A 57671-nucleotide genomic window follows, 5' to 3' on the forward strand; every position below is an offset into this window, starting at 1 on the left:
CAAATCTTTAAATTCTCTACACCTAGCTTTTAGAAAAAAGAAACAACCTCTCCTATACTTGACGTTGTATGGGCTTAGCTTGATAGCGATGGGATAATCCCAACAAATAAGAGAGGTGGATATAAATGCCTTGGGTAGAGGAAACATTAAGACACGATAATTTTTTAGATGATATGTTTGATAAAGTATTTAGAAGATTTAAAGATAAATCAGGTAATTACTGGTGGCAGAATTTTAACAATCAAGTTCCAAAAGTAGATCTATATAAAATTACTTTTGAAAAAGGGTTATTTATAAAAGGAGAAAAGGGATATCTACCCCCTTTTGAATCTCGAGAAGGTATGTTATGCATCACTCGGCATATGATTATGCGTAGGTGGGATAATGAGTATTTAGCATTCGCACAGTCAACAGGGGCTGTAAAAATTAACACTAAAGATATTCCTAGAGAAAAAGAAGGTTTCTTAGAATGGATTTCTAATTTTTATAGAAAATCTGTAGACTATACAACTGTTTATTCATATACACTAGACACATATGCTGGATATACGCATTATGTATCACCTAGTGGTGAACTTGCTCCAGTTACTATCATGAGTGAAAATCATGGTTTGGATATATTTAGGGCTAGCATGGATATAGAGTACTACGGTGAAGATGAATACTATGAAAGTATGAAACAATCACCAATTATTACCATGAAATTAAAAGGAGATACAGGTGATCTAGTTGCCTCCATAGGGAAGTTGAATTATCGAACTAATACGAATTGGTGGGGGGACTCTTTAATTCAGTTAAAAGGTGTATTTGATGAGACAAGTGCATTTTTTACATTAAAAGTAGATTCAGCTCCTAGCTGGGAAAATAATATGGTGACTTTAATTCCCTTTTTCTTTGGAAATCTAGTATCTAAAAATACATCTTCGAAAAATGAAACACCAATCGCTATGCTTGGAGGTAGGCAAGTAGGAGAATTTTTTGATTTCGATAGTATAGAGACTAAAACTGAAATTTTACAACCTATCACAAGAAATTATGTAAACCATCCATCAAACGGAATAGATTCCGTTATGATCAAAAAAACAAAATATGGAGCACGTTATCAAGAACATTTTTTACGTTGGAACGTTCCACCTAATCTAATGCCACCTACTCGTGAAGAATTAAGACTGGTCAAAAATGCACAAGGAACCGAGAAAGAGGAAGAATATGCTCGTAAGTACCCAAGGGCATGGAATTATTTAAGATATGGTTACTATCAATACGATTTTCATGCATCTAGGTATAGTAATAAGATTCATACATCTCGCGCAACAGTCATGCATCCTGAAGATGGTGTATTAGGGTATATTCCTAATATCGTACTTTTGCCCGTTATTAATGTTTCTGAAGGTGAGAAATTAGTGTTCCCTTATTGGTGTGAAGAATGTAATGAATCTCAATATCAACCTGAGGTACCTAAAGAATCTACTAAAGTAGAGTGGGGAATTGCTAAGAGTACAAGCAAACTGAATAATCTTCATGTGAATTTAGGAGATTCAACCAATAATTCTAATTCCAATTCTGATAAAGGTAATAAATTTTCTTATTATTGCGATGGATCAGTAAAGGCACAAGCAGTAGATGATACTTATTGGAATCCCTCTGTTATTACGCAAGATTATTTGGCTAACAGCACAGATGGTATTGGAAAGGAATTAAGCAAATCGTTCTGGGAGGGGCGAAATGATTGGTTAGATTATTTACAGGAGCCTCAAAGTCAATATCATTTGGATAACTCTAAAATAAAAATTGAAGATTTTCATAAATTTTTATGGAAAACTTTAAAAGATATTAAAGATGAAGGTTATAGTTTACAAGATAAATGGCTAGATTTTAACGAGTGGGGAAAGGCAAATTTACCTTGTTTAAATGAATTGCAAAAAGCCTCAGTATTTATGTCGGCTAAACTCAATAAACCTGTCTTATTTTTCCCAGGTTCAGAGGGGTTTTTAAAGGGCGATATTTTAGATAAAATGCTTCCTTTAATTAAGAAAGTACCAAGTGTTATATATGATTGGATTGACTTTAATAATGTATTTATTGAAAACGAAGATGATACAGGTCTTGTTGGAGCTTGGGTAATGGATAGTTTTGCTACAGCCATGCATAGTAATGGGAAAAAGGAAAATATTTTATCTTCTTTTCGTTCTCTAGTTAACTTTGAACCTCAGGTGCTGCTTTATAATATTTCAGCTGCCAAGGCACATCGCCCATATGACTATATAAAACCTAACATAGGTTTTGGCAGTCATGTTGTTGATGGAGAATATAAAGCATATTATTTACAGGATGATATGACTGATGATAATTATATACCTTATGTTGCCGCAGAAGTAGCTGTACATGAGATGGGTCATGCATTATCTAATTATGGATATGACATATTAGGTGAAAAACTACATGAAATGCAAGAATGGTTAAATATTAGTGGGTGGATTGAGAATATTGATGGTTCATTTAATGAACTAACGAAAAGCTCGCCGGGTACAGCGTTAGATAATGGAAAACTTGCTCCGGTATCAGATTATGGATGTTTTAGCCCGGCCGAAGATTTTGCTGAGGCCTTTATGATGTATATCATTAATAGACAATTTTTAGCTAGAAATTTTAAAGATAAACACGATTTTATAGTTAATAAATTAAAAGAAATGGGTATTGATCCAAAACTGTAGGAGGTAAAATATAATGATTCTTAAGATAAAAAGAGGAGAAGATTTTGCCTTTATTGATAATGAAGGTGATATTCAACATCAAGTCAGAGTAAGCGGTAATAATGAATCTCTTGTAAAATCTTTGGATAATATTTTGAATGTTCAAACTGGAATAAGGTTTAGAGGAGAAATTAAGGGGATTCCACATAAATTAATTACAAAGAGCGGAAAAAATCCTCCAACAATCAATAAATCTAATAAATTATATCTTATGGAATATTTTAAAAGAGACTTAGAATTACAAGGCTTTACCGTGGAAATTATAAAAGCGTAGAGGTGATTTTGATATGGCATTAACTCCCGTTCCTAATTTATCAGTACCGCAAAATAAAGGGTTTAAAGGAACTGATTCACTACCAATTATACATTCAATTAGATGGAGGCATTTACCATCGAGGTACATTTTTAAAGACGTAGATGACGTAATTACATATCATTCTCATGGGCCACTTACCATAGATATTAACAAGCATGGTGTATCTTACCTTGATGTTTATTTCCTAAAAGATACTGATATCGTTGAAGTAACAGCATATATCAGATTTTTAAGAGAAAAAGATCAGCTTTTAATAGAGGAACCCTATAAAATTGGAGAGGCTGGGGCAGTAATTGCTTTAGAGGATGATGAAGTAAACCATGAATTAAGGAGAGTTAAAGGAATTGCTTTTACGCAAAAAGACCTAGGTGATGGTACACCTATGTACGACTTTATGAATATGTCTAAAGAAGGCATTTATGAAGTCTGGATAAAAGTAATTACAGGGTTAGGAAAAGAAATGCATTTAAGGGTTCCTTTTCAATGGGACAACTTGGTGCCTAGCATTCCTCCAGAAAAAGATGGTCATGATTCTGATGATGCGGGCAAGGATAACAAAAAATCAGAATATAATGATGAATATTACGTGACGATTGTAGAGGGGGACTCAGCTTTTACTAAAAGGCCTTCTACCCATTTTAGAATGGCAGGTATAGGTATGTTAAAAGATGCGGGTTATTTTAAAAGAATAGAGACCCCTGTATTAGAACCAATTTCAAGGCCTTCAAAAATACAGATTATTAATGATATCCCAATTAGTAGCTGTGGTTTAAATTTAATTACATCACGATTTAATAAGGTAGTAGGAGAGGTTGTTACATTCTCGCTTGTACACACAAATAAATCTGGTATTCTACGCATTGATACGAACTATGATAAGAATGGTTTAAAGAGTCTTGGGAATGGAACATTTAAAGTTATTAATAAGGGCGTATATAAAATTACATTTATTGTAACGTATAACGATGGACAAGAATGTATAACTGAGGGGACTATTATTGGCGAATTTATTTGTGAATTAAACATTACTGGTCCTTCTTTAAAATCACATGTAGGAGATTCAATTGTTCTTCATTTAGATCATGGACAAAATAGTTCAGCTTCTAATATAGGTGTACTTGTTCAAACTCCTCCTAAAGTCATGCAGACAGGAAATTACACTTTTACTAGTAGTTCACCAGGAGTATATTCAATTAAATTTATCGTTGATTATGGTTTTGGAGTTTGCGAAAAAATAGTGAATATTGAATTTATCTCAAAAAATATTCCCCCTGAAAAACCAGAAGGCGGAGGTGGAAAACCAGAAGGCGAAGGTGGAAAACCAGAAGGTGAAGGTGGAAAACCAGAAGGCGAAGGCGGAAAACCAGAAGGTGAAGGTGGAAAGCCAGAAGGCGAAGGTGAGAAACCAGGTAAAAATGTACTAAAATGCGGACAAACGGCACAGGGTGGCATGGGATATGGGGAATATATTCATGCTGTAAGTGAAGAGGGCATCTGCTATGTTGAATATGATTTCTTCTCTGCACCAGATAGGATGCGAGTATTTGTTAATAATGAATTAATTTATGATACTTCACGTAAAATGGAAAAAGAAGGTAGTCCGTTTGGTTTTTATTATAAACCTGATGATGGGGAATTAAGAGTAGTAATGAATGATGGTCAAGATAAAGGAAGCAGGTGGAGTTATACCCTTTATTGTGGAAGTAGTGTACCTTCGGATGTAAAACTAAAAGCTGAAATTATTAATTAGACATGAGTGTTGTTAACAGAATAAAAAGACTACTTATAATGAATTTAAGTAATTAGTTGCAACTTATTACCTACTCATAACGATAACTAAGTTGCAGATAAGGGCGGGTAAAATCTCGTCCTTAATTAATAGAAAGAGAGGTGTAGAAATGCCGTATATTGATAGCACACCTGCACTTTCCCCTTATAAGGTTCGTGAAGGTAACTTACAACACGGTTTTATGGATTTACTGATTAAACACGGCTGGACCAAAGTAGTAGAGTTTAAAAAAGCTGTAACAGGGTCTTATTATGTTACAGATCATCCTTTAGAAGGAAGGCATGATGAAAAATTTACAGTTGCCAATCATATTATTCTACGTAATGCACGAGGTGATTTGTTTGGTTTTGCTGTAGTTGCAGATTGGAAGGAGTTTACTGCTCATGATAAAGGGATTCCATATTACAATGCTTTTAAATCAACAGCTACTGAAAAAGAGGCCCTTATTAACTATATGGCCAAAGAATTTGAAAAAAGAAAAGTAAATACATCTCTTTATTTTTATATGTTGGAAAAATTACCAGATGTAAAAGAGGGAGATAAATTATTTACCCCATGGGGAACGGGCTCTAGTGCAGATGAAAAACGACTTCAAATGGCTTTAGATATTGAAGTTACACAAATTGATTTTAAATCTACAAGTGCTGGTTCAGAATTTGTAAAACAAGCGAATCCTGTTGTGATGCAGTCGCCTATTGTAGAGTCATCTCTACGTTCACCATTACTTGAAAATATTGATTACCCTTATATGCATACAAATTGGTGGGTTGATTCGGAAATTAATATTAAAGGACATATTGACAGTAATAGTCTTTTCTTAATTATCCAACCGGATAATACACCAATGTGGGAAAATAATGTCGTACCTATTGTACCGATTTACTTTGGCGATATTGAAGCAATAGATGAAGGTGATCCTGCTATCGCATTATTCGCAGGAACTGTTCCAAAAGGTACTGATACAAATGGCGTTGCTGCTTATAACTTTGATGATATTAAGATTAAAGGTGGGCGTCAAATTATGCCTGTCCTGAAAAAATATCCTTCTAATCCATCTAATGGTGTTGACTCTGTAATGGTGAGTCGTACTAAATTAGGTTCTCGTTATCAAAGTTATTACTTGTCTTGGAATGCACCTGCACAAGATATGCCTCCTAAGCGTGTATCTGAAGTAGGTAATAAACAATACCCACGAGCATGGGAACGAATTAATAATTATCAATTCAATCCTTCACGTTATTCGGATAAAGTACAAACTTCATTTATTTATCTGATTCATCCAGAAGAAGGAGTAAGAGGATATTTAAAGAACTCTGTAGGATTTAATTCAATTAATATGGGATCTAGTGAATTAAGAATTCGTCAAGAGAGTTGTCCAGAAAAGGTTTTTGATGTATATCAGTGTGTCCCAGTTAGTGCAATTTCACCACTAACGAAGCGACCATCCACACAATTTCGACCAATGGGATTAGGGTTGTACAAAGAAGCACTAAATACTTCTAAGAAACCAGCAGCGAATAAGACTCTAGTTAATGTTTCTAACCTAAAAGCTACAAATCCACAAGAAGGAACTGTATTACTTACTTGGACAAATCCGAATGATATGGAGCTCTCAACGGTTAACATCTTCGTAAATGGTATGAAGTATGCAACAGGTGTCACTGAAGTAGAATCATATACTATTAAAAATGTGACAAAAGGAAATGGTGTAAAATTTAAACTAGTTTCTGTAGACATGAAAGGTAATGAATCTGCAGGTATTGAAGTATCTGTGAACGTAATGTAGTAATGCAACTTACATGTTATGAAAGAAAGGTACCTACCTATAATATACATGACATAGAAGAATTGCTATTTATAAAACTAATTAACCTATTATTAAAATAAAATGATGAAGTGGGTGATGAGATGCCATATATTGATTCAACTCCTCAGGATTATCCCTCTAAGTTTGAAGAAGATAACTTGCAGGACGTATTTGCACAAATGTTAATTGATAACGGTTGGACGTTAGTGAGGAACTTTTATAAAGCTGCGGTAGATACTAGGGCGTACAATCGCCGAACGGATCAAGTCAATTATGCAATTGCAAGACATACCATTTTTAGAAATGCAGATGGAAAATTGCTAGGTTTTGCGACAATTAGCCAATTCCCTCTTAAGTACAAGTATGAAAAAAAACAGCCTATTCGTAGACCTCACGATGATACCGATCCTAATGATCCTAACTTTAAAATGAAGCCTACTTGGGATGAATGGATTAAACAAAAGTATGTAGATAATACAACAAGAACAAACTTGTATTTCTATATGTTAGAGAAGTTACCAAACTCTAATCTTGTTAAAGAAGATGGTATTGTTTCTATCGTTACTATGCCAGGTATGGGTGGTACATCCTTTGAGCAAGACAGAGATAGGGATAGAGATGACTGGTCTAAGTGGTGGTATGAGTATTTTGAAGGAAACTACCATGTAGAAGATAGAGACTACGATCCAGAAGACTTAATTTATGAAGAAAAATTATTATCAGCTTCTCCTTTCCATGTAATACGTTCAGCACTAGATATTGAAGTGTTAGAAACACGTTGGGATACTGATATGCAAGAAGCGGTAATTGAAAAAGCTGATCCTCGTGTAATGCAGTCACCAATTGTTAAGACTACATTGCGCGCTGAATTTTTAGAGCATATAAACGATCCTTTATGGCATACGAACTGGTGGACAGATTCAGAAGTTCGTGTCAAAGGTCATATTGATAGCACAACATTTTTCCTAGTTCTTCAAGCTGATACAGCCCCTGTTTGGGAGAAGAATTTGGTTCCGACTATACCGCTATATTTCGGTAAAGTAAATTCTTTAGATGGAGATAAAGATGAAGGCTATGCATTATTTTCAGGAACTATTCCACCTGTAAAGCGTGTGGATTCAACTAGAAAAGAAACTACATTTTCTTGGCGGAAAATTATGCCTGGAGATACAATCCTTTATGTCAATGATGCAACGAAATTACCTGAGGCACCAGCGTTGTTAACGATTAATGGTACAGAGGTAGTTAAACTAATTGAGAAAAAAGGTAACTATTTAACTGTTGAACGTGCGCAACTAGGAACATTCATGCGTGCACCTTATTGGGACACAGGTGCGACAATTGCTCGTCTATCGACTAACAACGCTAGCAAACGAGTGAAGAATGAAGATGTAGTATCTTTATTTGATTTTGATGATTCTGGCGCAACTGTTGGCGAAACAATTTATCCTTTACTTAAATTGTATCCACATCATTCTTCAAATGGTGTAGATTCTGTAATGGTTTCCCGTTCAAGATTTGGTGCACGTTATCAGGCTCACTATCTCTCATGGAACGCACCTTCGAACCAGCTACCACCAAATAGAGTAGATGAAATTGGTAAGAAATATCCGAGAGCATATAATCCTGTTGAAAAAACTAACAATTATAAATATCAATTTAATACTTCCCGATACTCAGATAAAGTACACTCCTCTCGAATTTATGTAGTTCATCCTGAAGAGGGTGTGAGGGGGTATTTAGATAAAGCAATTGGTTTTAACTCACAAGGAATGAGTGCAACGAACTTACGTGTTGCAAAACAAAACTGTCCGGAAAAAGTTTATGAAATGTATAAACCACATAGTATAGGTGCGGTATCTCCTCTAACGAAGCTACCTGTTACACCTTTCCGTCCTGTAGGTTTGGGGATTTATTCTGAGGACTTTAATCCAAATGAAGTTCCTCACGACATTAAGAATGATAAAACTCCTCCAGGAGAAGTGAAGATTACTAAAGTATTAAGTCCAATATCACAGACTATTGATGTAGAATTTGAACTTCCTACAGATAAGGATTTAAAGCATGTCAATATCTACTTAGATGGTAAGATCTATGCTACTGGAATTACTGGAACAACTTATTACAGATTAATGGGATTAAACACAGGATTTAAACCTGAGATCAAAATTACTACGGTGGATTCAGCCGGTAACGAATCTGTAGGTATTACTGCAACACCTATAGAGGTTTCTTAATAAATATAGAAGGGGTGACCAATATGTCATTAATTAATACAGATGGATTTTTCGATGTAGATTTGTCCGTGCAACTTCTACCTTTAGATTTAGAGAAGTTGTTTAATGCGGGAGGATGGAGTACTTTAGGGAAATACCGTGCGGTATCGCCTTTAACAGATGCAAATGGAAAGAAGGATTCATACCGAAAAACTTTTGCTGAAACTTTTCTATTTGAATCGAAAGGTAGCGATAAACAACATCGCTACTTTGGATTCACCACAGGTTATGGTGGAAATGTGAGAAAGCTTGGAGAGGAACCTGTAATTTCAAAAGATACATTTTTAGGTGAAATGAAGGATGTAACTCCCAGTGGGGCCAAAAAAACAAAGACAGTATTTGAATTTATGGTTAAACCAGTTATTCCTTCTAGTGTAATTTTATATCGTGAAGATGGTTCAATGATTGACCAAGCTACAACAAAGTATTTAATAGATGGAGAGAAAGGGACTGTAACATTCAATGATAGTCAAGTAGGTAAGGTTCTTTCTACATACTCGCTTACAGATAATGCTCCAGATCTAGTAAAACGCTTATGGTTCTTTACGTTTGAAGGATTTATCCCTACTCGATTTATTTTACGTTCTGAACGCCCTGACTTGGCTGAGCTAGAAGACAAAAAAGGTGGAGTATTTAGCTTTAAAATGAAGAAAGGGAACCAACGTATCCGCGAGAATTCATATAAGTTCTATGATAAATTAACTGGAATAGTACCCCTTGATTCCGCTGATTATACTGTGGACCATGAGGCCGGTACAGTAACGGTTTCAGGAGGAACTGAGCCGTTAGCATTATTCGCTGACTATGAATTAGAATATGTAAAAGATGCAAACGGTAGTTATGGAGATATTGAAGTAAATAAGTTTAATCCGCAAGTTCCAACAGAACTTATGGGGGCCGCTTATGATGCAGTTCGCTTTGTTTATCCTTCATTACCAACAGCCGTATCGTTTATTCCGCAAAATGATATCGGTTTAGGATGGGGACGAGATTCTCAAGTTTATTATTGGGGAAATATTACAAAGGACCGTATCGTTTCTTACTTCCGTTTAGATCCTGCGCCGGATCCTGAAAGTACGTTCTTTGCACCATTATATATTGGACGTCTATCGACAATTGGTAAGACTCCTCGAATGAATAATGTAATTATTGGTGGAGCTCGTTCTGATGATGAGATTCAATATAAAGCGGGCATGAAATTAGGACGTAGTGTAGTTGACTATGGTGTAAATACATCTAATGGTAATAGTTCTGTACTTGTACAGCGAACTGTTGGCGGGGCAATGTATCAAAAACATTACTTAGCATTTATTACTCATGATGCTGACGTAGATCCAAGCCATGAGTCTCGTTTTAATCCGTCTGTATATTCTAATAAATATCACATTTCGCCAATGTATATTGTTCATCCTTCTGATGGTTATGTGGGTAGACTAGATGAAGTTTATGCAATTCATCCAAAAAATATCTCACAATTAGATGAACTAGAAGTAAAAGAACGATCTGAAAACGAGCAAGTAGGTACAGGAGATGGAGCAATCAAAGAGTTTCATTTATTCCATAGACCTACAATCGATGATGAATTTGAAGTTCGCTTAGTAAGTTCAACTGGATGTAATACGTTAACTAAAGCGAATTATGTTGAATATAAAGCAGATACACCTCCAGCTGCTGGGAAATTTACAGTAGATGGTTCTACCAAACGATTAATTTTGGGTGATGCTCCAAAAGATCGCGTAGAAGTGATTGTTTCTTATAATTACGCCCAAACATATCGTTACACTTTAGCAGATACACCTAGAACACCTTTCCGTTTAGCGAACATGACTCCATATGCTCCTATTGGACTTGGTTTCTTAAAAGAAAATTTATAATAACCGCAACTAAGTCATGACTTGTACCGAATACTACGGTGCAAGTCTTACTTTGTCGAAAGGTGGGTGGTGGAAAATGAGTAACAGTAAGCATTATTTACTCAGTTTCACTACCCTTTTTTATAATAAAAAGGGATATGTATTCAGGTTCAATCGTCATCAAAATGTACCTAATCTAGATGTTGTCCCATTGGCTTTTGATCCTTGGAATAGGTATAGTGCGTTAGCTTTAGATGATATGAAAATGGGTACAAAAGTGAAACGAGCGGCTGGTGCGATGCACTCTGTATTAGCTGATTACAAAACTATATTTGAAGGCTCCAATTTAAATTTAGAAAAAGGTAGTCTTATTTATATAGCGGAGGTAGGAGAAGCATTAACTAGAGGGGATAAAAGTGCACGACAAGGGGATTTAATAGAAATAACAGAGAATAAGGATTTTTACGCTTATTTTGGAGAAGTTATTAGTCAAATTAATACAAATCTAGTTAAGAAACTAAACAAATATGACTTGAAATCTAGTAAAAAGTCGATGATTCATACAGAAACTCCATTTGAATATAAAAGTAGTAATAAGAGGGTTTATAGTGAAAGGAATTCTTATGATTTCGGCTTTTTGAAAGAGTTAATTGGAGAAAATATTAGTTTAGAACTACTCGAGTTATTACCGAGTTTTGGTCATAATCAAGTAAAAGAATTAGCAGATGTATTATTTAAAAGTGGGCAAATTAATACGGAAGAAAGATTGCTAACCTTACAATATGGCGAGAAAGTTGTAGAAATAGCAAAAGCCAATTTTTTAAAAGTGGTTTTGGATGCTCTCTATAGCCAATTGGATAAGGGGAACAAATTAAGTGAATTTGGGAAAGAGCCCAATAAAATTGAGAACTTTAAAGTTATTTTTACAAGTTATCCTGATGAAGGAATATTAAAAGGAAAAGATACACCAATTCAAGGCGTTCTGAATTTAGGAGATATAGGTGAATCCTATAAAGGAATTTTAGGTTTTCTACAAAAGCATGAAATGAGTAATGGAAATAAGCTGTTATCAAGTAAGGTTGCAAATACTGAAACAGGATCTTTAATTGCATTAGAAGGAAACGTTTCTCAGGATAGTAGAGGGAATTATCATTTATATGGATTAGTCCCGTTTGATGTATATGAGGCGTATATTGAACCTAAAATTTACGAGGGTGTGTCTCATATAGCTACATTAAGTGAAGCGAGTGAAGTCTATAGATTAATGAATCAGAAAGCTTCATTAGATGAAACACGAAACGTACATGATGTAATTATTCAGGGTTTAGGTGCAGGTAAGAATATTTCAGACGGAAGAGTAGATTCAATGACAGTACCAAGGGCAAATGTGAATTATACTTTGAATGATTTTAGTCAGTACATTGGTAGTACCTCTTTCAAGTCTGTAAAACAGCTAATTCATAGAATGGAAGATAGTAAATCTTATCAGTATACGAAGAATAGTGAGAAATTTATCATTGCAGATAAGTATAAAAATGTTCAAAATAATTTATCAGGATTCGAATTAGGTCAGGTTTACCATTCTGGTTCTGAGTCACTGGATATGGAAAAAACACAAAGCAAATCATTTAAGTATGGATTTGAAGATTCAGTATTAAATAGTAATTTTAGTAGTCATTATCAAGCGAATGTTACTACTTTATTGGATAGCACAGAATTTATTCGTGAAGCAGAAAAGTTAAATCTACTTAGTGGAGATAGAAATTACCAAGTTGGTGAAAAGATTGTTATAAATTCCGGTGAAACATTCCAGATTCAAAATGGCCATTTGAATAATTTAGAGAATGGTGCTAATCGTTTTGCTTTTAAAGGGGAATTAATAGCTACAGAACAGGCCTTTAGCAATGAGGATATGATAGATGTTGAACTTAACGAGTTAAATACAATGCAAACTCACTCTTTATTAAAGGACGCTAAAATAGATGGTTTTTCTTCAAGTGTGTTGGAACAATGTGAAGATGTAGTGGTTACACATGTAGTAAAAAAGAGTGAAAAGAAAAAAACAAATGAAACAAAAATTGAACAAAATATTTCTGTTAAAAATAGTGTAGCTGATTATGAGATAACTATAGAAAATGAAATTAAGTATCATCTAGATAAAGAATTTGACACATTTATTTCAACAACTACCTTAAGTAATCAAAGAGAAATCGTAGTTGATATTTCGAATGACTATGGAGATTTTGGGGAGATAGAGAAGAATTTAGAACTTTATGTAGAAGAACAAAGTGTAGTAAATAAACCCGAAAAGAACATGGAAATTCAGCAAGACACACTAATCAATTCAAAACTTGAAAAGATATTTGAATCTTATATTCAAGATAGTAATGTAGTAAATCAATTGAAACAAGAAGAAGAAATAAATTTAGTGAATTTTTTAGATGCTAAAAGTGAAAAGGTATTGAATACTGATGTATCAACCAACATGATAGCAGATGATATACAGAGAGAAGAAAAAGCTCATGTTGATAATCTAATTGGATTGGAATTAGAAAATATAGTTGAAACCTATATTCAAAATAACGATTCAGCAGCGCTTGCAGAACGAGAAGAAGAGCTCAATGAAATATATCTAATTGATGCTGTTCTAGATAATACAAGAGACTTGTATTTATTAGATAGTAGTAGAGCGAATCAAACTGATCATAAAGAACAGGTATATATTGAGAAGTTAGTTAGTTCGAAGCATGAAAAGATATTAGAAACGTATGTGCAAAGCGGTAATATGGCAGAACAAAATGAAATTAGAAAAGAAACGCTAGAGACGTATGCACAAAATATTAATAAAGCAAAACGAATGAACGAAGAAGAACTACATGTCGAGAAGCTACTAAGCACTAATTTTGAAAAAACGTTAGAAACGTATGCGCAAAGTGATGAGATAGCAGAACAAATTGAATACGAAGAAGAAACAGCTGTAGAAAAACTGTTAGGCATGAATCTGGAAGAAACGCTAGAAATGCATGTGCAAAGTATGGATAGATTGGATCAATTACAATGTGAAGAAGAACTACATGTCGATAAACCACTAAGTATGAATTTGGAGAAAACACTAGAAACGTATGTGCAAAGTGGTGAGATAGCAGAACAAATCGAAAGCGAAGAAGAAACAACAGTAGAGAAATTGTTAGGCATGAATCTGGAAGAAACGTTAGAAATGCATGTGCAAAGTATGGATAGATTAGACCAATTACAACGTGAAGAAGAACTGCATGTCGATAAACCGCTAAGCATGAATCTTGAAAAAACACTAGAAACGTATGTGCAAAATGGTGAAATAGCAGACCAAATTGAACGCAAAGAAGAATTACACGTCGATAAATTACTAGATATGAATGTGGAAGATACGCTAGAAGTGTATATGCAAAGTGACGATAGAGCATTTCAAAATCTTCGTGAAGAGGAAAATTACCTCATTAATCTAAGTACAGCAAAATCTGATGGGATAATTGATAGTGTTGTCTATAAGGAAAATACAATGTCAAATATGGCTGAAAAAGACAATGGTATTCTATTGGATTATGTATCAGAAGGTATAGTAGGAGAGACTTATGAAACGTTAATAGAAGAGGTAGAACCATTAATTATTCATAAAGAATATGAAACAATGATACAAGATGTAGAAAGCGCATTAAGTGGAAGTGAAATCCACGTTGCAGTAGAAAAAAACATTTAGCTCATCTGTTTAACATATTTGATATTGAAATGAACAATCAAGTTCTAACCAATGTAGGGAAAGAAAAGGATGCTACCATTGAAGATACAGTTTCAGGTAATCAAACAAATGAAATTGGAGTTGTAGTTACTGATGGGGCTCTTATGAGTTTGGGGGATACTTATGAGTCAATTATTGATCCTACTATTAAAGGTGAAATGGGTGCAACTATAGACACTGTAGTTATAGATGCGAATTTAGCAGATCACCATGCATCAAATGAAGTGGATATTGCAACAATTGAATTCGTAAATAGTGGTAATGATAGAGAAACAACATTAGAAGAAATAGAGTTTGCAGGTTCAGAAAGTAATTTCGAAACTACTATAAATCACTATGATTTGCGAGTAATAGTCAAGAAACAGATTCAATTATAAACAATAATCAAATGGCAATTTCGGGAATTCATGTAGATACAGAGGTGGAAGAAAGTACCTTAGCAGAATGTAATGTATTCTTAGATGTTATCCAAGAACAATTTGATAAAACAATATTACGTAAAAATAGAAAAATGACAATAGAAGATGAAATGCAAACAGAACAGGTAAATAAGAAGAAAATAAGGATTTTCCAAGAAGAAGAGGGAAGTTCAAGTAATGAAACTATAATGATACTGGATGAAGAAGAACAGATAAACATTAATTCTGCTTCAAATATCACAATAGATAGTGAAACTACAACGAAAAAATTAATATCAAATACAATGTCTATAGAAGATGAAAAATTGTTAAATATTAATAAGGGGAATTATGGATTTATTGATGAAATTGATGAGGGAATGCATTCGAATTCAAATATAATTTCTATAGAAAATGAAGTGGATTTAAATATTGAAAGACAGCATGAAATGAATGTAATTGATGAAGATGATACAGGTATAGGATTACCTGAACCAGATAAGCCATGGGATGAAAAAGAAAAGGATAAAGTATGGCTCATTATGGGTAAACCATTCCCTGCATGGAATGGTTGGAATATCAAGAAGACGCGATAGGAGGAAGTTACTATTGAGCATTCATAGGGTTCAGACTGGACTTATTTTTGACGATAATTTTGAAACACTTGATTCACGTTGGATCATATCCCCTACTGACTCTTATACGTACAGTGATTCTGATAAACAATTAGTACTTAAACACAACTCTACTGATAGAAGTACAAATGCTCTTTTTTCTCTTCCTCAAAATGAAGATGAATTGTTACTACAAGTGCATTCGAACTATACACCAAAATATTTGGGAGATGAAGGTGGTCTCGTTATTTGGAAGAATGCTCTTGAGAAAGTTGAGTTTTTGGAAAGTGAAGATAGCATTCATGAGAATACCTATAATATTTGGAGAACAGTAAAAAAACAAAATCTGTGGACCTTTTTTGCAGAGCGAGGAAATGCGTGGGAGCTATTTGACTCAACAATTTGTATCGATCCAGCTATGGCTGGAGTTGTATTAAAAGGTATACCTAGAGATGGGTATACCCCCCTTATTATAGAAAGGGTCATCTTGTGTAAGGGTACCAATATTAGTGTTGGTAATTTAAATAGCTTTTATAAAGTTGAGTTAATTGATTATGAAAGAAATGTTGTAACTACTCAAATAGTTCCAGATGGATATTCAGGTATAGAGGTTGAATTACCTACCATTCCTTTTAAGGGGAAAATTAGAGTTTACGATAAGAGTGAGACTGGTGAGTATGTTTTAATAGATGAACAAAAAGAATACGCTGAAATGTACGGCGGAGATTTGTTTTTAAGAGGTACAAACTTAAAAGTCAAATGGAAAGGCCAAGAGTTAAGTGAAACAAAAGCTACACATTTAGGTGCGCTGAAAAGTGACATAATTGAACAAAAATTGACTGTCTTAAACGATACTTCGGGAAATGTAGCGGAGAATATTGAAATTCAGATTGCTGTTTATAAAAAAGAGTTTGGCTGGGAATGGTGTGATCTTGCTACAGACAACAACGGTACTCCCAATCAATATGAAGATACAACAATACGTATCGGAACGTTACATGAAGGAGAATCAAAGGATTTTTGGGTGAGAATTGCTAGGGTCGATACAACCGATCCTGAAAAAATAAAACAACAGATGAGACCTTCACACTTCTTCTTGGAAATAAGAAACGAATAAGGGGTGGCTAAATGGGAACAAGAATGAAGCTTCATAGATATAGTCCTATCACAAAAGATTGGGATGAAATATTACACCTTGTTGATCAGGATTTCGTGAAAACATATGGTACATCAAATCCTATTTTACCAGTTGGTCATACTTATGAACCAAATAAAGGGTTATTAAAAGTGTATTATAATGGCCGGCGTTTACTAAGCGGAGTTGATTATATTGAGCTGGATGATTATCACATCCATTTAGGTGTAGGTTCAAAAAATGAAGAGCGTCCTATACAGCTACAAATTGGTGATGAGGTGTACATAGAAGTCTATAAAAACCAATATTGTAGTAGGGGGCAAGCTACTATTAGTGGAACGCAGTTTTATGAATTACAAAAGGAAGTATATGATGCTCGGCAATTCAGAGAGAGTGATAAGCCTCATATTTCATTAGATGCACGTTTAGATGAAATACAACGCCAGTTAGAATTGGTGTACGGTGGAAATTCAAGTGTAGATATAGACTATGAATATAATGAAAGAGGTCAAATTATTCGTGAAATTATCACGGGAGATCATACTATTATTCGAGAGTTTACGTATTATGAGAACGAGGCACCTATGGTCAAGGGTGAATTGAAAACAGAGACTGTATATTATACAGATGGTCTTGGAAGTCTATCTCAACAAGTTACAAGGGAATTTTCATATGATCCTGCAACTAGAAGACTATTAAAGACAACGGTACGAGGGGATAGCTAAGTCTATCCCTTTGTTAATTTCCAATGGAAAGTTCTTATAATGACAGTGCATACCTCGATTTATAAGGAGGATAAATTTATGGATTTTATTGCTTACAATAGAGCACATCTCAATAACAGGCGTATACGGAAGCTTGACGATAAAGTGATGGTATTTGTTGTGCCATCTATTGTACAAGTAGGTATTGTTCGTACAGAATTACGTTTCCCTTATGAGGGAGAGTTAATTGATGCGTATGTAACGTGCGGCACAATGGGAGAATCAAAGACGTGTATCGACATTGAAAGATGCAGTCAAAGTTCATATGATACAACACCTATTTGGCATAGCATTCGTGCTGATGAACTTGTTATTGATGGAAAGAGCAAATCTAATCGTACGTCCTCTACACCATATTCTTTTAAACCGTCACAACTAGCTGTTAATCGTGATGATCACTTTAGAATCAATATCAAAGAGGTAGGTAAGGGCGTAAAGGATATTACTGTAGAGTTGGTAGTTGAATTAGCTCTCGAAGAATAATAAATAATTCATCACAACTTTATAAAGAGATGTAGCGATAATTAAAGTGTAAATAAAAATTAGGAGGTCATTTATATGCCAGCACCACAAGTGAATTGGAGAAAACAAGACAACTCAGGAGCTGTACCGTCTTGGAATATTGGGACCATTGATGCAGGAACACCTTCCTCTGATTTTGGAGTATTAATTTGGAATAACTTTGCGGGAACAACAGATTTATCCACTATGACAAACTGTACTATTACGACAAAAGATAGTGCAGGTGGTAATACGGGTGAGTTAGTAACAAATAAATGGGTCGAGGTGACTGTTGCATCCGCAGGCGAAACGGGTCGTACACCTATTGGAGGTAATTCTACTCATCCAATTCAGGCGGGAGGAAATTCAACGAATACGGATGGTACGTTTTCTCCAAATGCAAATGAAATTTTAGGTGTTAAAAATGATGGTAGTAAAACGAATGCAAAAGGAAACTATGCAGAAGTTATTCTTCGTGCCAATGTTCCAGGTAACGCGACAGCAGGAAACGTAGCATTCTTAACACGTGTTGCATACCAGTACGTATAAAAATTAGTTACTTCAATGCAATGAGGTAGGGGGAAGCAAATTGATTTTACAAAATGATAAATATACACATTCTCCTGTGGCACAGGATTTTATCTGGGTGGCTGAGTATCCTGACGGTACTCATCTCCCAGAATTTGATTTTAATACAAAAGAAGAGAATAGCTTTTATAAGATTGATAGAAATAAGCTTTTCCGATTCGGATTAATTGGTCATGGTAATAAAATTTATTTTGAACGTGATGGTATTTTCAGTATAGCAGGTCATCGCATTCAGTTCTTTTATGAGTTTGATGGAAAAACTATACCTTTAAATGGCGATTTTAAGTATGACATTAACGATATTATCACATTTAAAGATGCAGAAGCATCAGGACTTGTGGCTGGTTTTCAGGGAAATGGAATGCTATCGAACCGCATCACTCATTACAGCTTGGGTTATAAAACGAATATTAATGTAGAGGGTATTAACTTTCATTTTAAACCCATTGTAAAACTTCCACTTAACCAACCTGCCATGATTAATTTACGAATAGTAGCTGATCAGAAATTAGATGGAAAAGTGATTATAGTAAAAAATGGACGAGTAGCTTTTGAAACTAAAGCGCCTCTTGAACCTAATATAGGTGGTGAATTGAATTGGATCATTCAATAAAGTTAACAAGAGAACAACTTCTAAATACCCTTTATGGTACATCTTATAACATGGATGGGAGTGTAGTAAAAGATACTGAAACGATTCGAAACTACACAATAGAAGTTATAGATAAGAAAGTTCACTTAAAAACATTTAATATACCAGTTCAAATCTTAGTAGAAAACGAATGGTGTGATATTGAAAGTGTAGTAAGTGATGAAGATTTAAGTCTAATATATTCAACATTTCAAGAAGTTCATCTGGACAGTGAAATAATTTTAGACACAGATGATCCAACAGGTATTTCTGTACGGAGTCGTGAAAGAGTTCGTGATTTATCTAATTTAATTTCTGAAGCAGGTATAGATTTGCCGAGGGAATTTACTTGGGTAGACGGGGCATCTGAAACAAGTGGTGTTATTATTTTACCTCAAGATGATTACGACAAAGTATTTATTGCTACTGATCCGGATAAAGATGGAAATCCTTCGATTGTCTTTATCGAACCAAAAACAGAAAAAAAACAGGGAAAGCCATATTATGTGAAAGAAAAGGGTAAAACTTACATATACGTTGACCATTTCTCTGGTGGGGGAGGTACGCAGTCTAGTCCTTATTTAGTTGAGGATGAAAAAGATTTGCAGGATGTCCGAAGTAATTTAGGTGCTTACTACACGCAAACGAAGGATATTATTATGACTAGTTATCAAACCGGTTCAGGTTTTACATCAATTGATAATTTTAAAGGTTACTATGATGGTGCTGGTTATGATATTAAAGATTTATATATTAAAAATACTACTTCTAATGTTGGACTATTTGGGACACAATTAAGTGGAACTATTAAACGTGTTCGATTAGTTAACGTAAACATTGTAGCTAACGGTTCTATGGTAGGGGCTTTGGTAGGAAAGTCTGATGGAGATGTTGAAGATTGTGCAGTAATTTCAGGAACAGTTAAAAATGATGGGAGTTCTGCCGGACATACAGGAGGATTAGTTGGATACCAAAACGCAGGGAAAATTTTAAGATGTTATAGTCATGCGGACGTTATGTCTACAGGTAATAACTGTGGTGGTTTTGTAGGAAGTGTTACTGGTGGATCTGTCTCTAAGTGTTTCTCAACAGGTTCTGTTACTGATTTAACTGTTGCTAAAAACGCTTCGAATCATGGAGGGTTTGTGGGTTTTATAGGTTCAGGAAGTGTATCCGATTGCTACTACAACCTTACCAAACAAAGTGGGATAGCTAAAGGTGGGGGAACGGCATTAAATGAATCAGAAATGAAAAAAGCGGCTTCATATTCTTTTGATTATGAGAATTTTTGGCACATTGAAGATTACAAAGTTAATAAGGGATACCCTGAGAACCGTAAGTTTATTAAATATAAAAAAGGAAAAGGAACTCAAACAGATCCTTTCCTTATTTACAATCTCTTTGATTTAGAACAAGTTCGTCACTTTGCGGATAAACATTTTCGTATGGAAAACGATATTATAATGAACTATCCTAAATCAGGAGTTGGTTGGCTTCCTATTGGATCAGGCATGACTAACAATAACGGTGGTTGGTGGGCTAATACATTCGGAGGAACGTTTGATGGGAATAATAAGGCTATAGGTGGCCTTTATATGCGAAGACGTACAGAGGCTTATAGTGGGTTGTTCCGTGTATTATCAACAAATTCAGTTGTTAAAAATCTCACAATAATTGATGTTGACATGGAAGTAGGAAATTATTCAGGTATTGTTGCGGGGTCAATAGCAGGTGAAACAGACGTAGCTAAACTTATTAACGTAAGTGTAAAGATGTTTAACACATTTCAATATAAAGTCTTTGCTAATCATGGAAACATGAACGGGTCTGGAGGAATGGTAGGCATAATGGGTAACGATGCCATTATTGAAAACTGCCTTTTTGATGCACCTATGCAACAACAAAGTGGGTACTTTGGAGGTATTGTTGGCTGTACAAATAAAAGAGCTATTATATCTAATTGTACTGTATCTGGTATTTTTGATCAAGTTAATGGATATATGGGGGGAATTGTTGGTAATATTCCCTATGTGGCTTTTAATGATAGAGGTAATCAAAAGATTAATATACATGATTGCATAGTTCATGCAGACATGAGCAATGCGTCTAACTCTTCTGGTGTTATAGGTGGTCTTCATTGCAGAAAGTTTAACTACTATAATCATGAGACAAGCAGCCATGATGGAGTTTGGGGTGTAATACTTTCTAAAATTGTAATTACAGGCCGTGCTTCAGCATCAACTTTAAATTACTGGACATATGATTATAATCAACGAGGAGAAACTCCAAACCCATCATACTTCATTTCAAGTTGGATAATAGATAATAGCTTTTATAATAGAGATAAAGTTAAAGGGAATGGTTATAATTCGCTTGTTGCAAAATATACACCAGAAATTCGACATCCCTCCACTTACGGTGCCTATGACTTTGTGAATATTTGGGCATTCGATGAAAAAATCGAGATGGAGATCCCGTATTAATAAAACACATCCCACCAAAACTTCCGATTTTAGGTTTTAGAAATGAAATAGGCCTGTACTATACTGATGAAGCAGGTAATATTTTACGATATTTAGAGTATGGAACATTGGTAGCTGGTAGTACCTCTGAGGCTTATCCAGTATGGTTACAGAATAATGCTGATTTCCCTGTTAAGGATATGAAAGTTTGGGTCGATCCACCTACAGTTAAACCAGGAATTACAGTCCAATTAAGTTTATCAAACAATCCTTTTGTACCTGTAGATGCAATACCTTTCTCTGGAACTATACCTATTGGAGATGCTAGACAGTTTTATATTAGGTTCCTATCAGAAGTTACAGTTACAGAGGGTGGTACATTTGATATGAAGGCAAAAGCAAGTCCTGCTTAATGAGCTTTTCATCTCAATACAATGGGATTGGATGTGATTAGAATGGCATATCCGTTAAAGGGACTGACTTTACATTTACACTCTGCGTTAGCTAACCAAGGTTACTCACAGGGTGTAAATACAATCCCTGTTAATTCTTGGTTTGATTTAGCAAGAAAAGGGCATAACGGAAGTTTGATAAGTTTTAACTTCTCGCAAGATAAGACTTGGACAGGTATGAATATACCTACGGATCCTTATTCACTTTACTTTAACGGCCTTAACAATCACGTGGTCATCCCTAATCATTTGGAATTACTGCCAACAGACTCAGGTTTTACTCTTGAAACTTGGATCAAACCAGTTAAGTCAGGTTATATTGCATCTTATGGTGCGGGGAGTGAACGAGGGTTTTCACTTTATTTTGACTTAGATACTCGTGAAATTCGGGTGCAAATAACGACAGAAACAAAGAAAATGTCTTTTGTTTTTGCCGAAGTTAACGTAAAGGCTTGGCAACACGTAACTTTACTGTATGATGGGGAACGCTTATGGGGTATGATCAATGCAGCTCCGCAGGGTTTTAGCTTACCTGTATTTGGGGAATATGTTAATACAACAGCCCCATTAGTATTAGGTAAATCATCAACAGTAAATAATAGTCATTTTGAAGGGAATATAGCAACTTTTAGAATATATCAAAGGGCACTTAGTTGGGATGAGGTAACAAATAGTTACAATGCAGGTTTTCTTATTACCGACAATAAAAGTGAACTATCTTCTAAGGGATTAGTATTATGGCGTGATGAGATAGAAGCTACCTTAAATGTAAGCATAATGTCGCGAGCAATAGCGAAATATGAGACAGCCAAAGTAGATAGTCAAAATTTAAAAGGCTTCATAGATATTATGAAACCTGAAGATATGATAAGTTCTATTATAATTAATCCAAGTATTAGAATAGCCGCTAACTATGAGATTGATAAATTTGGAGAAGAAGATTTAGTTGCTACAATTAGTGTTACACATTTCCAAAAAGATTTAAGATGTATATTAAATATCAATCCTATCAGTTATATGCGTTCTGAATATAATATGGAGGGTTATGGATCTAGCGATTTAAAATCAGAAATTAGAGTATATACACATAATAATCTATTTTCAAATATATCTATTAACCCTTATGCCAAATTAGTAGGTCATTATGAGATTGATAAACAATATATTTCAAGTTTACTTTCTGAAGTAAATGTATTGACGTATTCTGCACATTTAAAATCAAACATTATAGTGAATATGAAAGAAATTCATTTGTCTGCTAAGTATGAAACGGACAAAGCTTCATATTATGATTTTAAAGGTGCCATTTCTGTAACATATTTTAAAGATTTACCTTCCAATATTGGAGTTAATATAAATGTAGATAGATTAGTAAGGGCTACATATTTTACTGAGCCTTCGTATTATAGTGATCTTTATTCCGAGATTTTTGTAATGGGTACGAATAACTTGGAATCAAGTATACAAATTTCTACTAATTCATATCTAAGAGTAACCTATGGAATAGATGGTATTACCATTAGAGATTTCCCTGCAAATCTTACTGTAAGAGCTGTACAGGAACTTCTCTCTACCATTAACGTGACGACCCGTTCATCCATGAGAGCACAGTATGGTATGTCTGGGATTATTATAGATGATTTAGTTTCAAAAATTACTATTACTAGTCTTTCAGAGCTCGATGGTACCTTAACGGTAGCTGTAAAAGGAATAATGTCTGCCAGTTATGAAATTTCTCCAATCTTTATAGCAGATTTACCTATGGATTTAGGGATTAAAGAGTGGAATGAATTATATGGAGACATGTTCATTAATTTGAAAAACAGTATGATGGCTACCTATGAAATAGCGCCTATTTATTTTGAGTGGTTATCATCTGAGTTATCGATTAGAGTAACTGAAAATTTACAATGTAAATTGTTTGTTTCTAAGCCATTCGTATTAAGGGCTAGTTATGGCATGATGGAAAGGCCAAAGTTTAATATGAAACTGTATTCGAATAAGGATGCATTTGTTCGTGAATTTTTCCCGAAATTAAACTATGGTTCAGAAACACAGATGTATATAGGTAGGACTGGATCACCGTTTCCTGAGAAATATCGTTCCCTTGTTGGATTTGATATTTCAACAATACCTACAGTAAATACTGAGATAGGTAAAGCTATTTTACGACTGTATTATGATGGGAGAGGACAAGGTTCTCAGTCTGTCCAGGTCATTGAAAGTAATAGTCAATGGAATGAAACAGGTGTAACATGGGCTAACCAACCTCAAGCTGCAATAGATGGATTTTCTGTAACTAGAGTAATAGGTGGAGCAGCTGGATACGTAGAGTTTGATGTGACGCAGTTAGTTAAGCAGTGGCATATATATGAAAAACCTAACCTTGGTTTCTTAGTGCGGGCAGTAGAAGAGTCCGAAAATTTATCTAGAGGATTTTATACAAAAGAAGCAATCGAGCGAAGACCAGAGTTAGAAGTTACATACTATGACATGCAGATATATTCTGATGATCATGCGTATATTTCAGCAGAAATCAAAATTATTCAGAATAAGGTAAAAGATTTAATTGGTAACATTCTTGTTAGAGATAATAAAGGATTTGGTAATCTATCATCTAGTTTACATGTTCATCAACCTAGGGAGTTAGAATCCCGAATTTGGATTAACCATCCACAAATTATAGGTAGTATTGTATCTAGACAAAAAGATTTTAGTGAAATTCTTGCAAAAATAGCTATTAAAACAATAGGTGCATCTGACCTTGATGGTTATATTCGTGCCAATGAAATAGAAAAACGTTCGAGTATTTATGTTCTTTATAGAAATGATTTGAGCACTAATATTACCGCTCGTGTATGGGGGAACCCTATAGTTAATGGTGGGCAAATAGCCTCTACTATGAGTATTACTGAAAATAATAAAGTCTCTAGTGTTTATGTTCTTTATAGGGATGATCTCATTTCTAATTTTGATATAAGAGTATGGTCTAATGATACTGACTTACAAAATAATCTACTCATGGAATTTGAAATCACACGTAGTTTTGAGTTGCCTGGTAGTTTAGATGTTAAAGAGCGAGTTGAATTAGATAGTACAATTGGAATTAGGGTTGAAGAATGTACGGATCAACATTCTGAACTGTACGTTAAGTATAGAGTAGATTTAGAAGGTTATGGTAACATAGGAAATCCTAATTTAAAAACGTACATTAATGTTTGGGAGAAATCTTTATTAAATGGCCATGTAATTGCAAGACAAAATAATGAGAACAATCTTCCTGCGACTATTCATATTCCGCTAGGTGGGTGGGAGGAAATTCCTTCTTCGATAAATCTACGCATGATGTATGATGTTCCAGGTATTGTAACAGTAAACTCAGGTAATTTACAATCGTTTATTACGATTCCTATTAATGCGCAAAAAAATCTGGTTTCCATGTTAAATGCGCGAGTAAGAAGAAGCTCAGATTTAGACAGTATATTTGAAATAAATTCAGGAAACTTCTATTCAGAACTAACTGTAAGAGCTATAGGTCATATAGATTTTAGAGGTTATGTAAGAGTTAAACAAAATACTGAAGATAGGCTTCCGATTAAGGGGTATGTAAGGCCTTGGGTTAACTTGTTCTCTAGCATTACTGCTAGTAAGCCACGGTATAGAGATTTAGCCTCTTCTATTAGAATAAGACAAACTGGTGCAGTGATACTAGAAAACTCTATTGTAGTAAGGGTATGGGGTGACTCTTGGCTTGATGGCGGACAACTAGATGGAACAATAGCTATTCGAATATGCGATAACCAGAATCAAGAATCAAGTATTAGTATTAGACGAAGTGCTGAAATCGGATTAAATGGATTTATTCAAGCTAAACAAGTTAGTGATTTACCTTCCAAGATTGCCGCAAGACAAATTGCCTTAGCAGATTTAGCTTGTGAAATAGCTTGCTATGATCATTTTAATTTGTTTGGGAACGCTACTGTACGAGTATGGGGTGATTCTCAAACAGATGGTAGTTTACTTAATGGTGAAACTACCGTTAGACAGTCTTCGAATAGTAATCTTGTTGGTTTAGTTGAAGTATTTGAACATTACAGTGTAAATTCCACGGTTGTTATAAGGCAGAGTGATAAGGAAGATTTAAGTAGTAAAATTGCAGTAAGACGATCAGCTGCATATGATAAACTTGGAACAATAGCTGTTAGACAGTCCGATAAAAGTGACTTACAAGCTTACAATTTCTTTGTAAGACAAAGTGATGAATCACAGATATCGGTAACAGCTTTAATTAAGCGCGTTAGCAATTTAGAGAGTAGTATTGAGGTCGTAACAGCATATCCATATGCCTATATAATGTAAAAGAGAAAAGTAGCCTACCATTTCACTGGGTAGGCTATTTTTTATGATTAAATTCTTATAATTTCTATTGAATAAGATAATAAATTTATAAATATATGAATCATATAAATTCTTATGATTTTGTTGTAAGATCCAATTTTCATTGTCTAAAGAACTTTTAATGGTTTAATTAAAGTACCTTTTCTTAACGTATTGTATTGTAGATATTGTTTCTCTAAGAAAGGTGTAACCTTTTTATTTTTGAGTAATGTTAGAGGGAATATATACATTTTCTACTCAAATTCTTTAACAGCGTAAATATATCCAATGTAAAAAGTTAGTTTTATGTATACTGACTTGAAATTGTTTTAACTTGTTTACGTAAGAAGCTAGATAAGACTCAATGATAGAAAGTGATAGCTGCCTAAAGTTATAAGGATAAATGAAATAGGAATACGTTTTATCTCTGACAATATATGGAGATGAAAATTTTGAGTGTATTTCATGTGCAACATCTCTTTACCTTGTAATAATTCACATTAAGTTATGGCTAAGGTGGGAGAATTTCTAAAAGTAGGAGGCTATTATATATGCCTAAACAGAGAAAATACAATCTTGTTGAAATTGGTTTGATCAGTATAGCACTGTGGTGGGCAGTTCTATTGTCATCTCCCATTGCTACATTTAAAAATTCTGTTTACAGTACTATGGAGCAAGTTATGCCGGAACAGTTATGGGGCATGCAATGCTTATTTATATCTTTCTTCTTATTATATGGGGTGGCTACAGATAATAAGATTATTAGAAGTATTGGATTGTTAATTTCTATTGGATTTTGGACATTTGTTTCCGTTTCCTTATGGTTAAGTGATAGTGCTACAACAGGCACAAGTTATTTTGTTTGGGCACTTATGGCTGCAGGTCTCTATCTTAAGCTGATGAAAGTAGGTGACGGTTAATGAAAGATAGTTTAATTTCTGCAATTGCTTCTGTATTAGGCATGTTTATTACAGGAGGTTTTGGTTACTTAACTTCTAAGAATAAACCAACTTTTAACACCAGTATCGATACCAGTACTAACCGTCATTCTTTATCTGATGACGAAAGACAGTTTCGAATTGAACTCAAAGATATGATGTTAACATATCAAAATCAGGTGAAAGAACTAACTCTAGAGGTTGCTAGATTAATAAAAGCGAACCTTCAATTAGAAGTACAAGTAAGACAATTAACGGCTCGTAATGAGAGTCTGGAAACGCAAGTGCATGAATTAACCACTGCGAATAGAGAATTAAAAGAAGAGGTACAAAGGAGACGCAATAGTATTACAGAATAAGGTGACTCATGGGAAATGCATTCAGAATAATTAGTTATTTCAAAGGCAAGGACTACCTCTATCTGTTTTTATATTAAATATATTTATTATTCTAAGTAAATGTTAAACCATAAAATATTCTCCTTATAATAATGCAAATCAAGTGTTGCAATACGAGATTAATGTTCTTCATTTTATTCAGGCATGAGGAGGTCTTGATGCGGGATTTAAGAAAAAATTTGAAATTGAAACGGATTATCTGGATGAAGGATCAACCAAGCGTCCTGGTAATCGCATTTATGTTCAATTTATTGTTGCGCATGATATAGAGCATCCAAACTTAACAGCAAGAGAAAGTGTAGATTATTATCAACGTACACAGAATCAATCAAATACTGCGGTACATTTTCTCGTAGATGATAAACAAATTATTGAGTGTATACCTGCTGTGACACATGAACCAGAATATGCCTTTCATGTAATTTATGATGTTAATACTAGTAATGCATTATATGATACATGTGCTAATAATTCTGCCATCGGAGTGGAATTATGCTACGGTGAGAAAATTGATAAGGTAGATTCGTATAAGCGCTATGTTTGGCTGCATGCTTATATTTGTTATAAGTTTGGACTAAATCCTCGCCGAGATATTATAGGGCATGATGTACTAGATTCTAAGCTGAGAAGTGATCCCACTAAAGGACTAGAATTTGTAGGTAAAAGCTTTAATCAATTCATTATGGATGTAGTAGACGAGTTTGAAAGTTGTACAAAGGAAACCAATATGATAGCTAAACAGGTATCGGTCAAAAATGGAAAGTTATATACAATACGTGCAACTGATACGCTTCAGTCTTTAACCACACAATTTGGTATAAAAGCAGATTGTTTAAAAAAATTAAATCCAGAACTGGACATCCATGCATTGTATGAAGGACAAAGTATTTTAATCGAGCCAGGTTCACCTCAATTAGGCAAGAATTACATCAACTTAGAACTAAAAGAGTATATGAGAATTCCTCCTGTTCGACCATATCCAGGGAAGCCTATAAAACAAGGCGATAAGGGACGGGATATAGAGGCGATTCAAAGAACGTTAAAAGTGAGTGTTGATGGCATATTTGGTAAGGAAACAGAAGAAAAGGTTAAAGAGTATCAGCGTAATTCTAGTTTCTTATCTATTGATGGTGTAGTTGGTATGCAAACTTGGTATGCACTATTTTAAATTGGAGGAATAGAAAATGAATGACCTTTTACAGTCAATGCTAGAGAATGGAGCATTGTTAGTGATTTTAGCAATTCTAACAGAATCTCTTACAGAGATTCTAAAAAACATGATACCTAATAGAACCATTCAAGATCGTTTCACGTATCTGTTATCTATTTTGGTAGGTATTTCTTTAGCATTTGCTTTTAATTTAAACTTCTTTGACTTGAATGGATATGGAAAATATATATCCATGATATCTGCAGGATTATTGGCAAGTAGAGGGGCAAATTATGCGAATGGATTTTTGAAAAAATTTGATATTTTACGTTAAAAAAGGATGGGATTAAAGTATGGGATATATTGTTGATATTTCAAAATGGAATGATAATATTAATTGGGCTGTGGCGGCGAAAAATCTAGATCTTGCTATTTGTCGTGTGCAATATGGTTCATTGAAACGTGATAAATTGTATAATCAGCATGTGCAAAAATTAGAAGCATATGGGATCCCGCATGCAGCATATGCTTACGGGTGTTATGTGAGTGTTAATGATGCAATTGTGGAAGCGAAAGATTTTATGGCACGAGTTAGTCCAAATGCTAGATTCTTAGTGTTAGATGTAGAAGATGATACACTCGCAAGTTGTGGACCAAGTAAATTAGCTGCAGCATCTCAAGCATTTATTGATACATGTAAAGCGGCAGGGTGGAAGGTTGGTTTATATGTAAGCCACCATATGTATGAAAAATATGGGTTAAGTAATGTAAAAGCTGATTTTTTATGGGTTCCACGCTACGGCAATAAGCCGAAATATAGTTGTGATTTATGGCAATATGCAGACAATACAACAGGTGGGTATGTGTCTGGAATTGGGAATTGTGATGTTAACCGTTTGAATGGTGACAAATCTCTTAAATGGTTCTTGGGAGAAGAGGAAAACAAAACGTTTTATCGTATCCACCTTGGTGACTTTAATACGTCTGAGTGGAAGGATTCCACAATGAATAGAGTAAAAGAAATTCTACCTGGTTATGGTTTGTGGGAGGAGAATTTAGGAAATGATAATTATCGAATTATCGTAGGAGATTTTAATACTAAATCATGGGTTGATGAAACATTTAATAAATTAAAATTAGCTCTTCCTAACTATGGTATGTGGATTCAAGAAATTTAATAAATAAGCAGATTCTTTATTTTAAAGAATCTGCTTATTTTTATATATAACTAAAATGATTTTTAAAGAGTGTTGTGGTTTGAATTTTCTGTTATTTTCTGTTATATACTTTCTTAATTAAGTTTTATTGCGAGCAATTATTGCATTCAGATAGGTTTTGATCTAAGCGACTTATAGCTTGTTGACGAATATAATATAAAACCCGAGAGCTATACTTGCTTATAGTGTAACCACATACATCTAATAAATCTTTGAGTTGTTCTATATTCATTATGCAGTTTAATTCGATCACTTCTTCTGCAATTAGTCCAATTTCACTTTCATATTTGGACAATCGTTTTGACTCAAAGTTGTTATCTAATTTATTCTTTATACGGTTTAAAGCACGATTAACTGTCATTGGATAGACATTTAATTTTTTTGCTATCTGTGAGTTATTGTTACCATCCATAATAAGATTGATCACTTGAGTTTCAAATTCGGATAAATCGGAGTTTTTAAGTAGATTTTCTACATAGATTTTATCCATTACTTTACTTTCATAACCTATTGAGTAATCCTCGGGTTCAAAGCTTTCAAGTGAATTTAAAGAAGTTAATTCTGAAGCGAATCGAAGAACATTTTCAATGCGCTCTACAGTAACATCAAGTAATTTTGCTAATTCTTCAGTTTTTGGGAAATAACCTAGTTCATTTTCAACTTTCTCCATTTGTTTGAGTAGATCTACTGCACTTCGACTTAAGCGTACTAGTCTAGAATCATTATAGAGCAATTGGTTAATTTCCCATATAATTGGCCGATAAATATAAGTTGTAAACTTAATTCCTTTATTAAAATCAAAATCTCTAATAGCTGTAATAACAGCTATATAAGCGTGTTGAAGTAACTCCTCTTCATCCACGTTGAATTTATTTTTTAGGGATTCAATGCTTCCTTTGTAGTGAGCAATGATTGAGAAGAGAAATTCTTTGTTTTCATATAAAAGTTCAGAGAGTAAATCAGGATCCTCTTGGCAAGCTTTCAATAACACATTGTTATGCAAGTCAGGTAAATTATCTTCTCTAAGGTCAATATATCTTTGGGAAGGCACTTTAATTCACCCCAACTCTATTAACAAAGAAAAGACTGTTGGTTAATTTTAAGAAATAAGGTTGATGTAATGAATCAAAGTATGGGTCCCGATTTAAAGTGTTCAAATTGAAACATGATGTCTGTAGTAACTTGTTTTTTGTCATTTTTAAATCCTCCTATTTGTTGAATCTGCATACTAACTGTCGTTATGAGAAGTTAATAGGTTGCGATGGAAAAAGTAGAATGATCTAAAGGGGGAAGAAAATATAGATTTATCGAGTGAACAGATGGAGGCTACTTGTAAGTATGGAATTAGAGGTTAGAAAAAACTATTTTTATATTAGATTTTTAAAATCTAACAACTATTATTAGGGATATTTCGATAGCTACTATGAAAAAGGAGGAGTAATGATTCTGTTTTATTCAAACTAAATTTCAGTTAAACAAAACTAAAAGCAAAGAAAACTTTTTAAAGAGTAATAAAGCTGTTAAAAGTTGGATTTTCTTAGGAGGTGAAGAAAGTGGCATTGACTCCGCATGGTTATAGAATATACGGTGATAAAAAATTGGAGGATGTTATTTCTATTTTAGATGAAAACTTAGAAATTAAGATTGATGGAATAGTATACAATGTCATATTAAAGACAGGGGAATATAAAACTTATCATGAGCAGTTCGAAAGTGAAATTCCTGAAATGATTACAACTATCTTTCGAGATAATAACATTCCTGTGTTTTGTAAATTAGGTGGGGTATATGATTTTTCTAACAATCGTACTGTATTAGTGTTTGAGCACATGGATACAAAGAAACATCATGATATTAATTTAATTGGCGGCTCAGCATACAATTTATTAATTGGAAAAGTATTAAATACGGAACCATTTGCAGATGGTACTTATTATAAATTTATGGAGATTTATAGCAATATTTTAGTGGTGTACCCTGATATGTCACAAATAATGTCTACAATGTTAACAAGACAGTATGCGAGTTATACTCTTAGTGGAACTGCTATTATTAGAATGAGTATGTTTGAAGAAATAAAAAGTTCTATTTATGTAGCAAGTGCATCGCGATTAGAGGGAAGTATTTCAATTCGCAAATCAAGTAACTCTCATATTAAAGGAACTATATCAATACCTATAGATGCTTCTCATGATATTGGCTCGTTCTTAATTATTAGGAAATAAGTTCGCAACATTCTAGTTAAGTAAAACGACTATAAATATATAACTGTAAGGATAAATTCCATATCAAACTAATTAACCTATTGAAGCTTTAGAGTAAGATCAGGTGTAGATGAAAGATTATAATCTAGGGGGAATTTAAATATGAAAATAAATAAATTTAACGTTTCTGCAGTCTTTTATTTTAAAAGTGGAAATTCAAAGAAAGTTGATTGGTTGGAGGATAAATTAGTAAAAAAGTTAAAGAGTGAGACACAAGAATTAACTGAAGGTCTTAGCTTAGAGGAAGCAGATGTTTTTTTTCAAAGTAAGTTTAAGGAATGGCAAGAAAATGGTACTACTATAATTCGTAAAAATGCTAAAGGTGAAAATTCTATCATATCCTTTGCAGAAGTTGAATATATGACCATGTTAGTTAGCTTAGCTAAAGATATCTCTCTAGATACAACTGAGTTGAAAGAAGATGTTTCTAAAGCAACAAGAAGTATTCAAGAACATCCTGCATTTAAAAAATAATAATGAACAAGGCAGCATCATTGAAAATTTACTTTATAGATTTGAATATGAAGGACTTTTCTTTTGGGAAGTTAAACAATATGACTATACAAAAGGCTAGAATTATTCTACAAAAAATTAAATAAAAAATTTTGTAAATCCTTATAATGAATGCGATACAAGAGGGAGGATGAAATATGAGGGCAAAAGAAATTTTAACGAAGTTAGGTACTTTAGAGCAAAAGAGAGATGAGGTAAGTTCTGCATTAATTGAGACTTCCTATAGAGAAGCAAAGTTAGTTTTAGAGGACTCTCTAAAGAAGTACCAGAAGAAAGTAGATGCTTTTCTTAATACAGAATTCGAGCCTTTATCATCAACAGCTTTTCTAATGGTTTCCCACAAGCATTTAAATCTCAACACTGGTGATCAAGTTCAGTTGAATGTAGAAGCATTAACTAGTGATGGGATTACAAAGAATGTTACTGCTGAACTTCGTCCGGCTATGTTATTTAAAGATATAGATAATTTATATAATAATAAAGGTTTAATTACAGCGGTAGACATTAGTAATTATAAATTTGAAGAACGAATAGTTGAAATTGTAAAGACTACCAATGGTTTTGGTGTGGGTGATGATAGAGAAACACAAGGGTTACAAGTTATAGCAACGAATAAACGAAATGAATATCGAATTGTAAATTTAAAAGGTGACTATTTAGGGATTACTTTCCAAACAGATGGTAAAGAAGAAGTTGGTGATAACTGGTTAATTTATGTATATTGGGCGAGTACAGGCACTACTTATTCTGTCAAAGATAAATATATAGCAAAGGCGAGCCCTGAAGGAATTGTAACAGGCCTTAGCGGAGGAACAACAGATATAGTCATTACAAATGGGGTGCATGAAGTATTTGTACCAATTACAGTCGTAGGAAATGAAGCTCCTGAACCACCAGCTATTACTTCTGTGGATAATATGGAAAGCGGAGTAGAAGTTAGATTTGATTATAGTACGTCACCTGATAGTGAGAGTTATAACATTTTTGTAAATGATGTATTAGTTTTAACAGGTGTTGAGCATTCACCTGCTAAATTAGATCATAACATTTTTAATGATAAAGTATCTGTAATTGAAATGACGGCAATTAATTTAGAGGGTAAAGAGTCTGAAAAATCTAATGCATTTCAATATAAACCATTAGATGAATTATCGACTACTTAAGATTTTTTAATGTGAATGTAAAAACATAGTACATTATTTTTCATAAGGAAGTACAGGTATTATAGCAAATTTAATATTTAAATTAGATATAAAAAAACTCGCAACTAAATTGATATATATATCGACTACTATAATACCAGTACGAAATAGGAGAGGTAAACGATATGGAATTATCTAAGAAAATTAGTCGATTAGTACAGTTAATTCAAAGTGGCGAAAATTTGTCCATTAGTATCGACATTAATTCCGGACTTGCTAGAATTTGTGACATGGATTTTTCTATGGAAGAACAAAACAAAATTATTCATGGTGACATTGATAACACATGGTTAGTCCAATGGTTTAATTACTTGCAAAAGACAATAAAAAAAGAATTAGATCAAGGTGAAAATAATGCTTTGAAACATTTATATTTGTTTGAGGTACAACATTTGCAAGTAAGAGATAACAATGAGGAAAAAAGTCAATTGAATAAAAAGGCTAAGAATACTTCTGAATCAAATTCTAATAATGAAGCAGATATGAGTAGAAATCTTTATATTGCGGAGCTGGAAAAGAACTATCGTAATATGGAGAATCGGCTTAAAAAAGCAGAAGATTATGTGAAATATTTAGTGAAACAACTAAATGTAAAAAATGTAACGGAGCAAAACTTACAGTATCCATTACATTTTTCTAATAGTAGCAGCAAAATAGAAAATGCAATGAAAGTTAAGAATAAAGAGATTCAAAATGTTATAGATGCAATGAAAGATATTGAGGTACCTTATGGATCGTTTATAAATCATCAAATTAACGAAGTGATTATAATTAAAATTCATAATGATTCAGGGATTAATTATATTGTATCAGGGGACTATGATTCAGCAATTTTAGTGTAGTTAATAAATGAGATTTAGAGGATATGATTTTAAGGTTGGTGATAATTTAATATGCTATTAAATACATTTACAACGGATCAGTGGAAAAAGCATAGAGAAAACCTCGCTAGTAAGTTAAAGGAGATACATATCGAGCATTTCATTAAACGAATGGTAAGATATGATTCCACTTCACTTGGTTTACAAGATTACCATCTTTCTTTGGTATTTGATATTGAAAAAGAACGTCTCTATATTTGCAATAAAGCATCTAAAAGAATGACTGAAAGTACTTCTATAAGACGTTTGCAGGAAATAGAAATGGTTTTAGTAAATTGGTTAAAAGAAATGAAGGAAATTATTAAATAAATTTATATGAGAATTATGTTTAGGTTGAGGAGATATGGATAATAAAAAAGTTAAAATCTATAGATATTATAAGGGTGGAATTTATCTTGTTACTGGTAAGGGAAAACAAACAGGAACTGATGAAGAAATGGTAATTTATGAAGATGCTAAAGGGAATACTTGGATTGAACCTCAGAGTACTTTTATGGCGGATATTGAGGTATGCGGAGTAAAAGTTCCTCGCTTTGAGCATTTAGGTAATTTCTATAAAAGTAATTAAGGAGAGGGTTAATTTGTTAGGCAAGCGAAAATATATGGTTTCTGGTCATGATGCAGAAGGAAAATATGTAGAAAAAGAAGTTTGGGCTAGTTCTGCTCGTAATGCATTAAATATTTCTCAAGAGTGGAATGACGGTAATACATTTACGGTAGCTCGTAAGGTTGGATGCGGCTGTGGTGGAAATTAAGTAGACATAAATGTATGCAATATATAATTATTTTATATTAATATACGGTATAAAGGATTTATTGGCGTTCTTCCTTATAAATACTTTACAGGAGGTAGGAATAAAATGTTTGAAATTAATACAGTTGAAGAATTTAAAGAAAAGATAGTAGAAGGGTTTGTTTTAGTTTATTTTTATACTACTTGGTGTGGCCCCTGTAAAATGATTACACAGGATATTAAGGAATTGTCAAAAGAAATTGACGATATTAAATTTATTCAAGTTAACGCTGATCAATTTTTAGATATCACTAAATTGTGTGAAGTTACTACGATTCCAACGCTTCTGTTTATGAAAGATGGTAAAAATATTGAAAAGAAAGTTGGATTTACTCCTAAGCAAGAAATTCAGGAATTTATTGAGGCTAGTAAATTAGCAAGCCAAATGGAGGCTGAAGAGGAGGTATTAGAAAAAGATGCCTTAAATTGAGAAGAAACTTGAAAAGGTAATACCACAAAGGTGTGTCATTTGACACACCTTTTCCTATAATGGGCTTACTATATTTGGTTAGGAGGTTACAATCGATATGCCTAAACTCAAAAGTATTATGAGATATGTTAAAGAAATAGATAAAATGATTAAAGATTTGCGTAAGGGTATGGCACATAGCCATCCATACTCAGTAGATGCGTTACGGCAATATGTAGATGAATTAGAAGCTATACGTGAAGTAATCATGGAATCAGGACTTGAATCTGGTGAAAACTTGGATACATTAATGTATAAAATCAGGGAATGTATAAGGGAGTGCGTGAGACCTTCTTATGCACGAAAACCACAAGTTTTACCTTATCCAAAACCAGATCCATGGGTACCACCTGTTACAGTCACAGGGGTTAATATTATTTTCGTTGTGGATATTTCTGAATCCATGTTTGAAGGAGGGGGCCTTGAACCTGGAGGTCGTGTTAGAATTTATTAGTTGCCACAGCAAATGAAATCGAACGTTATGCTAAAGCTGCTAAAATCCCATGTAAAGTATCATTAGTGGCCTACGCTGATCCAACAGACAGAGCAGGGGAGAATAGACCGAACTTTTGGAGAATTCTACTGAATAAAAGTGTAGATGTACAAGGGTTAGCACAAGCATTTTCTGATATTGGTACGCTAACATTTAAGCGAGGATCGGATTTCCCTGAATCTGGTATGTCTGCAATTTATCATTCGATTGATCAAGTGATAGATAAAAGTGTAGTAAATGGTAAACCTGTAGAGAATTCTCTTATTCTTGTATCAGATGATAGACAAAAGTTAGAGGGCAGTAGCGAACCTTCACATCGCCTGTATAAAGAAGTTACATACGATCAGGTTGATGGAAAGCTAAATAGCCTTAAAGTATTTAATCGTTATGCGTTAGTGCCTATGAAAACTATATATACAGTTCTTCCAGGAAGAAAAGGACCTGGGAAAATAGGGCCAGGGAATTGGAATAGTCCTATCATTCCTTTCTTTAGACAGTGTAGAGAGTACTTCCATGTAAGCTCTTTAAAAGATGTAAGCGATTGGATCACTTGGACATTAGATCCTACTAAGGCTCCGAAAAAAAAGTGAGGAGGAAGTGATAATGACAATTAGATTTGGAGATTTGTATGAGGAAATCTTAGCTATTGAAGATGCTATGCAGCGTATGAGAGATGATATAGCTAGTTCAGATTGTTCCTCTATTACAAAATGTCGTTTGGAAATAGAATTAGAGATGCTTGAACAAAAATTATATGAATTAGAACGTACAAATATAGATTTTGAATTATTAAACTTTGTTACAATTATAGAATCTATTGAAAGATGCTTTAATTGTATTGATATTCCAGGTGAATTATCTCATGATATAGCTCCTGTACCATATGATACAGCAAGCAATTGCGGAGGTAAAAAGAGACAATTATTACTTAAAGATATTGAGTTAATTAAAGTATTTGAGATGAGTACTAGAAAGCCCGACAAACGACCAAATATATTTGAATTTGTTAAGAGCGCAATGCCGTATAAAATCCTTACAATTGCATCAGAGAAGTATATTGTATCGTATGACTCGTTACGTAATGGTATTGCGGTTAAAGGGTTCAATAGGCAAACAGGGGAGTCAGTAACGAACTTTGGAAATATTTCTAGAATTGATGTGAAATTAAATGATTCGGCGCGTCAGAAATATGGCGTAGAATGGGTAACTGCATGTAAGGTTTTATTAACAACACCTACAACAATGGTTAGTATTGCACCGTTATCGTTAGCTATTGATGGTAATCCGAGCACCATGCCTAGGGTTGAATATACAAATGAGGCAGAAGTTGAAATGGTATTTCAATTTTTTGTATAGATAATTAGGAGCTGAAAAGATAAAAAAACGTACAGAAGTGTACGTTTTTTTATTATCTCATTTAATCAAAGTGGCAATTATAATGTTTAATTCATTTTCTATTAAATTCACCTAAAACGTTGAATTCAGGAAGTTGTTTATTTTCTGTTTAAATTGTTGATGAAATAATCTGTTCAGATCTAAATCCCTATTAGAAAACTTTTTAATTTCCTCAATTGAAAATGTACCACCCCAATATGGAGAGGTATGAATATCCGAATGGAATGTCACTCCTAAATAGGTAGAAGGAATGGCGTTTAGCATAATATTTGAAATTTCTTTTAAAACGTCTTGGGAAACATTTTGTGGTACATCAAAGATTAATTCATCATGTATCTGTAATACGATGTGTATATCATGCTCTTCAAGTATAGATTTGTAATTCTCCTGTAGCCATTCATCTCTATCTAAGCATTTTGTACCATCTGGCCGGGTGGGATAAAATAAATTTACCATGGCTTTTTTTACCTGCGTCGCAGAAGTTCCTTGTATTTTAAAGTTACAACTTTGCCGTTTTATTTTCTCTAATCTCCAATCTGAATTTTTGTTCTTAAAGGTGGAAGAAGAGGTAGCTTTTAAAATCGTTTCTTTAAAACGTCTTTTTCTACCAAACAAATCTTTTACATAACCATTAGTTAAAACTTCTCTATGTGTTTCAGATTCCCATCTTAAAAAGTTGGGTAATTGTTTTTTAAATTGATTAATTAACGAGGTCGCTGCTGCTTTTGTAATATTTAATTGATCGGATAAACCGATTTCTGTTATACCATATAAGGTCACTTAAACCCCTTAGTTTCCTAAGGGAGTGGACTATACCTTAGCAACTATTTCAAGTTACTTCTCACATTAAGCGAACTCGTTAGATTGGTTGTTTATATAAACGCGGAACGCTATAAGTCTCTGCACCTGCCATTCATATGAACGCTTTGGCACAGGATTACCATATGCTTATACACTTAGGTTTCCCTGTTTTGAGTGAGATTTTAATTCGGCAATCCCTTTACCGAATACAATGCTTTTCATTTCTTTTCTAAGCGATTCAAAAGCATTTGCCAGAGAAGGAATAGTAGTACTATTTAGTTCCTTCATATTATATATCTTCAAGATATATAGACATTCTGGGGTATCTGACCATTTATTTATAAGCTGTTGTATATGATGCTGAGTCTCTTTTAATGTCTCTCTTTTATAATTTCGAATATCCTCAAACAAGTTATAAGTAAACCCCTTAATTTGGCAAGTGATTTGACTATGTACATCTAAACCTTTCTTAAAGGCTTCAATTAGAACCGGTTCTTGTGTTACTATTGCGAGCCAGCGTAATTCTTGTTGTATGTATACCGCCATTTTCATGGTATTTGAACACTCCTTAAAGGAGCCGGATTAGACTATACCTTCTGTTGCATTCCTGCAAATAATGGGCAAATTTTGTGACCACTAAGCCCATAGCCTACCGTATAAATGAGTTCGATGGATTTATCAATTTTGGTTGATAGACGACTCATTATTTTGTTAACTATGAATCAAGATGATAATTAACAAGCAGTCGTTGCACTTCTTGTCACTAGAAGCACAGGATTCGCTCCACCGTTACATGAGGGCGTTCCCTGTTTTGAGTAGGTTTAGATTAACGACTTCAGCCAACGTTTTGTAAACTGAAGTCAATACTGGTGAATAATCTACCTCTTTCTGCTCTAAAGGCCATACGTATAAAATCAGCTTTACTTGGTACTTGTTGTCATTGTAGTAATGCAAGGCTCTTTATCCTTGCTCTCTTTTTTCAAAGAGTATCGGACTATATCATCACCCTGTTGTAGAAGGGTGGATCGCTTTCGTGCTTATTTCACCTGTTCTAGGTTAATTTAAGTAGTCTCTGCACCTTTCTAATATCCCTATTAGACTTGGCTCAGGATTGACATAGGTAATTACCCTTAGCTTTCCCTGAATTAACGATCTGCTTACACATAAAGTTACCTTTATGCAGCCCACAACTTTAGGTTTGGTGACGAGCAACTCATACGGCCTGTTTTAGTTCCTACAGAGTTATAGATAGGATGAATTTTATTATCGATAGTACCTTGTTGTTCTTTGGGTAGGGAGTTGCAAAAAGAACTTATTAATTTCACTAAGCGACGATATTCTAGAATTAGAGGAATTACAGGATGCATTGATAGATTACGTATCAGCGTTTTTCTATCTGTTTTTAGCTTGGAAATCACACTTTTGCAACCTTTGTCATATTCCATGATAGGTTTTAGAATAGCGTTATCAATATAAAGTTTTTGGGCCAAATGGGCTGGAGAATTTATATTAAACAAAGTGCTTGTTAATTTATTTACGCTATTATATTTATTTTGTTGCTTAGGTGGGTGCATACAATTATTTAATGTGATAGTAGAACCTAGGTGATTCAAGATTTCTTTTTTTACGCATTGTAATTTCGCTTGGAGTATTTGTTTTACATCATTGCTTAGAAATTCTTCACTAATTTTAATACCTTTTCTTTCAGCAGTAGTAAGTACAGCTATTAAAGGCATCTCTATTTCTCTAAATAATTTATATATATGAACAAGATTAAATTTAGGGTTTTCAAAAATCCTTTTCTGATACTCGAATACAGACTTTAGCATAAAAATATCATAGCAAGCGAAGTAGGTAGCTACATGATGTTGTAGCTGATCATAGAGTGTCTTTTCAAACATATATTTTTTTCTATCGATGGTATTTAAAATGGTTCCTTTTGAAATAAAACGGGGTAATACATATTCTTTATACCATTCTTTTACACCTTTTGGATGGTTCTCATTTAATAGGTTTGCAGCTATCTCAGTATCCCAAAAGATATTATATGTAATGTCAAAATTACACCAATTATATAGAGCATGAATGTGTTGCTTACTGTTACTAAGTATTAATAAGGTATCTTTCTCTAATAGTGGTGAGAGTTTTTTCATCGTGTATTCTAGACTTAATGTAGAGATATGCTGTGATAATCGATGTTTAAAAGGCTTAATAGGTATATAAAAAAAACTGTTATCCATAAATCCAATCGTAATTGAGATGATTGAGTCTTTAAAAGGATTCAAACCAGTGGATTTCGTATCAATAAATGTATAAGCTTGCGAATGTAAGGTTTTATACACCTTATACTTGGTAATGAATTCTTTAAATTGTTCAGGGGTATGTATTAAGTAGTAATTTAAAGGTAGTTTTACTGAATTATTAATTCCGTGAATATATTGATTTTGTTTTATCGTAATCTTTTTTTTCTCATTTTTTTTGTACGAGTTTTTTGCGTGCTTTCTTTTACTTCGCGCTTATTTAATAGTGTAAAAATGTCCTGATTGGATTCATTTGATTTAAAAAACAAAATTTACAACTCCTTACTTCAAAAAGGGACGACATAATCGTCCCTTTCTACATTTAATAATAGAAATTAAAATTCCATACGGTTTTCTAAAACGGTAATTTATGATTAGTAGTTCTCAATTGTTCCTTTTCATCAAAACCTTCAGTAGTTAATGAAAGAGTAGGGGAACTACATTGAAACTGTGCTTTCTGTAAATTGTATATTGTTGAGGCTGCATTTATAAATTCTTGGATTTCATCAGGACTATGAGAAGTTATATATGTTGATATATCAAGCATTTCAATTTCATTAAAGTCTGGCTTCTTTAATATAGGTTCTTCATCCACTGAAGTATAATGGTATGGTTTAGCTGAATAAGTGGTATCATTAGCACCTGTCCCACTTCTAGAGATAGTGACAAAATCTTTTGTAGGATCAATCACGTAAAGATTAAAGTCTGTGTGTAATTTTTGAATGTGAGTTTTCGCTAAAGAGACTAGCTTAATCTTATTATCTAATGGATCATATACACGTAATTTAATCTTCAAATTCGGATATTTACCAGGATTAATGTGACAAAGGGGGCACACATCTGTCCCTGGGCAACGTATATATTTGGGTTTTAAGGTAGGTTCATAATGCTCGCGAATACCAACCAGATTTTCATACCAATCGATAAATAAAAGTGTAAGTGGTTTTTTATCTTTAAACGTAAGAAAGGTGTTTCCCACTTTTAAAATTGCATCTAATCCTTTTATGGTCGTCATACTTTATTTCCTCCTTAAATTGACAGGACATATAACTTCATCTGATTGTTATATATCGATATAAAGGTTTATTTAAATTAACTTTGTTTATTCTGTTTATATAAATAAACAGAACTTAAGTTTTTAAATGCAGACTGTAAGTTATGAATCTAGTCAATACTTAATAGTAACAAATCAATAATTAAGCTTAATAATTTTCCAATAAAGTTCATGTAATGAATGGTTATATATATAAAAGAGGGCTGAAATCTAATAAGAAACAGATAAACGCCTTTGAAAATTATTGTCGATGTTGTATACTAGTTGTATATACTAGACTGATTAATAGTTATCGTAATAACTAATTAAATAGTTTCGGAATTTATAATGAAAATAAAAGTTACTTTTGTTTACAAAATGTTCTTAATTGTTTTACAATATTTTTAGGTGATTGTTGTTTGAGGTAGTAGGGAACTAAGTATATTAACAACAATAAATGCTACGCAATTTCTTTAATGCTCTTGTTGAGTGCGATTTATTAATTTTAAGTTCGTTTGCGATTTCGGCTAAATTCATACAGACTCCTAAGCCGTCATATAGCATGTATTCTATGACATGTTGTTCAGTCGGAGTAAATTTGTTTCTATGTATTTCAAAATCTGCTTTAACAATTGAGAATTCATATCCTTGTTCGTAAGACTCTTGGCAAAATGTAGGGCAATTGTTTTCACTAGAATCGTCTTCAATAAATCCATCACAATAAAATACAGAAGTCGAATTTTGTTCTACCATTCTATTTGTATAACGATAATAATCAACCACGGTTCTTTTAATAATTGTTTGACAGAATGAAGGTAGCTTTTCAGATGGAACTGTGGTTTGTTGAAGAGATTTCATTATACGCAAGATACAATCTTGTTTCACATCTTCTTTATCTTGATTTCTCACCTTAAATAATTCAAAATTAAAAATTTTAGCTATAGATTCAGAGTTTAGTATTTCCATTATTAAATCTTGAAAGTTTATAGTTGCTGTGTTCATTATATAAATCCCCTTTATTTGAATGAATTAAAATTTACTGCTTAGTAAACTAATTGAATTTGTATTTAATTTATCTAGTAACCCCATCTTAAGTAAGTCATTGGAGTCGATTTTTGAATATTCAGTGAATTGGGGGTGGATAAAGAGTATGATTGACCGTGAATCCCTCCTGTATTAAGTGTTTTGTTGCTTTTTGTGTTGCATCTTTTCCAGCTTTGTCATTGTCAAAAAATAGATCAACTATCTCTATACCTGCTAGATGTAATTCGCGTATTTGGTTTTTAAATAATAATTTCCCGTTAATTGCAACAGCAGGAATACCTACTTGATAGTTACTCATTGCATCTATAGGAGATTCTACGATACGAACTCTTTTAATTCGATTGGCTGATGTTCGTAATTGATTAATTAAATGAAGTCCAAATAAAATATCTTTTTTGTTTGGTAATCCTTCGTTGATAAATTTTGAACCGTTATAATTGCTTCCAATTTTTCGTTTTTGTAAAAAGCGAAGATCCCCGTTTCGAGTACGTTGCGGAAATACGATACATTTATTTCTGACATCTATTTTTATTTCGTAAGTATCTAAAATCTTCATGTTTATTCCACGCTGATTAATTAAATAGGACATTGCTACATTGTAAATTCCTTGATTTTTAAATTTTTCCTCATCCAATTTTTTGAGTGTTTCTTCAGATAATGTATTTGCTTTTATACATTTTTTTCTTGTAGCTAAGATTTTTGTAATGTCTAAAGGTTTACGATTGTCTTCAAAATAGTAATTTGATAATAGGGCTTTTAATCCGTTGCCTCGTTCTAAAACAAAAGCGGTTTCAATTACACAATCTATGGTTCCTAAGTATCCACAACAGAAACAGTGTGTGTGATAGGGAGGGGTTTTAGAAATACCAAATGATGGTCTTGTTTCTGTATGATTCGGACAGCAACACATTATATAATTGCCGTTATCATTTTTCTTTGAAAATGCTGCATGGTTACTTTGATATCTAAGGGAATACTGATACTTAAAACGCAAATCATCTATTAGACTTGGTATATCAAGTGATGTATTTTCGAGAATTTCTACATTTTTTGCTTTTTGCATGTATTTTCATCTCCATTATTAAGACTAGAAGAACTGTTTTTCATACTGATTGTTTATGGTACTAATCAGTCCGGTATCAAAGTTATATCGCACAATGAAACTTTGACCACTAGCATTGCCACGATTTTTTATAACCTGTACTTTAAAGGTATTTTCATTTATTTTGATAATAGATATACCTTTGCTAGCATCTTGGAAAATTGCATAAGTTTCCCCGATATCTTCACCAGTCATCGTGCTATCATTTAGACTTTTTTTTATTCTTTTAGCGGACTCTCTGTTAGCTTGTGCTACTACATAACCTGGAATTCCTGTTCCTAAAATCATTTCACGTACTGCTGCTGATATATCAAATAATCTTTGTCTTAAATCCCCAAAATTATTATTGGAGCTATTTAAACGTACTTTGGATAGTTGATCTAAAACAAAGCGAGTATGTCCTTCAGACTCAAGGACGCGTTGTATTTCAGTAACTGTATAGGGGCGACCACCATTTTTTTGAATATCATAGATGACCATATCTTTTTGCTTTTTCCTTAGTTGATCTAAAAAGAAGATATAACGGTCTTTTTGTTCAGCTGACATAGTACCACGTTGTATGCCTAAATTTGATACACCAGCCAGGACATGATCCCAATTTCGGGCAATTTCTTCGGCACGTTGTTCTAAAGCAAAGTATGCAGGGAAATCCCACTCGATATTACTATTCCAAGCGGACATTAACATAAATGAGGATATTAATGTTTTGCCCATATTAGATGGTGCGAAAACAAGAAAATAATCAGTTTCTTGCCCATCACTTACTAATCCATTAGTCACTAAATCTAATGTTTTAAAGCCTGTAGTCGCTCCTAAAATTTCATTTTCATCTCTACCATGAATTGATAAGTACTTACTCTTACGTGTATCCGCCATTCCAGTATATGAGTATCCTTTGTTGTCAATATTCGCAAGTTTTAACATATTCGTGGCATTTAATTTAATATCTAAAATAGCTTCTACAGTTTTCTTTTCAGCGACAAGGTTTGCTGCTTTTTGAAGAAAGGGCTTGAATTTTCTATGTAGCCAATCTTCTTTCAGAGCATCTACTACAAATTCTGTTTTTTCTAATTCGACCATTTCAAATTCTTCAAATATATTCATTACGGTTTCTATTGTTGGAAGTTGTTTTTGTAATTTTTTAAAATTTTTAATGTAATTAAAAATATCTTTATGTATAGGAAAATGTTCTTCATCAAGGCCATTTTTATCAATTGAAGACCAATCTCTGTTTTCTAATATATGGTTTAATAGTTGTAATTCTTCAATGGATGGCATAATATAAACTCCTTTTCATCTAATCTCGACATAATAATCGATGTAATAATGGAAATAGTTGCGATTTTTTTAATAACAAAACGCGGAACTTATGTTCTTTTATGATTTAAAATAAAACGTATGTTCTATTTTTATCGAAAAATAAAAGAACTTATGTTCGTTTTTGGGGCGTAAAAGAATAGAAGATTAAACCAGAACCCTAATGGAATAAAGCATCTTACTATCCAAAACAGATATTGCTGCTTTATTATGTTCTGATTAACTTCTTTTGTTTTACAGATATTTATATATAAGGATTTAATACATTTCTACTCAATTCATAAGCTGCAAATTTAATCATGTAAATTAGTATACTATGGAAATATATTAATTGTAATACTATTTTTACATATTTATCATATTATTGTTAAATGGATTCTAGAAAGACCCCGTTACATGACGAGATCTTTATATAATTGGCTTCAGAATATAACTTTTTTCTTGTCTTCTATCACGACCTCCTAATTGATATACAACAGTATTAAATAACATACGAGATGTAATAATATCCCCAAGACAATTCTCTTGTTCTAATTGTTGGAGTGTAAGATTAGAAGTGAAAAATGTTGATTTTTTGTTTTCTTTACGAAAATCAATTACATCATAAGTAAAATCCTTAATATAATTTGTAAATCTCCCATTTCCTATATCATCAAGTATTAGTAGGGGAACCGTCTTCATGAGTTTTACTTGTTGTAAAACTTTTTGTGTGAAATCTTCATCATTTAATTGATAAATTTGCCGTAGATCATTTGCCCATGAACCATACTTAATATAGAGTACAAGCGGAGACTCAAAATTAAATAAAGAAGGATTCATTACTGATTTAAATATATATTCCATTGCAAAGGCTATAGCAGTATATGATTTACCAGTTCCTTTTTGTGGATGTATAAAAGCAAGATTATTTCCATTCTTAACAATTTCCTCTATTGAATTAAAAGTATCTATAATGTAGTCTTTGTACATTCTGTTATCCGTGTCTATTAAGAAATTTCTTTTATTTGCATTTTGATATTCTACAGGAATTTGAGAAAGCTTTAAAGCTTGATTAAGTAAGATATAACCGCCACACTCAGGATTTATTGTATAATCCTGTGGCAGGGGAGTAGTACCATTTCTACGTTGGCACCAATCTCTAACAACACATTGTGTACAAGTAACATAAGGTTCATTCAATATTCACACCACCTATTATTATATAAATTATTTATATGATTTTATAATTTCAAAACTGTTATATAATAGATTGATTTTTAAATATAAAATTCCTAGTCAATACTTCAATATTTAATTCTTTTTTTTCTAAAACATGAAGGAATAAAGCATTTAAGTGATTTATTGTATTTGGCTGAATCTCCATATGATGTAATGAATATTTATTTTGATTAAGAAAAGACAATATTGAATTCTTACATTTCATAATATCCTTCCAACCATATTTTTTTGCAAGTGTATCTATTACTTCCCATATCATTTCTGATACTTTTAGGAGTGGAATTTTATCACATTCTATTATGTAGTATCGATTACTTTTTCCACGACCTGGGACCTCTTTTTTTATAAATCCTTTTTCAACTAATTCATTAATATAACGAATAATTGTATTTATTGAGCAGGAGCAAGATATAGACAATCTATAAATACTTGGGAATGCAAATTCTCCTTTTTTATAAATGTAATTCAAAATGTTAGAATACACCAATTTTGCGTGAGTACTTAGGCCAATACAGTGAGCTACCATGCTAGGAATGCTTATATGCCCTTTGTTGTATGAGCTATTGTATATAAATTCTCTTTCTTTTGAATTTGGCATCGTTTTATACAATTAAAACACCTCTTTCTATTATAAGTATCGTTTTATATGCTGAAAAAGTTGAGGGGGAATTTTAAGGAAATAAAAAAAAATTCTACATTCAGATAAAAAATAATTCAATTTACCTATAATACTATTAAATAAAATCCAATAAACACGCAGTTTTTTAATAATGGAAAGCTTTAATTGTTTATATTCTTGCGTAGTTTGGGTTTGATTATAAATAGCGATTATAAAGCGGGTATTACAACTTGAATAGTTTAGAGGTGATGATATGAAGAGTAATTGGAAATCTCATCCGATTTGTGGATTAGGAGATCAAATTGGAAAAGCTATTATGCTTACATGTAAAGAAAATGCATATATTGGTGGTTTAAAAGACATCACTGAAAAATCCATTATGATTGAAGTTGGTGAGGGGATGGTTATTGCTGTGGACCGCACTGTATTAAATGATGAATCAATAGAACTACATGTTGTGGGAGGATAAAAGATTGTCTGATTTTGTTATAAGTGAAAATACGCGTAATAGTATTAGTACTATTAATGCTCCTAGACCAAAATTAGATCCCCGAGATCCTAATATTGGGAAAATAGCACTGGTTAAAGAAGGGGCATATAAGGGGCTAAAAGGTATAATATATCCACCTACTAAGGAATTGAAATATGATGGAGAGTTTGTAAAAGGATTTACAGGGCATTATGAAGTAGAAAAACTCTATCATGTAATGTTCTTTTTTGAAGATGGTCCATTTTTTTGTGCAATGGAGACAGATTTAATGGATTTAGAGGTAGAAGGGGGTATATTCATTATTGATGACGGAGATGGAACTGTTGCAAAACCCTATGGATGTGGTGAAAGATTATATACGTCGGTTCCAGAAATTTATCATGAATTACCTTTAAATAAATCAGGTTATATCATTATCAATACCTACCAAAGCAGGCGGGTAGATTCTGTATTTAAAGTGTTTTGGATTAACGATCTTACTACACCAATAGGACAAACTCATACACGCGTGCATGGAGTAGTTTTTAATAGTCCACATGATATAATATTTTATTATGATCCCAGGTATAACCCAAATAAAATAGTCATTAAGAATGATTATATAGGAAATTGGTATCATAAAGTCAATTGTCTTACAGAACTTGATGGCTCAATATTTAAGCCGTATATCTGTGGGACTAATATTGTTCTTAATAGTCCCATAGATATGAAAAATTGTTTTTTTCAACTAATTGAACGTACAGGGGAAGTTGAAGTTGTATATAAATACTTGGGAGATCCTAAAAGTGAGGCTTCATTAGAAGTGTTTTGGCAGAATGAAGTCATAGGGAAAGTAAACACTAAGGAAAAAAATTATGAGGAGAAAAGCATTATCTTTAGTGTAGATGAAATCAAAATGTTTAATCCTCAGGTGAGAGTTACAGTACATGGACACTGGGAAGTGAAAGTAAAATGTCCGGTAAATAAGGGGATATCAAAGTTAAGAGAAAAGAATTTTTGAGTACTAGTGGTATGGGTTCGTTAAAAGTTGAACTAACCCCAGAAAGTTTGACAAGTCGTTTCATTAGGCAGCTTTTAGGGCATGAGTTCGATATTGTACCGGGCTCATGCCTTTTAATTTTGCCTTAATTCGTTTGTGATTATAATAATCGATATATTTTTCAAATTCTTATTTAAAATGTTCTATGCTTTCAAAATCTTTTAGATAAAGAAATTCAGACTTCATAATACCAAAGAAACTTTCAATAATCGCATTATCGTAACATCTTTGATACAAGTGAATAGGTTGGTCTTGAATCAATTGTATAAGCGATTATCTCTCAATTAAATAGATCTAACATCGGTGATAAGTAGAGCTTCTCGCCGCATAATTTAAATTCTGTTATGTCTGTAACTCATTTTTCGTTTGGCTTTTTAGCCTTAAAGTTACGTTCTAAAATATTTGGCGTAATCTTACCTACTTTCCCTTTATAAGAGCGATATTTTTTCATACGAACTAGGCTCTTTAAACCTAACTTTTTCACAATTCGTTGAACTTTTTTAAATAAGCATTCTCCATACGCAAACGCTCCAATTCAGCTTGTAATGCTTCTACTGACTCTTCTGTTTGTGTTTGTTTCTTTCTTAATTGATTTTTGATTGTCCTTAGTCATAGACTGACGCCCCTTTTTCTTAGATTTAAGGGCGTCTACTCCTTTTTGACGTAGCTGAATACGCCATTTTCTAATAAGTCCAGATGAAGAAATATTAAAAATAACTGCCGTTTCGTTTGGAGACGTCCCATTTTCGAACATATAATTTAGTAAGCCTAGTTTATACTGTACAAAATACGTTGTATAGCCGTTTTCAAATGCTCGGATTCCATGATATTCAAATTGTTTTATACATATTCGAACCACGTCGTGATTCGCTCTCAATGATTTCGCAATATCTTTTATACTCTCACTTCCATCTTGATAATGTATTGCTGCATTCATTTTGTTTTCTGAAGTAAATTTAGTTATAAAAAAACTACACCTCCAATTGTTAGACTGTGTCTAACAATTGGAGGTGTAGTTCATAAGAAGTAACCTGTTTTTATTGATACATTAAAAAATCGGAGGAGTAACAGAAAACAAAACAATGGCATTTTTTTCAAAATGATTCACCCATTTATGCTTTAAATAAGCAGGTATCTTTACACTGTCGCCAGTTTCTAATACGTATTCTTCCTCGTTTAAATATAATGTGATTTTCCCATCTAAGACAAATGCTAATTCTTCTCCTTTATGTTCTAGCACATTTTCTGATGAAGCTGTATTAGGCGGGACGGTCATAATTGCTGTTGCTAAATTTCCAGTGAAATCAGGTGAAAGCATTTCATATGATAAATTATCGATAATCATTTTCTTTCGTTTATGGGAACGTACAATTAAATCGTCTGTATTTGTATCTTCAAGTAAAAAGCTAAATGTTGGCACATCAAGAGCTTTAGCAAGCACTTTTAATGTTTGAATAGAAGGGTTAGCGGACCCACGCTCAATTTGACTTAACATAGATGGTGTAATATCGGCCATCTTTGCTAGTTCTTTACTAGTTAAACCTTTTTCTTTTCTTTGTTTTTCAATTTTTTTACCAATATCTATATTTTCCATAATGAAAATCTCCTTAACGGTTATTAAATTATATTTAAATAAATTAAATTAAAATTAACTAAAGTGAACGATTTGTGTTAAACTATATTAAAATTAATTTAATTATAATTTATTATATGGTGAGCTACAAGGATATAAGGAGGAAACAAAATGAAAGAAATAGGGGCATTACAAGCAGAATACCCATTAGTGAATAAACTTATTGCAACAGAAGAAGTATTTTGGATAAATCCAAACATAGAAAAGTATGAAAGGGCAATAAAAGATTCACCACTTAATGAAGAGAATGTAAAAGATGCGGAAGAGAGATTAAAGCGTTTTGCACCATATATTGCGAAAGTTTTTCCTGAAACGAAAGGGACGAATGGCATAATCGAATCACCTTTAGTGAAAATATCTTCTATGAAAGAAGCTTTAGAGACAAATTACAAGCAACCTATTTTAGGAGAATTATTATTAAAATGTGATAGTCATCTTCCGATATCAGGATCAATTAAAGCTAGGGGTGGCATTTATGAAGTGTTAAAATATGCTGAACAATTAGCTTTGCAGCATGGTATGTTAACAGAAGAAGATGATTATTCCATTTTAGATAGTGATACATGTAGAGAGTTTTTTGCCAAATATTCAATTGCGGTCGGTTCAACAGGAAATTTAGGGCTAAGCATTGGGATTATGAGTGTGAAACTAGGTTTTAACGTAACGGTTCATATGTCAGCAGACGCAAAAGAATGGAAGAAAGGTTTATTAAGAAGTAAAGGTGTAAACGTTATTGAGTATGAAGCTGATTATAGTAAAGCAGTAGAAGAGGGGCGTCAGCAAGCAGATGCCGATCCTAGCTGTTATTTTGTAGACGATGAAAACTCACATGATTTATTTTTAGGATACGCAGTAGCAGCATCACGATTACAAAAGCAATTAGAAGAGTTAGAGATTGTAGTAGATGAAGAGCATCCTTTATTCGTTTACCTTCCGTGCGGAGTAGGAGGCGGACCTGGCGGCGTCGCATTTGGTTTAAAGTTATTGTATAAAGACAACGTTCATTGTTTCTTTGCAGAGCCAACACATTCTCCTTGTATGTTACTCGGTTTAATGACAGGCCTTCATGATAAAATTGCTGTTCAAGATATCGGGATTGATAATGTAACAGACGCGGACGGACTAGCGGTAGGAAGACCGTCTGGGTTTGTCGGTAAAACGATGGAACCATTTTTGAGTGGAAATTACACAGTAAGTGATGAAGAGTTATATAGATTGTTAAAAGAACTAGCTGATACGGAAAATATTTATTTAGAGCCTTCTGCACTAGCAGGTATGATTGGGCCAGTGAAAGTATGTAAAGAAGATGAGTATTTACAAAAGCAACAGTTAACAGAGAAGGTGAAAAAAGGTACTCATATTGTGTGGGGAACGGGTGGAAGTATGGTTCCAAAAGATGTAATGAATGAATATTATAGGAAAGGTTTGGAGTTAACGGTATAAGAAAAATGAGGCTAATTGTAGCCTCATTTTTTCATGTACATAAAAATCTTTGTTATTTTCACAATAGTTCTTTATAGTATATATAAAGGATAACTAATATTGAATAAATACAACAAAAAAGCTTTATTTTACATAATAAGAGGATGTGTATACGATGTCATTACAGACTAAATATATAGCGGGTATTTCGCTTGGGGTTATGGGGATAGGCTTTGCGGCTTCTATCCCTTTTCAAGGAACGGTAGCAGGAGAGATTATACAAGGGGGATTTGAAGCTGGGTTAGTTGGCGGGCTTGCAGATTGGTTCGCAGTTACAGCATTATTCCGTCACCCGATGGGAATTCCAATTCCGCATACAGCTTTGTTACCTAAAAACCGTAAACGAGTAACGAAAGGGCTCATCAATACGTTAGAAAATGAGTGGCTAACGAAAGAAAGTATTACGAATAAAGTAAAAGAAATGCAGCTAGCACAAATGGTGCTACAAATTGCAGAGAGAGAAATGCAGTCTGATGCTGTGAAAAAAGGCATTGTAACGATTGCTGAGAAGGCGATGGTTTCAATCGATACAGAAAAATTAGCGGTTATTATTGAAAAAGAATTAAAGACGTATTTACATACAATTAATACAAATAACATTTTACAAGTGCTTGTTGATCAATTAGTTGTGCAAGAATATGATGAGAAGACACTTGATTACATATTAGTGAAGGTAAAAGATTGGACAGCGCAAGATGAAGCTCGTTACCAGCTCGGTAGCTTAGGTATGAAGGCAATGGAAAATATAAAAGTAGATGGATTCTTGCAGTTTACTTTGAAATCATTTATGAATATTGTAGATGAAGATAAAATTGGCGGCATTTTGCAGAAGTTTATCATTAGTAATATTAACAGCCTACAAGAGGCTGATAATAGCACAAGACAACTTATATTAGCGAAGATTCGTCAAGAAATTATGAAAATGAAGCCTTATTAAAGGAATTAGAAAATTGGAAAGAAAAGTGGATTGCGAATTGGGATGCTACTGACAAAATAAAAGAGATGCTAGAGCAAGTACAACAAAGAGCAGTTGCTTTTGTAAATAATGAAGAATTTGCTGATAAATATGTTATTCCATTTTTACAAAAACAAATGAATAAAATAAAAGAAGATGAACAGACAGTTCAAAAAATAGAAGATTGGTTACAAAAACAAGTTGTAAGTCTTGTTGAGAAGAACCATTCGAAAATTGGTAAGCTTGTACAAGAAAACCTTGATAAGTTAGATGATAAAACGTTAATCGAAATGATTGAAAATAATGTCGGTAAAGATTTGCAGTGGATCCGAGTGAACGGGGCGGTTTGCGGATTTATGATTGGATTAGTGTTAGAAGGAATTAAAGCGATTATATGAGAAAAACCTTCCGCAATTGCGGAAGGTTTTTTATTTTTCGAGAACACTCATATTCAAATTATAAGCTTTCTCAATATTTAGCTTGTACGTCCCATTTCCAGTTTTAATCGAATTTTTATACCAATGTTCTTGGTTGTTTAATTCTGGATGTTCTTCTGAAGAAGTATTTTCGTTTTTCGTTAAATCTTCTACTTGTTCCCAAGGTGTACTTCCATGGGTTTCTTTTTGATTCGTTACTGCTGTTAAAGATACATCACTTTCTTTTGCAAGATGGACAGACACTCTTGAGCCTTCCTGTACAAACCAATTATTTTGTAATTGACCTGGATAAAGAGATAGTTCGTTATTTGAAGCACGGATTTCCACATTTTTATTTTGCGGAAGAACAAGCGTTGGTTTCACCTGTGGTGCTGAATTAAATAACGTATGCTGAACAGGTAATGATTTTAAAGTGATATACATCGTTTCTCCAGCCGTTTGAACTGAAAGAAAATCATCTCGTTTTAAATTGAGTTTTTCATTTGCTTTCGTTGTCATTTCATAAGTTCCCAAAAGATGAATTTGATTTGTATTATTTCCCTCTATCGTTAGAGGTTGATGTCCTGCATCTACTACGATTTTTTTGATAGATTCAGGTATATCAAATTGTCCGTCTGGAATATTACTCGTTTGCCTCGTTGTGTTAATAGAGTGACGAACTTCTTCTAGTAATCCAGTTGATAATAAACAGTAAAAAGCAATTCCGACGCTTCCTAAAACACCGATAAAGAAAATACTAAAAATATCATATTTAATAAATGATTGTTCCTTCTTAGAAAATAGAAGGTATAGTAAAACTTCGGCTCCAAGTATGATGAGTAAAACTGGCCACCATGCAGTTAGTGTATCTAATACTTGAATTCCTTTTACGACTGAAAATAGTAAAAAGCATCCTAACGATATAATAGAAAGCCCCATTGAGAATGTTCCAACACGCCAAGTCCTCATTCGCTTGTCCCACCTTTGTTTTCTTTATTTCCAAGTAACAATTTAAAGCCGCCGCCAATTAAAAGGAGTGCAACGATAGATGTTTGGAAATAGCGATAATATAGTTCACTAAGATGAATATTAAATATAGTTACAAAATAATCATTCAAAATAGGAAGGACTGTTTGATTTAATAAATAATAACCACCGAGTGTAATTAATCCGATACCGATCCATCTTTGATGATTTATAAAATAATCGATAATGGGTTCGTCTTGAACTCGTTCTTTTCCGTATTTTGCTGTTTGCTGTAACGCATCAAAAAAGCTATAGAACCAAATGATTGGTACTAAAAATAAAAACGCAGAAAGTCTTAATAAGTCGAGTAAATAAATAGATAGTAAGAAGGCTGCCATAAGCTGAAGACCACGGCGTTGTAAGCCTAAATACATATGACCTGCTCCAGGGAACATCGCTAAAATAGAAGCAAATGTTTTACTTTTCTTTCCCTGCTCTCGATGTTCTTCAAAATCTTCGAAAATAGTACGGTCAATTAATTGCTCGCCACGTTCTTTTTTCTGTAGTTGCTGAACAACGTCAAAGAAATTATAAATCCATAAAACAGGTAACGTAATAAGGAAGATAAGAAAACTTTCTTGCGATGTTAAAAGTGCAACGAAAATGATCATACTTCCGATTCCTGTGCAAGCTACTAAAAATGTAAGTCCGCGTTGCATAAGTCCTAATTGGAAATGGCCAAGTCCAGGGATGATGGATAAGAGAATGATATAAAATCGTTCGCTCTCTTTAGAGGAATTTATCACTTCTCCAGCTTCTTGCTTTTTCGTTTGGTTTATAATGGTGATAACTAAATCTAGTAAGTTAATTACCCATAGAACAGCTAGTAAAAATAGAGAAAGAAAAGCAATATCACGTTCTCTTACTACTATGGTACAAAATACTGCAAAGGAGAATAGAAATAGTGATCCTCCGCTATATAAAATAAACCGTCCTAGCTTTTTTAAGTATAAATGTCCAAGCCCAGGAATTAGCCCTAATACAAGTGCTAAAAAGGGATTTTTATTCATGCTTTGAACCTCCGTCCTTTTTCGATGTGTCTACCGATTTGTTTACAATTTGTTGTGAAATAGAAGACTCGTTATGTTTTGAAGATTTCTCTAAATTTGATGTCGCTGTAAAAATATACTGAAATAAACCACTTACCATAAAAATAATTGTAGCCGCAGTCGCAATTATGTAATGAATGATCGTGCGCTTTAGTGAGGTTGTTTTTATATTTTCATTAGACTGTAGTGTTTCAAAATTAATTTGCGTCATAACTTCGTTCGTAAATGAATCATCATTTATCATTGGAAGGTTTTCATGTTGTTCATCAATACTTTCCATATAAAGTGCTAAACAATGATCACATTCATAAAGATGTTCTTCCATAGATTCACGTTCATTGCTTTCTATAAAATCTAATGTATAATTGCGCCAATCTTCTTTTGAATAATGCATCATAGAAACTCTTCCTCCTTCCAATGTTTTTTAATCCATTTTCGTGCTCGATACAGTTTCATTTCGACTGTTTTTACTTCGATGTTTTCCTGTAAAGCAATTTCTTGATAGCTCTTTTCTTCTAAGTAATGTGCGAGAACGACGTCACGGTAATTTTCGGGAAGTTCTCTCAGTTTTTGAGCAATGAGTAATTTTTGCTCTTTCGTCAATAATAAAGCCTCAATATTATGAGAGGACTGTATATTTTCCTCAGCTTCTTTACATAAGGAGAGTTCTTCACTTTCTCTAGCTTTCTTTCTCTTATAATCAATAGCGTGATTGGTGGCAATACGTGCCATCCACGTTTTTAATCCGCGAAATTGATAATTTGGGAGAGAGGTGTGAATTTTTACGAATACTTCTTGTGTAACATCTTTCGCATCTTCTTCATGTCTTAAAATAGAAAAGATAACTTGAAAAATATAATGACGATATGTTTGTACAAGGATACGAAAAGCATGCTCGCTTCCTTGCTGTGCTTTTTCAATTAATTGTTTTTCCTCAATCGGTCTCTCCCTCCTTTTTGACGCATTCTATTATATAGACGTAAAGAATGATAAGTCACCCTACACATTTTGTAAAAAAGAATAATATATTTTTTGCGGGAGAGCTAGATGAAAAAAGGTGTGAAAAAATGGTAAAGAGAAGTATATAATGAGCAAGTAGGAAATGTTATACGGAGAAAGGATGTGAATGTTAGTAGGGAAAGGTTCATACTAACAAACATGAAAATTAAAATATTAATAGCAGATGATAACTCTTTTATTAGAGAGGGCATGAAAATTATTTTAAATACATACGAAGAGTTTGAAGTAGTAGATACTGTAAATGATGGGGAAGATGCTGTAGCGTATTGTAAAAAGCATGAAGTTGATATTGCTCTTTTAGATGTTCGTATGCCAAATATGAACGGTGTAGAGGCGACGAAGTTCATTTGTGAAGAGACGAAAACAAAACCGCTTATTTTAACGACGTTTGATGATGATGAGTATATTTTGGATGCAGTAAAAAACGGAGCGAAAGGTTATTTATTAAAAAATAACGATCCGGAGCGTATTCGTGATGCGATAAAAGGAGTATATAACGGTCAAACTGTTATGCAAGATGTTGTCCTCGATAAAATTAAGTCTAATTTAATGGAAAGTAAAGAGGAAGAATGTAAAATTGATAAGAGCCTTTTCACAGAAAGGGAGCTTAGTATTATCGCATTAATTGCAAAAGGTTTCTCAAATAAAGAAATTTCGAAACAGCTTTTTATATCTGAGGGAACAATTGCAAATTATATTACGTCAGTTTTAGGGAAAACTGGACTTGAACATCGCACACAAATTGCGATTTATTACTTAACAGGGAAAGTAGATTAATGATATGGAATTTTGGTTAACTGTAAGTAAATTAATTGTCTTTTTATATATTGTGTTCAGTTATATTTACGCAAATGTAGCAAATTTACCGTGGGTTATATTTACTTTACTTATTTACCTTTCTGTAAACGTAATGATTTCTATAT

Annotated in this window: 54 protein-coding genes and 2 pseudogenes (1 of these 56 running past the window's edge); 39 read left to right on the plus strand and 17 right to left on the minus strand. The window is 33.2% G+C overall.

Features of this window, described 5'->3' with window-relative positions:
* Positions 1–125: 125 nt before the first annotated feature.
* From MR169_RS10990 to MR169_RS11095, 22 genes are all read left to right on the plus strand, one after another.
* On the plus strand, positions 126–2714 hold the full coding sequence (locus MR169_RS10990; protein ID WP_242319376.1) for a hypothetical protein: 2589 nt from the start codon (positions 126–128) through the stop codon (positions 2712–2714).
* 13 nt (positions 2715–2727) lie between these two features.
* Positions 2728–3027, plus strand: coding sequence for a hypothetical protein (locus MR169_RS10995; protein ID WP_000601027.1), 300 nt, complete (start codon positions 2728–2730; stop codon positions 3025–3027).
* Between the two features lie 13 nt (positions 3028–3040).
* Complete coding sequence (locus MR169_RS11000) at positions 3041–4819, plus strand: hypothetical protein (protein ID WP_242319377.1); 1779 nt, start codon at positions 3041–3043, stop codon at positions 4817–4819.
* A gap of 148 nt (positions 4820–4967) precedes the next feature.
* Positions 4968–6644: a hypothetical protein gene (locus tag MR169_RS11005; RefSeq protein ID WP_242319378.1), complete on the plus strand. Its 1677-nt coding sequence runs from the start codon at positions 4968–4970 to the stop codon at positions 6642–6644.
* Between the two features lie 122 nt (positions 6645–6766).
* The gene (locus tag MR169_RS11010; protein WP_242319379.1) at positions 6767–8902 is read left to right on the plus strand and encodes a hypothetical protein; all 2136 of its coding nucleotides are present in this window, start codon (positions 6767–6769) and stop codon (positions 8900–8902) included.
* A 23-nt stretch (positions 8903–8925) separates the two neighbouring features.
* On the plus strand, positions 8926–10815 hold the full coding sequence (locus MR169_RS11015) for a hypothetical protein (RefSeq protein WP_242319380.1): 1890 nt from the start codon (positions 8926–8928) through the stop codon (positions 10813–10815).
* A gap of 76 nt (positions 10816–10891) precedes the next feature.
* On the plus strand, positions 10892–14530 hold the full coding sequence (locus MR169_RS11020; RefSeq protein ID WP_242319381.1) for a ring-infected erythrocyte surface antigen domain-containing protein: 3639 nt from the start codon (positions 10892–10894) through the stop codon (positions 14528–14530).
* A gap of 29 nt (positions 14531–14559) precedes the next feature.
* Positions 14560–14946 carry a hypothetical protein gene (locus MR169_RS11025; RefSeq protein WP_242319382.1) on the plus strand — a complete coding sequence of 129 codons (387 nt, stop codon included), beginning with the start codon at positions 14560–14562 and terminating at the stop codon, positions 14944–14946.
* Positions 14947–14957: 11 nt separating this feature from the next.
* Entirely contained in the window at positions 14958–15563 is a 606-nt protein-coding gene (locus tag MR169_RS11030) for a hypothetical protein (RefSeq protein WP_242319383.1), read from the plus strand.
* Positions 15564–15576: 13 nt separating this feature from the next.
* Positions 15577–16698: a hypothetical protein gene (locus tag MR169_RS11035; protein ID WP_242319384.1), complete on the plus strand. Its 1122-nt coding sequence runs from the start codon at positions 15577–15579 to the stop codon at positions 16696–16698.
* An 11-nt stretch (positions 16699–16709) separates the two neighbouring features.
* Positions 16710–17441: a hypothetical protein gene (locus tag MR169_RS11040; protein ID WP_242319385.1), complete on the plus strand. Its 732-nt coding sequence runs from the start codon at positions 16710–16712 to the stop codon at positions 17439–17441.
* 78 nt (positions 17442–17519) lie between these two features.
* A complete protein-coding gene (locus MR169_RS11045) occupies positions 17520–17963 on the plus strand; it encodes a hypothetical protein (protein WP_242319386.1) in 444 nt (147 codons plus the stop codon).
* Positions 17964–18038: 75 nt separating this feature from the next.
* Positions 18039–18530, plus strand: a complete 492-nt coding sequence (locus MR169_RS11050) for a hypothetical protein (RefSeq protein ID WP_006916877.1) — start codon at positions 18039–18041, stop codon at positions 18528–18530.
* Positions 18531–18570: 40 nt separating this feature from the next.
* Complete coding sequence (locus MR169_RS11055) at positions 18571–19182, plus strand: hypothetical protein (RefSeq protein ID WP_000602964.1); 612 nt, start codon at positions 18571–18573, stop codon at positions 19180–19182.
* Positions 19167–21683, plus strand: a complete 2517-nt coding sequence (locus tag MR169_RS11060; RefSeq protein WP_242319387.1) for a halomucin — start codon at positions 19167–19169, stop codon at positions 21681–21683. The genes MR169_RS11055 and MR169_RS11060 overlap by 16 nt, the downstream gene beginning before the upstream one ends.
* Before the next feature lie 107 nt (positions 21684–21790).
* Positions 21791–22075, plus strand: a complete 285-nt coding sequence (locus tag MR169_RS11065; protein WP_242319388.1) for a hypothetical protein — start codon at positions 21791–21793, stop codon at positions 22073–22075.
* Positions 22076–22117: 42 nt separating this feature from the next.
* Entirely contained in the window at positions 22118–26473 is a 4356-nt protein-coding gene (locus tag MR169_RS11070) for a DNRLRE domain-containing protein (protein WP_242319389.1), read from the plus strand.
* Between the two features lie 569 nt (positions 26474–27042).
* Positions 27043–27411, plus strand: coding sequence for a hypothetical protein (locus tag MR169_RS11075; protein ID WP_242319390.1), 369 nt, complete (start codon positions 27043–27045; stop codon positions 27409–27411).
* Positions 27411–27788 carry a hypothetical protein gene (locus tag MR169_RS11080; protein ID WP_242319391.1) on the plus strand — a complete coding sequence of 126 codons (378 nt, stop codon included), beginning with the start codon at positions 27411–27413 and terminating at the stop codon, positions 27786–27788. The genes MR169_RS11075 and MR169_RS11080 overlap by 1 nt, the downstream gene beginning before the upstream one ends.
* Positions 27789–28077: 289 nt before the next feature.
* On the plus strand, positions 28078–28995 hold the full coding sequence (locus tag MR169_RS11085; RefSeq protein WP_347408021.1) for an N-acetylmuramoyl-L-alanine amidase: 918 nt from the start codon (positions 28078–28080) through the stop codon (positions 28993–28995).
* Positions 28996–29011: 16 nt separating this feature from the next.
* Positions 29012–29311: a hypothetical protein gene (locus MR169_RS11090; RefSeq protein ID WP_000998965.1), complete on the plus strand. Its 300-nt coding sequence runs from the start codon at positions 29012–29014 to the stop codon at positions 29309–29311.
* A gap of 19 nt (positions 29312–29330) precedes the next feature.
* A complete protein-coding gene (locus MR169_RS11095) occupies positions 29331–30155 on the plus strand; it encodes a GH25 family lysozyme (RefSeq protein ID WP_053514173.1) in 825 nt (274 codons plus the stop codon).
* A 124-nt stretch (positions 30156–30279) separates the two neighbouring features.
* Here the strand turns inward: MR169_RS11095 and MR169_RS11100 are convergent, their stop codons facing one another.
* Complete coding sequence (locus tag MR169_RS11100) at positions 30280–31245, minus strand: sigma-70 family RNA polymerase sigma factor (protein WP_242319392.1); 966 nt, start codon at positions 31243–31245, stop codon at positions 30280–30282.
* A gap of 502 nt (positions 31246–31747) precedes the next feature.
* Between MR169_RS11100 and MR169_RS11105 the strand changes: the two genes are divergently transcribed.
* The 11 genes from MR169_RS11105 (at position 31748) to MR169_RS11155 (ending at position 38165) form a co-directional block, all read left to right on the plus strand.
* Complete coding sequence (locus tag MR169_RS11105; RefSeq protein ID WP_242319393.1) at positions 31748–32419, plus strand: hypothetical protein; 672 nt, start codon at positions 31748–31750, stop codon at positions 32417–32419.
* 141 nt (positions 32420–32560) lie between these two features.
* Positions 32561–32932, plus strand: a complete 372-nt coding sequence (locus MR169_RS11110) for a hypothetical protein (RefSeq protein ID WP_046392591.1) — start codon at positions 32561–32563, stop codon at positions 32930–32932.
* A gap of 176 nt (positions 32933–33108) precedes the next feature.
* The gene (locus MR169_RS11115; protein ID WP_242319394.1) at positions 33109–34134 is read left to right on the plus strand and encodes a hypothetical protein; all 1026 of its coding nucleotides are present in this window, start codon (positions 33109–33111) and stop codon (positions 34132–34134) included.
* A 164-nt stretch (positions 34135–34298) separates the two neighbouring features.
* Positions 34299–35015: a hypothetical protein gene (locus tag MR169_RS11120; RefSeq protein WP_242319395.1), complete on the plus strand. Its 717-nt coding sequence runs from the start codon at positions 34299–34301 to the stop codon at positions 35013–35015.
* 51 nt (positions 35016–35066) lie between these two features.
* Positions 35067–35363 carry a hypothetical protein gene (locus MR169_RS11125; protein ID WP_242319396.1) on the plus strand — a complete coding sequence of 99 codons (297 nt, stop codon included), beginning with the start codon at positions 35067–35069 and terminating at the stop codon, positions 35361–35363.
* A gap of 34 nt (positions 35364–35397) precedes the next feature.
* Positions 35398–35622, plus strand: a complete 225-nt coding sequence (locus tag MR169_RS11130) for a DUF1653 domain-containing protein (protein WP_000369000.1) — start codon at positions 35398–35400, stop codon at positions 35620–35622.
* A 13-nt stretch (positions 35623–35635) separates the two neighbouring features.
* Positions 35636–35809, plus strand: a complete 174-nt coding sequence (locus MR169_RS11135; protein WP_176543426.1) for a hypothetical protein — start codon at positions 35636–35638, stop codon at positions 35807–35809.
* 105 nt (positions 35810–35914) lie between these two features.
* On the plus strand, positions 35915–36277 hold the full coding sequence (locus MR169_RS11140; RefSeq protein ID WP_242319397.1) for a thioredoxin family protein: 363 nt from the start codon (positions 35915–35917) through the stop codon (positions 36275–36277).
* Positions 36278–36374: 97 nt separating this feature from the next.
* Positions 36375–36770 carry a hypothetical protein gene (locus MR169_RS11145; RefSeq protein WP_242319398.1) on the plus strand — a complete coding sequence of 132 codons (396 nt, stop codon included), beginning with the start codon at positions 36375–36377 and terminating at the stop codon, positions 36768–36770.
* A 65-nt stretch (positions 36771–36835) separates the two neighbouring features.
* Positions 36836–37399: a hypothetical protein gene (locus MR169_RS11150; protein ID WP_242319399.1), complete on the plus strand. Its 564-nt coding sequence runs from the start codon at positions 36836–36838 to the stop codon at positions 37397–37399.
* 13 nt (positions 37400–37412) lie between these two features.
* Positions 37413–38165 carry a hypothetical protein gene (locus tag MR169_RS11155; protein WP_242319400.1) on the plus strand — a complete coding sequence of 251 codons (753 nt, stop codon included), beginning with the start codon at positions 37413–37415 and terminating at the stop codon, positions 38163–38165.
* 111 nt (positions 38166–38276) lie between these two features.
* Here the strand turns inward: MR169_RS11155 and MR169_RS11160 are convergent, their stop codons facing one another.
* The 9 genes from MR169_RS11160 to MR169_RS11200 form a co-directional block, all read right to left on the minus strand.
* Entirely contained in the window at positions 38277–38984 is a 708-nt protein-coding gene (locus MR169_RS11160; protein ID WP_098286925.1) for a DNA polymerase, read from the minus strand.
* 168 nt (positions 38985–39152) lie between these two features.
* Positions 39153–39557 (minus strand): hypothetical protein, encoded by a 405-nt coding sequence (locus MR169_RS11165; RefSeq protein WP_000781409.1) that lies wholly within the window; start codon positions 39555–39557, stop codon positions 39153–39155.
* 623 nt (positions 39558–40180) lie between these two features.
* Positions 40181–41245 (minus strand): DNA polymerase, encoded by a 1065-nt coding sequence (locus tag MR169_RS28320; protein WP_347408020.1) that lies wholly within the window; start codon positions 41243–41245, stop codon positions 40181–40183.
* A gap of 415 nt (positions 41246–41660) precedes the next feature.
* Entirely contained in the window at positions 41661–42320 is a 660-nt protein-coding gene (locus MR169_RS11175) for a hypothetical protein (RefSeq protein ID WP_242319402.1), read from the minus strand.
* Between the two features lie 462 nt (positions 42321–42782).
* On the minus strand, positions 42783–43340 hold the full coding sequence (locus MR169_RS11180; protein ID WP_001090550.1) for a sigma-70 family RNA polymerase sigma factor: 558 nt from the start codon (positions 43338–43340) through the stop codon (positions 42783–42785).
* A 121-nt stretch (positions 43341–43461) separates the two neighbouring features.
* The gene (locus tag MR169_RS11185; RefSeq protein WP_242319403.1) at positions 43462–44445 is read right to left on the minus strand and encodes a toprim domain-containing protein; all 984 of its coding nucleotides are present in this window, start codon (positions 44443–44445) and stop codon (positions 43462–43464) included.
* Positions 44446–44469: 24 nt separating this feature from the next.
* The gene (locus MR169_RS11190) at positions 44470–45762 is read right to left on the minus strand and encodes a DnaB-like helicase C-terminal domain-containing protein (protein ID WP_001139154.1); all 1293 of its coding nucleotides are present in this window, start codon (positions 45760–45762) and stop codon (positions 44470–44472) included.
* 447 nt (positions 45763–46209) lie between these two features.
* Positions 46210–46980 carry an ATP-binding protein gene (locus MR169_RS11195; RefSeq protein WP_242319404.1) on the minus strand — a complete coding sequence of 257 codons (771 nt, stop codon included), beginning with the start codon at positions 46978–46980 and terminating at the stop codon, positions 46210–46212.
* A gap of 58 nt (positions 46981–47038) precedes the next feature.
* A complete protein-coding gene (locus MR169_RS11200) occupies positions 47039–47629 on the minus strand; it encodes a helix-turn-helix domain-containing protein (RefSeq protein WP_061664343.1) in 591 nt (196 codons plus the stop codon).
* Between the two features lie 262 nt (positions 47630–47891).
* Between MR169_RS11200 and MR169_RS11205 the strand changes: the two genes are divergently transcribed.
* Both MR169_RS11205 and MR169_RS11210 read left to right on the plus strand, forming a co-directional pair.
* On the plus strand, positions 47892–48107 hold the full coding sequence (locus tag MR169_RS11205) for a hypothetical protein (RefSeq protein WP_000841663.1): 216 nt from the start codon (positions 47892–47894) through the stop codon (positions 48105–48107).
* Between the two features lie 4 nt (positions 48108–48111).
* The gene (locus MR169_RS11210; RefSeq protein ID WP_242319405.1) at positions 48112–49128 is read left to right on the plus strand and encodes a hypothetical protein; all 1017 of its coding nucleotides are present in this window, start codon (positions 48112–48114) and stop codon (positions 49126–49128) included.
* A gap of 63 nt (positions 49129–49191) precedes the next feature.
* On the opposite strand, the pseudogene MR169_RS28465 reads toward MR169_RS11210, so the two are convergent.
* The 3 genes and pseudogenes from MR169_RS28465 to MR169_RS11220 form a co-directional block, all read right to left on the minus strand.
* Positions 49192–49669: pseudogene (locus MR169_RS28465) on the minus strand (IS3 family transposase); the annotation flags it as partial.
* A 33-nt stretch (positions 49670–49702) separates the two neighbouring features.
* Positions 49703–50104: a helix-turn-helix domain-containing protein gene (locus MR169_RS28470; protein ID WP_481746816.1), complete on the minus strand. Its 402-nt coding sequence runs from the start codon at positions 50102–50104 to the stop codon at positions 49703–49705.
* Between the two features lie 111 nt (positions 50105–50215).
* On the minus strand, positions 50216–50761 hold the full coding sequence (locus MR169_RS11220) for a helix-turn-helix domain-containing protein (RefSeq protein ID WP_000427637.1): 546 nt from the start codon (positions 50759–50761) through the stop codon (positions 50216–50218).
* Positions 50762–50911: 150 nt separating this feature from the next.
* Between MR169_RS11220 and MR169_RS11225 the strand changes: the two genes are divergently transcribed.
* Both MR169_RS11225 and MR169_RS11230 read left to right on the plus strand, forming a co-directional pair.
* Positions 50912–52243, plus strand: a complete 1332-nt coding sequence (locus tag MR169_RS11225) for a D-serine ammonia-lyase (RefSeq protein WP_242319406.1) — start codon at positions 50912–50914, stop codon at positions 52241–52243.
* A gap of 154 nt (positions 52244–52397) precedes the next feature.
* Positions 52398–53635 (plus strand): annotated as a pseudogene (locus MR169_RS11230) (DUF445 domain-containing protein).
* Between the two features lie 30 nt (positions 53636–53665).
* Here the strand turns inward: MR169_RS11230 and exsE are convergent.
* The 4 genes from exsE to MR169_RS11250 are packed head-to-tail and all read right to left on the minus strand — an operon-like array spanning position 53666 to position 56667.
* A complete protein-coding gene (exsE, locus tag MR169_RS11235) occupies positions 53666–54622 on the minus strand; it encodes an exosporium protein ExsE (RefSeq protein ID WP_016117552.1) in 957 nt (318 codons plus the stop codon).
* Complete coding sequence (locus tag MR169_RS11240) at positions 54619–55689, minus strand: hypothetical protein (protein WP_001039124.1); 1071 nt, start codon at positions 55687–55689, stop codon at positions 54619–54621. Before MR169_RS11240 ends, exsE begins: the two co-directional genes overlap by 4 nt.
* Positions 55682–56125 carry a hypothetical protein gene (locus MR169_RS11245; protein ID WP_000972351.1) on the minus strand — a complete coding sequence of 148 codons (444 nt, stop codon included), beginning with the start codon at positions 56123–56125 and terminating at the stop codon, positions 55682–55684. Before MR169_RS11245 ends, MR169_RS11240 begins: the two co-directional genes overlap by 8 nt.
* Positions 56122–56667, minus strand: a complete 546-nt coding sequence (locus MR169_RS11250) for an RNA polymerase sigma factor (RefSeq protein WP_306461541.1) — start codon at positions 56665–56667, stop codon at positions 56122–56124. Before MR169_RS11250 ends, MR169_RS11245 begins: the two co-directional genes overlap by 4 nt.
* Before the next feature lie 219 nt (positions 56668–56886).
* Between MR169_RS11250 and MR169_RS11255 the strand changes: the two genes are divergently transcribed.
* Both MR169_RS11255 and MR169_RS11260 read left to right on the plus strand, forming a co-directional pair.
* On the plus strand, positions 56887–57525 hold the full coding sequence (locus MR169_RS11255; RefSeq protein WP_050569649.1) for a response regulator transcription factor: 639 nt from the start codon (positions 56887–56889) through the stop codon (positions 57523–57525).
* Positions 57526–57529: 4 nt separating this feature from the next.
* Positions 57530–57671 carry the 5' end (the start) of a sensor histidine kinase gene (locus tag MR169_RS11260; RefSeq protein ID WP_242319407.1) on the plus strand. Its footprint extends 959 nt past the window's final position, so 142 of the gene's 1101 nt are visible here — the first part of the coding sequence; it begins with the start codon at positions 57530–57532; the stop codon falls past the right edge of the window.

This window comes from Bacillus cereus group sp. BfR-BA-01349 (genome assembly GCF_022663795.1).
GTDB lineage: Bacteria > Bacillota > Bacilli > Bacillales > Bacillaceae_G > Bacillus_A > Bacillus_A cereus.

Coding starts and splice junctions, on each gene's coding strand:
- MR169_RS10990 (WP_242319376.1), top strand. CDS start 126: ATGCCTTGGGTAGAGGAAACATTAAGACACGATAATTTTTTAGATGAT.
- MR169_RS10995 (WP_000601027.1), top strand. CDS start 2,728: ATGATTCTTAAGATAAAAAGAGGAGAAGATTTTGCCTTTATTGATAAT.
- MR169_RS11000 (WP_242319377.1), top strand. CDS start 3,041: ATGGCATTAACTCCCGTTCCTAATTTATCAGTACCGCAAAATAAAGGG.
- MR169_RS11005 (WP_242319378.1), top strand. CDS start 4,968: ATGCCGTATATTGATAGCACACCTGCACTTTCCCCTTATAAGGTTCGT.
- MR169_RS11010 (WP_242319379.1), top strand. CDS start 6,767: ATGCCATATATTGATTCAACTCCTCAGGATTATCCCTCTAAGTTTGAA.
- MR169_RS11015 (WP_242319380.1), top strand. CDS start 8,926: ATGTCATTAATTAATACAGATGGATTTTTCGATGTAGATTTGTCCGTG.
- MR169_RS11020 (WP_242319381.1), top strand. CDS start 10,892: ATGAGTAACAGTAAGCATTATTTACTCAGTTTCACTACCCTTTTTTAT.
- MR169_RS11025 (WP_242319382.1), top strand. CDS start 14,560: ATGAACAATCAAGTTCTAACCAATGTAGGGAAAGAAAAGGATGCTACC.
- MR169_RS11030 (WP_242319383.1), top strand. CDS start 14,958: ATGGCAATTTCGGGAATTCATGTAGATACAGAGGTGGAAGAAAGTACC.
- MR169_RS11040 (WP_242319385.1), top strand. CDS start 16,710: ATGGGAACAAGAATGAAGCTTCATAGATATAGTCCTATCACAAAAGAT.
- MR169_RS11045 (WP_242319386.1), top strand. CDS start 17,520: ATGGATTTTATTGCTTACAATAGAGCACATCTCAATAACAGGCGTATA.
- MR169_RS11050 (WP_006916877.1), top strand. CDS start 18,039: ATGCCAGCACCACAAGTGAATTGGAGAAAACAAGACAACTCAGGAGCT.
- MR169_RS11070 (WP_242319389.1), top strand. CDS start 22,118: ATGGCATATCCGTTAAAGGGACTGACTTTACATTTACACTCTGCGTTA.
- MR169_RS11075 (WP_242319390.1), top strand. CDS start 27,043: ATGCCTAAACAGAGAAAATACAATCTTGTTGAAATTGGTTTGATCAGT.
- MR169_RS11080 (WP_242319391.1), top strand. CDS start 27,411: ATGAAAGATAGTTTAATTTCTGCAATTGCTTCTGTATTAGGCATGTTT.
- MR169_RS11090 (WP_000998965.1), top strand. CDS start 29,012: ATGAATGACCTTTTACAGTCAATGCTAGAGAATGGAGCATTGTTAGTG.
- MR169_RS11095 (WP_053514173.1), top strand. CDS start 29,331: ATGGGATATATTGTTGATATTTCAAAATGGAATGATAATATTAATTGG.
- MR169_RS11110 (WP_046392591.1), top strand. CDS start 32,561: ATGAAAATAAATAAATTTAACGTTTCTGCAGTCTTTTATTTTAAAAGT.
- MR169_RS11115 (WP_242319394.1), top strand. CDS start 33,109: ATGAGGGCAAAAGAAATTTTAACGAAGTTAGGTACTTTAGAGCAAAAG.
- MR169_RS11120 (WP_242319395.1), top strand. CDS start 34,299: ATGGAATTATCTAAGAAAATTAGTCGATTAGTACAGTTAATTCAAAGT.
- MR169_RS11125 (WP_242319396.1), top strand. CDS start 35,067: ATGCTATTAAATACATTTACAACGGATCAGTGGAAAAAGCATAGAGAA.
- MR169_RS11130 (WP_000369000.1), top strand. CDS start 35,398: ATGGATAATAAAAAAGTTAAAATCTATAGATATTATAAGGGTGGAATT.
- MR169_RS11140 (WP_242319397.1), top strand. CDS start 35,915: ATGTTTGAAATTAATACAGTTGAAGAATTTAAAGAAAAGATAGTAGAA.
- MR169_RS11145 (WP_242319398.1), top strand. CDS start 36,375: ATGCCTAAACTCAAAAGTATTATGAGATATGTTAAAGAAATAGATAAA.
- MR169_RS11155 (WP_242319400.1), top strand. CDS start 37,413: ATGACAATTAGATTTGGAGATTTGTATGAGGAAATCTTAGCTATTGAA.
- MR169_RS11165 (WP_000781409.1), bottom strand. CDS start 39,557: ATGAAAATGGCGGTATACATACAACAAGAATTACGCTGGCTCGCAATA.
- MR169_RS28320 (WP_347408020.1), bottom strand. CDS start 41,245: ATGGATAACAGTTTTTTTTATATACCTATTAAGCCTTTTAAACATCGA.
- MR169_RS11175 (WP_242319402.1), bottom strand. CDS start 42,320: ATGACGACCATAAAAGGATTAGATGCAATTTTAAAAGTGGGAAACACC.
- MR169_RS11180 (WP_001090550.1), bottom strand. CDS start 43,340: ATGAACACAGCAACTATAAACTTTCAAGATTTAATAATGGAAATACTA.
- MR169_RS11185 (WP_242319403.1), bottom strand. CDS start 44,445: ATGCAAAAAGCAAAAAATGTAGAAATTCTCGAAAATACATCACTTGAT.
- MR169_RS11190 (WP_001139154.1), bottom strand. CDS start 45,762: ATGCCATCCATTGAAGAATTACAACTATTAAACCATATATTAGAAAAC.
- MR169_RS11205 (WP_000841663.1), top strand. CDS start 47,892: ATGAAGAGTAATTGGAAATCTCATCCGATTTGTGGATTAGGAGATCAA.
- MR169_RS28470 (WP_481746816.1), bottom strand. CDS start 50,104: ATGAATGCAGCAATACATTATCAAGATGGAAGTGAGAGTATAAAAGAT.
- MR169_RS11220 (WP_000427637.1), bottom strand. CDS start 50,761: ATGGAAAATATAGATATTGGTAAAAAAATTGAAAAACAAAGAAAAGAA.
- MR169_RS11225 (WP_242319406.1), top strand. CDS start 50,912: ATGAAAGAAATAGGGGCATTACAAGCAGAATACCCATTAGTGAATAAA.
- exsE (WP_016117552.1), bottom strand. CDS start 54,622: ATGAGGACTTGGCGTGTTGGAACATTCTCAATGGGGCTTTCTATTATA.
- MR169_RS11240 (WP_001039124.1), bottom strand. CDS start 55,689: ATGAATAAAAATCCCTTTTTAGCACTTGTATTAGGGCTAATTCCTGGG.
- MR169_RS11245 (WP_000972351.1), bottom strand. CDS start 56,125: ATGATGCATTATTCAAAAGAAGATTGGCGCAATTATACATTAGATTTT.
- MR169_RS11255 (WP_050569649.1), top strand. CDS start 56,887: ATGAAAATTAAAATATTAATAGCAGATGATAACTCTTTTATTAGAGAG.